The sequence below is a fragment of the Absiella sp. AM09-50 genome (genome assembly GCF_003433845.1).
Classification (GTDB): domain Bacteria; phylum Bacillota_I; class Bacilli_A; order Erysipelotrichales; family Erysipelotrichaceae; genus Hoskinsella; species Hoskinsella hominis.
The window spans coordinates 115,343-159,443 of record NZ_QVFI01000006.1; the positions used below are offsets into that span (position 1 = coordinate 115,343).

At 34.4% G+C, this 44,101-nt stretch carries 42 protein-coding genes (1 of these 42 only partly in view); 33 read left to right on the forward strand and 9 right to left on the reverse strand.

Annotated features, from left to right (window positions below; genetic code table 11):
- The 3 genes from DW114_RS07645 to DW114_RS07655 form a co-directional block, all read left to right on the forward strand.
- Window positions 1-224, forward strand: the 3' end of a protein-coding gene (locus DW114_RS07645; protein ID WP_233509556.1) for a protein-ADP-ribose hydrolase. 577 nt of this gene lie to the left of the window's left edge; only the last 224 of its 801 coding nucleotides appear in the window; its start codon lies beyond the left edge, outside the window; it ends in the stop codon at window positions 222-224.
- Window positions 139-1,041, forward strand: coding sequence for an SIR2 family NAD-dependent protein deacylase (locus tag DW114_RS07650; RefSeq protein ID WP_233509555.1), 903 nt, complete (start codon window positions 139-141; stop codon window positions 1,039-1,041). Before DW114_RS07645 ends, DW114_RS07650 begins: the two co-directional genes overlap by 86 nt.
- A 67-nt stretch (window positions 1,042-1,108) precedes the next feature.
- On the forward strand, window positions 1,109-1,465 hold the full coding sequence (locus DW114_RS07655; RefSeq protein WP_158552207.1) for a MerR family transcriptional regulator: 357 nt from the start codon (window positions 1,109-1,111) through the stop codon (window positions 1,463-1,465).
- Window positions 1,466-1,651: 186 nt separating this feature from the next.
- Here the strand turns inward: DW114_RS07655 and DW114_RS07660 are convergent, their stop codons facing one another.
- Window positions 1,652-2,218: a hypothetical protein gene (locus DW114_RS07660; protein WP_117453188.1), complete on the reverse strand. Its 567-nt coding sequence runs from the start codon at window positions 2,216-2,218 to the stop codon at window positions 1,652-1,654.
- Between the two features lie 11 nt (window positions 2,219-2,229).
- Window positions 2,230-3,126 (reverse strand): LysR family transcriptional regulator, encoded by an 897-nt coding sequence (locus DW114_RS07665; protein ID WP_117453189.1) that lies wholly within the window; start codon window positions 3,124-3,126, stop codon window positions 2,230-2,232.
- Between the two features lie 141 nt (window positions 3,127-3,267).
- Between DW114_RS07665 and DW114_RS07670 the strand changes: the two genes are divergently transcribed.
- From DW114_RS07670 to DW114_RS07690, 5 genes are all read left to right on the forward strand, one after another.
- Window positions 3,268-3,807, forward strand: a complete 540-nt coding sequence (locus DW114_RS07670; protein WP_117453190.1) for a flavodoxin family protein — start codon at window positions 3,268-3,270, stop codon at window positions 3,805-3,807.
- Window positions 3,808-3,822: 15 nt separating this feature from the next.
- On the forward strand, window positions 3,823-4,992 hold the full coding sequence (locus tag DW114_RS07675; RefSeq protein WP_199483542.1) for an MFS transporter: 1,170 nt from the start codon (window positions 3,823-3,825) through the stop codon (window positions 4,990-4,992).
- The gene (locus tag DW114_RS07680; protein ID WP_117453191.1) at window positions 4,992-5,672 is read left to right on the forward strand and encodes a flavodoxin; all 681 of its coding nucleotides are present in this window, start codon (window positions 4,992-4,994) and stop codon (window positions 5,670-5,672) included. Before DW114_RS07675 ends, DW114_RS07680 begins: the two co-directional genes overlap by 1 nt.
- Window positions 5,654-6,295, forward strand: a complete 642-nt coding sequence (locus tag DW114_RS07685; RefSeq protein WP_117453192.1) for a DUF4405 domain-containing protein — start codon at window positions 5,654-5,656, stop codon at window positions 6,293-6,295. The genes DW114_RS07680 and DW114_RS07685 overlap by 19 nt, the downstream gene beginning before the upstream one ends.
- A gap of 299 nt (window positions 6,296-6,594) precedes the next feature.
- A complete protein-coding gene (locus DW114_RS07690) occupies window positions 6,595-8,307 on the forward strand; it encodes an ABC transporter ATP-binding protein (RefSeq protein WP_117453193.1) in 1,713 nt (570 codons plus the stop codon).
- A gap of 239 nt (window positions 8,308-8,546) precedes the next feature.
- Here DW114_RS07690 and DW114_RS07695 read toward each other — a convergent pair whose 3' ends face one another.
- Genes DW114_RS07695 through DW114_RS07700 form a run of 3 tightly spaced genes read right to left on the reverse strand, consistent with a single transcriptional unit; the run spans window position 8,547 to window position 10,522 of the window.
- Complete coding sequence (locus tag DW114_RS07695) at window positions 8,547-9,437, reverse strand: MalY/PatB family protein (protein WP_317286363.1); 891 nt, start codon at window positions 9,435-9,437, stop codon at window positions 8,547-8,549.
- 36 nt (window positions 9,438-9,473) lie between these two features.
- Window positions 9,474-9,719: a hypothetical protein gene (locus DW114_RS22070; protein WP_317286362.1), complete on the reverse strand. Its 246-nt coding sequence runs from the start codon at window positions 9,717-9,719 to the stop codon at window positions 9,474-9,476.
- Window positions 9,683-10,522 carry a DUF3737 family protein gene (locus DW114_RS07700; protein WP_117453194.1) on the reverse strand — a complete coding sequence of 280 codons (840 nt, stop codon included), beginning with the start codon at window positions 10,520-10,522 and terminating at the stop codon, window positions 9,683-9,685. Before DW114_RS07700 ends, DW114_RS22070 begins: the two co-directional genes overlap by 37 nt.
- Window positions 10,523-10,691: 169 nt before the next feature.
- On the opposite strand from DW114_RS07700, the gene DW114_RS07705 reads away from it, so the two are divergent.
- The 9 genes from DW114_RS07705 (at window position 10,692) to DW114_RS07750 (ending at window position 22,218) form a co-directional block, all read left to right on the forward strand.
- Window positions 10,692-11,420 (forward strand): DUF554 domain-containing protein, encoded by a 729-nt coding sequence (locus DW114_RS07705; RefSeq protein WP_117453195.1) that lies wholly within the window; start codon window positions 10,692-10,694, stop codon window positions 11,418-11,420.
- A gap of 79 nt (window positions 11,421-11,499) precedes the next feature.
- On the forward strand, window positions 11,500-12,885 hold the full coding sequence (locus DW114_RS07710; RefSeq protein ID WP_117453196.1) for a sodium-dependent transporter: 1,386 nt from the start codon (window positions 11,500-11,502) through the stop codon (window positions 12,883-12,885).
- Window positions 12,886-13,034: 149 nt separating this feature from the next.
- Window positions 13,035-14,591 (forward strand): GGDEF domain-containing protein, encoded by a 1,557-nt coding sequence (locus tag DW114_RS07715; protein WP_158552206.1) that lies wholly within the window; start codon window positions 13,035-13,037, stop codon window positions 14,589-14,591.
- 159 nt (window positions 14,592-14,750) lie between these two features.
- Entirely contained in the window at window positions 14,751-15,638 is an 888-nt protein-coding gene (locus tag DW114_RS07720; RefSeq protein ID WP_117453198.1) for a LysR family transcriptional regulator, read from the forward strand.
- 117 nt (window positions 15,639-15,755) lie between these two features.
- Entirely contained in the window at window positions 15,756-16,457 is a 702-nt protein-coding gene (locus DW114_RS21615; protein ID WP_233509554.1) for a carboxymuconolactone decarboxylase family protein, read from the forward strand.
- 11 nt (window positions 16,458-16,468) lie between these two features.
- A complete protein-coding gene (locus DW114_RS07730; protein ID WP_117453200.1) occupies window positions 16,469-16,879 on the forward strand; it encodes a cupin domain-containing protein in 411 nt (136 codons plus the stop codon).
- Between the two features lie 165 nt (window positions 16,880-17,044).
- Window positions 17,045-18,475 carry an extracellular solute-binding protein gene (locus DW114_RS07740; protein ID WP_117453202.1) on the forward strand — a complete coding sequence of 477 codons (1,431 nt, stop codon included), beginning with the start codon at window positions 17,045-17,047 and terminating at the stop codon, window positions 18,473-18,475.
- Window positions 18,476-18,516: 41 nt separating this feature from the next.
- Entirely contained in the window at window positions 18,517-21,477 is a 2,961-nt protein-coding gene (locus tag DW114_RS07745; RefSeq protein WP_117453203.1) for a GGDEF and EAL domain-containing protein, read from the forward strand.
- Window positions 21,478-21,675: 198 nt separating this feature from the next.
- Complete coding sequence (locus tag DW114_RS07750) at window positions 21,676-22,218, forward strand: GNAT family N-acetyltransferase (RefSeq protein ID WP_158552205.1); 543 nt, start codon at window positions 21,676-21,678, stop codon at window positions 22,216-22,218.
- A 62-nt stretch (window positions 22,219-22,280) separates the two neighbouring features.
- Here the strand turns inward: DW114_RS07750 and DW114_RS07755 are convergent, their stop codons facing one another.
- Window positions 22,281-23,054: an HAD-IIB family hydrolase gene (locus DW114_RS07755; RefSeq protein WP_117453205.1), complete on the reverse strand. Its 774-nt coding sequence runs from the start codon at window positions 23,052-23,054 to the stop codon at window positions 22,281-22,283.
- 106 nt (window positions 23,055-23,160) lie between these two features.
- On the opposite strand from DW114_RS07755, the gene uvsE reads away from it, so the two are divergent.
- From uvsE to DW114_RS07785, 7 genes are all read left to right on the forward strand, one after another.
- Window positions 23,161-24,387: a UV DNA damage repair endonuclease UvsE gene (gene uvsE / locus DW114_RS07760; protein ID WP_117453206.1), complete on the forward strand. Its 1,227-nt coding sequence runs from the start codon at window positions 23,161-23,163 to the stop codon at window positions 24,385-24,387.
- 54 nt (window positions 24,388-24,441) lie between these two features.
- On the forward strand, window positions 24,442-25,014 hold the full coding sequence (locus DW114_RS07765) for a hypothetical protein (RefSeq protein ID WP_117453207.1): 573 nt from the start codon (window positions 24,442-24,444) through the stop codon (window positions 25,012-25,014).
- A 147-nt stretch (window positions 25,015-25,161) separates the two neighbouring features.
- The gene (locus DW114_RS07770) at window positions 25,162-26,307 is read left to right on the forward strand and encodes an amidohydrolase (RefSeq protein WP_117453208.1); all 1,146 of its coding nucleotides are present in this window, start codon (window positions 25,162-25,164) and stop codon (window positions 26,305-26,307) included.
- Window positions 26,308-26,454: 147 nt separating this feature from the next.
- Complete coding sequence (locus DW114_RS07775) at window positions 26,455-27,306, forward strand: YitT family protein (RefSeq protein ID WP_178695047.1); 852 nt, start codon at window positions 26,455-26,457, stop codon at window positions 27,304-27,306.
- Window positions 27,307-27,422: 116 nt separating this feature from the next.
- On the forward strand, window positions 27,423-27,602 hold the full coding sequence (locus tag DW114_RS21185; protein WP_147322620.1) for a hypothetical protein: 180 nt from the start codon (window positions 27,423-27,425) through the stop codon (window positions 27,600-27,602).
- A gap of 254 nt (window positions 27,603-27,856) precedes the next feature.
- Window positions 27,857-29,143 carry an AAA family ATPase gene (locus DW114_RS07780; protein ID WP_158552204.1) on the forward strand — a complete coding sequence of 429 codons (1,287 nt, stop codon included), beginning with the start codon at window positions 27,857-27,859 and terminating at the stop codon, window positions 29,141-29,143.
- Window positions 29,131-29,829, forward strand: a complete 699-nt coding sequence (locus tag DW114_RS07785) for an RloB family protein (RefSeq protein ID WP_158552203.1) — start codon at window positions 29,131-29,133, stop codon at window positions 29,827-29,829. The genes DW114_RS07780 and DW114_RS07785 overlap by 13 nt, the downstream gene beginning before the upstream one ends.
- Before the next feature lie 458 nt (window positions 29,830-30,287).
- Here the strand turns inward: DW114_RS07785 and DW114_RS07790 are convergent, their stop codons facing one another.
- Window positions 30,288-31,058 (reverse strand): MurR/RpiR family transcriptional regulator, encoded by a 771-nt coding sequence (locus tag DW114_RS07790; RefSeq protein ID WP_117453211.1) that lies wholly within the window; start codon window positions 31,056-31,058, stop codon window positions 30,288-30,290.
- Window positions 31,059-31,263: 205 nt separating this feature from the next.
- On the opposite strand from DW114_RS07790, the gene DW114_RS07795 reads away from it, so the two are divergent.
- Together DW114_RS07795 and DW114_RS07800 are read left to right on the forward strand one after the other, a co-directional pair.
- The gene (locus DW114_RS07795; RefSeq protein ID WP_117453212.1) at window positions 31,264-32,580 is read left to right on the forward strand and encodes a PTS sugar transporter subunit IIC; all 1,317 of its coding nucleotides are present in this window, start codon (window positions 31,264-31,266) and stop codon (window positions 32,578-32,580) included.
- On the forward strand, window positions 32,580-34,046 hold the full coding sequence (locus DW114_RS07800; protein ID WP_178695048.1) for a sulfatase-like hydrolase/transferase: 1,467 nt from the start codon (window positions 32,580-32,582) through the stop codon (window positions 34,044-34,046). The genes DW114_RS07795 and DW114_RS07800 overlap by 1 nt, the downstream gene beginning before the upstream one ends.
- Window positions 34,047-34,075: 29 nt before the next feature.
- Here the strand turns inward: DW114_RS07800 and DW114_RS07805 are convergent, their stop codons facing one another.
- Window positions 34,076-34,255, reverse strand: a complete 180-nt coding sequence (locus DW114_RS07805) for a hypothetical protein (RefSeq protein ID WP_117453214.1) — start codon at window positions 34,253-34,255, stop codon at window positions 34,076-34,078.
- Window positions 34,256-34,708: 453 nt separating this feature from the next.
- Between DW114_RS07805 and DW114_RS07810 the strand changes: the two genes are divergently transcribed.
- Together DW114_RS07810 and DW114_RS07815 are read left to right on the forward strand one after the other, a co-directional pair.
- A complete protein-coding gene (locus DW114_RS07810; protein ID WP_117453215.1) occupies window positions 34,709-35,806 on the forward strand; it encodes a radical SAM/SPASM domain-containing protein in 1,098 nt (365 codons plus the stop codon).
- Window positions 35,807-35,890: 84 nt separating this feature from the next.
- Complete coding sequence (locus tag DW114_RS07815) at window positions 35,891-36,184, forward strand: hypothetical protein (RefSeq protein ID WP_117453216.1); 294 nt, start codon at window positions 35,891-35,893, stop codon at window positions 36,182-36,184.
- Here the strand turns inward: DW114_RS07815 and DW114_RS07820 are convergent.
- Window positions 36,181-37,533, reverse strand: a complete 1,353-nt coding sequence (locus tag DW114_RS07820; RefSeq protein WP_117453217.1) for a CCA tRNA nucleotidyltransferase — start codon at window positions 37,531-37,533, stop codon at window positions 36,181-36,183. The two genes, DW114_RS07815 and DW114_RS07820, sit on opposite strands and share 4 nt — an antisense overlap.
- Before the next feature lie 88 nt (window positions 37,534-37,621).
- Between DW114_RS07820 and DW114_RS07825 the strand changes: the two genes are divergently transcribed.
- The 5 genes from DW114_RS07825 (at window position 37,622) to DW114_RS07845 (ending at window position 43,754) form a co-directional block, all read left to right on the forward strand.
- On the forward strand, window positions 37,622-38,179 hold the full coding sequence (locus DW114_RS07825) for a class I SAM-dependent methyltransferase (protein WP_158552202.1): 558 nt from the start codon (window positions 37,622-37,624) through the stop codon (window positions 38,177-38,179).
- 9 nt (window positions 38,180-38,188) lie between these two features.
- Entirely contained in the window at window positions 38,189-40,000 is a 1,812-nt protein-coding gene (locus DW114_RS07830) for a sensor domain-containing diguanylate cyclase (protein WP_117453219.1), read from the forward strand.
- Window positions 39,972-40,616, forward strand: coding sequence for an HAD family hydrolase (locus DW114_RS07835; protein ID WP_117453220.1), 645 nt, complete (start codon window positions 39,972-39,974; stop codon window positions 40,614-40,616). Before DW114_RS07830 ends, DW114_RS07835 begins: the two co-directional genes overlap by 29 nt.
- A 126-nt stretch (window positions 40,617-40,742) precedes the next feature.
- Window positions 40,743-43,298 carry an ATP-dependent Clp protease ATP-binding subunit gene (locus DW114_RS07840; RefSeq protein WP_117453221.1) on the forward strand — a complete coding sequence of 852 codons (2,556 nt, stop codon included), beginning with the start codon at window positions 40,743-40,745 and terminating at the stop codon, window positions 43,296-43,298.
- A gap of 270 nt (window positions 43,299-43,568) precedes the next feature.
- Complete coding sequence (locus tag DW114_RS07845; RefSeq protein ID WP_117453222.1) at window positions 43,569-43,754, forward strand: hypothetical protein; 186 nt, start codon at window positions 43,569-43,571, stop codon at window positions 43,752-43,754.
- The last annotated feature ends 347 nt before the right edge of the window (window positions 43,755-44,101 follow it).

The window sequence follows — 44,101 nt, forward strand, 5'->3', positions numbered from 1 at the left end:
ATGATCGACATTTAAGAAGTGTAGCATTTTGTTGTATTTCCACAGGAGAATTCCACTTTCCAAATGAAGAAGCAGCACGTATTGCTGTGGCAGTTGTGAAAACATTCTTAAAGACACACGAAATGGAGGTGATTTTCAATGTTTTCAAACAAGAAGATGAAACCATCTATCATAGATTACTCACTTCAACAAAAGACGATGAACAGCTGGATTCATCAAGCTGACGCTATCATCATTGGGGCAGGGGCAGGGCTCTCCACAGCTGCTGGATTAACTTATGATGGTGAAGTATTTCATGAACATTTCTCAGATTTTATCGAGAAATATCACTTTACAGATATGTATTCTGCTGGGTTTTATCCCTTTGCCTCTTTGGAAGAATATTGGGGGTATTGGAGTCGTCACATTTATTATAACCGTTATGAAACACATACCAATTCGACTTATGATGATTTGTTTCAACTTGTAAAAGATAAAGATTACTTTGTGATTACCACCAATGTAGATCATCAGTTTCAATTACATGGATTTGATAAACAGCGTTTATTTTATACCCAGGGGGATTATGGACTGTTTCAATGCTCCATGCGCTGCCATGAAAAAACATATGATAATGAAAGAGCCATTAGAGCAATGATCCATGCACAAAAGGATATGAAAATTCCAAGCGATTTAATACCTTACTGTCCAATATGTGGTGCACCGATGAGTGTCAATTTACGTTGTGATCATCGCTTTGTGGAAGATGAAGGATGGCATAATGCCAAAGAGCGGTATGAAAAGTTTCTAAAGGAGCATAAGCAAAAACGGCTGGTATTATTAGAACTGGGAGTAGGAAATAATACACCAGGAATCATTAAGTTTCCATTCTGGCAGTTATGCTATGAAGGGACAAGGTGTGGATATATCAGTATATCTTTGGATGTACAGCGTATCCCTGATGAAATTCAATCAAAATCAATCATCATAAAAAAAGATATACATGAAGTACTGCTGGACTTAAAAAACACCAGCATGCTTACAAAGCATACTGAGAGATAGAAGATAAGTATTAGACAAAATGTTCCTGTTTGATTATCATGGAAGTAGTGATAAAGGAGCAGTAGAGATGAATAGAAAAGAAGTACAGGCATGGTTTCCTTTGCGTGATGAAGAACTACAAAGTTTTGAACAGGCAGGATTATATGATCATCCAAAAGCTGAAAACGGTTTGATGGAATATGATGATAAAGATATAAAACGGTTAAGTCTGCTTGTGACATTAACACAAATCGGGATGAATATGGAGGATATCAAAACATATATTGGTTATGAGCGTTGCGATATAGATCAAAAAAGTAAAAAAGTATTATTACTGAAGAAACATCGTCAGGCATTGTTAGAGAAGCTACATGACCAACAAAAATGTATCGATTGTCTGGATATGTTATTATATGATCTACAAGGCTGCTGCTGTAAAAGGTAGCAGTTTTTTTACATTCTTCTATGCTTTTTATGTATTGGAATTCATGCAATATGAGTATTAGACATATGAAAAAGATGCCTGTAGAGGAATGGGAATATCTGGTAGATCTTTTGATGATGGAACTGGATGAACAGCTGCCATATCCAAATATATAACAAAAGCTGTCAATGACAGCCTTTTTAAATATTAATACGAAGAAGAGTTTATCGCAAATGTATGATAAACCATGTCCTGATGGATATCTGGCTGATCTATAGGATCTAAAACAAATTCTATGGTTGGCTCAAAAATATCATTTCGTAAAGTTTCACCACCAAGAATGGAAATACGATACCAGCCATTTGCTAATGATATGATTGGTTTTTGATATAGTTTTTGTTGCGTCATATAATGTTTTACAGCATCCATTGTAAAATGATGTAAAATATGCCATGTAAATAATACAAGGGTTTGATGTTCTACTTTTATATAATAATTTTGATAATGAAATTGTAGACGATGCTCTTTTTGAAGAAGTGTTGGTTGGTTTTCTTCAATATCAAATATAATGGTATATGGATAATTTCTAATACCTTCCATAGGAAGTACAAGGCCATCTTCTATAGCCTGATCGATGCTGTTATTTGATGTAAACTCTGTTGCTAAATCATCCATCAAGCATTGATTTTGTTTCCATTCACATAATGCTTCCATATCACCAAGAAAAAAGTAATTCACAAGATCATTCAGCACTTCAGTAAATATATATTTCATAAATAATCCTCCTAGACTGTTTCATTTTCTTCATTAACCTCTTTTTGAAGCTCTTTTAGAAAATATTCACTTGCTTTAGAAAACACCTGATATTTCTTCCATACAAAAGCCAGACCAACTTCCAACTTTGGCTGTAATGGTCGAAAACATAAAGGAGAATCTCCAGTGGTATTGATCAGCCCTTCTAAAGACAACGCATATCCAGCACCATCTTCCACCATTAAAGAGGCATTATAGATTAGATTATAAGAAGCAATCAGGGATAATTTATCATAATCTTTCTTCATCCATCCGGAGATGATATTATTTACCATCCGCTGAGCAGAGTAGATGATAGGCTGTCCTATCAAATCATCTGGTGTTATATATGCATTCTTTGCTAAGGGGCTGTCTTTTCGCATCAATACACCCCAAACATCTTTTGTGGGAAGTTTGATAAAATCATATTTTGTCATGTTTGCAGGTTCTATCAAAACACCAAAATCTAATAATCCTTTATCTAAACGATCACCGACATCTTCGGCATTTCCACTATATAAATGAAAACGAACCATAGGGTATTGTGCCTGCATACGCTGTATGGCTTTTGTTATAAAACGCATGCCTTGTGTTTCACCACCGCCGATATAAATATCTGCATTTAATTCATTATCGACAGCACTCATTTCTAATTGTGTTTTTTCTACTAGGGAACTGATTTCTTCTGCACGTTTTCTAAGCAGCATGCCTTCCTCTGTTAAGGTAATCTTGCGGTTTCCACGTACAAACAATTGTTTCCCAAATTCATCTTCTAATTCTTTAATCTGTCTGGACAAGGTTGGCTGCGTGATATGTAAAGCTTCTGCGGCAGCGGAGATGCTTTCTTCTCTAGCGATTGCCAAGAAGTATTGTAAAACACGAAATTCCATAAGCTATACCACCTTTCTTCTGCTTTTATTATAATGAATTTATCTATGCTTTTCAAGTATGGCAATATATTTGATATAGGTATTTGCTATTTTATGACAGTGACAATAAAATATAAATGTAAAGAAAGAGAGGTAATTTACATGAAAAAAATATGTGTGATATCTACCAGTTATCGCAAGCAGGGAAACTCTGATCTGCTGGCTGATGAATTTATAAAAGGTGCTTTAGAAAAAGGTCATGAAGTGGAAAAGATATATCTGTCAAATCAAACAATCAATTTTTGCCGTGGCTGTCTGCATTGTCAAACAAGTGGAACCTGTATCATCAAAGATGATATTTCTGAGATTCTGGAAAAGATGAAAACAAGTGATGTGCTTGTGTTTGCCACACCGATTTATTTCTATGAAATGAGTGGACAGATGAAAACGTTGTTGGATCGTAGTAATCCATTATATGCTAGTGATTATCAATTCCGTGATATCTATTTAATTGCAACGGCTGCAGATGATGATATTACCTGTATGAATCGTTGTATCGAAGGATTAAACGGCTGGATAACATGTTTTGAACATGCACAGTTAAAAGGTGTGATGAAAGGTGTTGATGTTGATGGCTTTGGTGAAGTAAAAAGTAAAACAGGGCTTCTATCACTTGCATATAACATGGGGAAACAAGTATAAAAAGGAGGGATTCATTTGAAAAAATTACAATTATGGTTATTGGCATTTGGTGTATTTGGGATTATCAATACAGAGATGGGTATTATTGGCATCCTGCCAAATCTGGCAAAGTATTATCACATCTCACTTACGGATGCAGGATTATTCGTATCCCTGTTTGCACTTGCTGTAGCAATATCAGGACCAATAATGCCGCTTCTATGTTCTGGCATGAAAAGGAAAAAAGCATTGTTGATGGTACTTTCTATATTTGCAGTATGTAATCTTATTTCCATTATCACAAGCAATTTTATGATTGCATTATGTGCAAGAGTGTTGCCAGCATTCTTTCATCCGGTATTTATCTCCTTTGCTTTATCCATGGCATCAGCCTCTGTGGAAGAAAAAGCAGCACCTAAAGCAGTATCGAAGGTCATGTTAGGAGTAAGTGGAGGCATGGTTATAGGTGTACCTATTGTAAATATGATAGCGGATATAACGGATTTACGTATGGCAATGTTGTTTTTTGCACTCGCCAATATTGTTTCATTACTTATGTGTTCTGTCTTTTTACCAGCGGATGATAAACAAGAAAAAATCAGCTATGGTAAGCAGCTGACAATATTGAAACGCAAAAATGTATGGTTATCTATCTTTGGTGTTATCTGTTTAAATGGATCTATATTTGGTGTATATAGCTATATTTCAGAATATCTGATACAAATATCTGGCTTTTCTTCTCATATGGTATCCATGATCTTATTAATCTATGGGCTTGCGAATATGGTAGGTAATACCTTAGGTGGAAAATGGCTAAGTGAAACACCGCTACGCTTATTCAGGGTATTTCCCATCGCCCTTATATTCTTATATATGATGCAATATGTATTAGGTTCTATTTCATGGATATGTGCAGGATTAATGCTTGTATGGGGAATACTTGCAGGATGTGGAGGAATGATGAATCAGTATTGGATCACCAAAGCATGTGATGATGCACCTGCCTTTGGCAATGGTTTATTTCTGTCAGCGACCAATCTTGGTACTACAATTGCGACCAGTGTATGTGGAATGATGATTAACACATCCATTCCTTCCATCTTTTTGGGAGGTATGATCTTTATATGTATTGCTTTGGCAGTTTTCATCTACCAATATGGAAGTCAAATGGTGAATAAAAAAATCATGATGATGGAGGAATCGTAATGAAAAAAATAAAATATATTATTCTTTGTATCTGTATGCTTACGTTTATAAGTGCTTGTGCATCAGATACACCTGATACACAAACAGATACCCAAAAGAAAACAACACAAACAAATACAACATTAGATTTAAAAAATCAAAAAGTTTTGATTGCATATTTTACACGTGCAGAAAATATACCACTACAAGGAAATGAAGATGCCACAACTTCTGCAAGCCTAGTGAAAAAAGATGGTGAAATCGTAGGGAATACAGGTTATGTGGCACATGTGATTCATGATGTGACGAAAGGAACACTGTTTCCCATCAAACTGGATGAACCATACTCTGCGGATTATGATATTTTAGAAGATTTAGCAAAACAACAAGGAGAAGAAAATGCCCGTCCAAAAGTTTCTACGATCATTGAAAATATCAATGATTATGATATCATCTTTTTAGGATATCCAAACTGGTGGTATGATATGCCAATGGGTGTTTATAGTTTCCTTGAACAAGTTGATCTGTCAGATAAAACAATCATCCCGTTTGTGACACATGGTGGTTCAGGCTTTTCAGACACAATCGATACTTTAAAAACAATGTTCCCAGATGCAAACATACAAAATGAATTTGAGATTTATCAGCACGATGTCATAGAAAAGGAAGATGATATCATCACATGGCTAAACAGTCTTTGATTTATAAAAGAGTCATAGATATCCTGTTATGCACAGGCTTTATGTGCATGATGGGATATCATATTTTTTCAAAACAGCTACATGAATATCTGGGCATCATATTACTGATTATTGTATTTATCCATCTTTACTTAAACAGGAGTTGGTATCAATCATTGAGAAAAGGCAGTTATCACTTTTCACGTATATTTATTATAATGATCAATATTACAATGAGTGTCTTAGGTGTATTATGCATGTTTTCTGGAATCATGATGAATCACTATTTATCATTTACTCAGCATCTGTTTTCTATATCCACCATGCGTATGATCCATATGGTATCTAGTATCTGGTTCTTTATATTACTAGGACTTCATCTGGGGTGGCATTTGATCAAGGTAATAAAAATCATAAAAAAACATTTGCCATTCTTTTTCATCATAAGCGTCATGGTGGTGATGTATGCTGTTGTAATCCTGTATAAAAGAGCTTTATGGAAACATATGTTTTATCTGACATCTTTTGCTTTTATGCCATATGGAGAATCTATATTAAGTTTTCTGTTTGATTATGGATGCTTGCTTATTGGCTTATCATTTATCAGTTATGAAGTTGTATCGTATGCATCAAGACACTCATGAATGTAGTTTAGATTTTCTGCAGGATCATGTAAGATTTTCATTTACAAAACAAGACGGTATATTTATTGTAGACAAGAAATTCTTATTATATCCCAAAATTAACACAATTTCCCATAAAATTTGAAAAATACGATTTAGTATGTTATAAAATAGTCATAAGATAAAATCTTAAGGAGGTTTATTTTTGATTAAAGTGCATATTTACTTTAACAAAATCAACTAAAAAGGGATATATGTAAATGACTCAATGATTAAGTCATTTATGTTAAGGCTTACCATAAAACAGAAAGGAAATTGACATGAAAGATAAAACGATATCATTAAAGCATTATTGGAGAATATTTTTACAAAAAAACAAACTTTGTTTTGTAACTGCTGTTATTGGCATTATGCTAATATCAATATTTGATCTTATATTTTCATTAGTTATGCAAGCAATTATAGATATTGTTTCAGAAGGAAATATTTCAGGAATGGTTTCTATTATAAAATTCTCAATAGTGATGGCAGTAGCATATTTACTTGTTTATTATATTTACAGCTATACCAAAACGGAATTCATTAGGAAGGCTACAATGAATTATAAGCAGGTTGCATTTGAAAAGATTACAAAAAAGACCATTTCTTCATTTAATAACGAATCTACAAGTACTTATATTTCAGCGCTGACAAATGACATTTCCGTCATTGAAACCAACTATATCAAAAGTATATTCACCTATATTAATCTACTTTTTGTATTTTTTGGGGCATTGGGTGTTATGCTCTTTTATCATGTTGGTTTGACACTAATATTACTTGTTGTTGCGACAGTACCAATCATCTTAAGCTTTTTGCTTGGGAATCGACTAGTTGAAACAGAAAAAAAAGTTTCTGATGCAAACACCAACTTTATAACCTCTATACAATCATTATTAAATGGATTTATTCAAATTAAGAGTTTCCATGCTGAACATCAAGCAGAAAAGATTTTTTATAAACAGAATAAAGAATTGGAATCTGTTCGTAAATCAAGAAATCAGCTAACACAGTTAATGAATATGTTAGGAGCATTTAATGCAATCAGTACACAGATTGGTGTCTTCCTTTTAGGTGGTTATATCTCTATAACACAGGGTGTCATTTCTGTAGGAACGGTTCTCCTGTTTCTTCAATTAACAAATTTCATCATAGATCCCATTCAAAACTTTCCATTACTTGTGAGCAATAAACGTTCAGCAAAAGCATTGTTAAGGAAACTGGAAAAAAATATAGAGGAAAATATAGAAGATGAATCTGGTGCAATCAAGAAGAAACTGACAGATCATATCATTGTTCAAGACCTTTCTTTTGCATATGGAGAAAAAACCGTTTTGCACAATTTAAATTATCAATTTGATATGAATAAAGCGTATGCAATCGTTGGAGCTTCGGGTTCAGGAAAATCAACATTGCTTATGCTTCTACAAAAAGGATATTCTAATTATAGTGGTAGTATAACATATGATACAGATGAGTTACATCAAATCAAAACAGAATCTATATATGATTTTATATCCAGTATTCAACAAGATGTTTTTATTTTCGATGATACTTTGGAAAATAATATAACGATGTTTCAGAAAGTAGATCCAGCTATAATAAAGAAAGTAATAAGTGAAGTAAATTTAGATACATTAGTACAGGAAAAAGGATTGTCTTTTTATTGCGGTGAAAATGGCTGTCTATTATCTGGGGGAGAGAAGCAAAGGATTGCCATAGCCAGAGCATTGATAAAAGAAGCCTCTATTATTTTAATGGATGAAGCTACTTCAAATCTTGATGCGTTGAATTCTGTAGGTATTATGAATACAGTTTTAGATATAAAAAATTCTTTAAGAATCATTGTTACCCATCGATTAGAAAAAACAGTATTGGAGAAATGTGATGAAATCATTGTAATGTCAGAAGGATCAATTGTAGAGGTTGGCGATTTTCAAACATTAATATCCAATAGACAATTGTTTTATGATATGTATCAATGTAATGTTTAAATGATAAGTGTATCATTCTGTATGAGAATATCGCAAAAGATATATTATGTGACAAAAGAATATTTTTATGAAATGCGATTTATTATACGAAAAAAATAATGAGTCGTAATATGCAGTATGAACAGTATTGAAAGAAAAACTAGCCCAGAAAGGACTAGTTAGTTGTGTAGACTTTGTGAAAAGATACGTTTGTAACTGAACCGCCGTCATCAGGCGGTTTTTTTCCATAGATCAATTCCTTATTTTAAACGTCTTAAGCCATCTAGTAAACGGCTGTTTGGACATGCAATATTCATGCGTAGAAAGCTTTTTCCATTTTCTCCATATGCAGCACCATCAGATAGATATAAGCCTGTATGTTTACGAATGAAATTTGCGAGCAATTTACTATCATCACAGATTTTATGACAATCTAACCATAAAAGGTAAGTTGCCTGAGAGGAAACGATATGAATATCTGGACAGTATGTTTTACAAAAATGAAGTGCATCTTCTTTGTTTTGTTTGATATAAACACGTAGTTGATCTAACCATGCGCCACCTTTTTCATAAGCTGCCATGCTTGCTTCTATCGCAAAAACATTTGGTTCTGCGACTTCATCGGTATTGATGCCACGATTGACTTTATGGCGCAGAAAAGGATCAGGCACAATGATGCATGCAGCCTGTAAACCAGCCAGATTAAAGGCTTTACTTGCTGATACACAGGTAATGGAAATAGCCTTGTTTACTTCATTTACAGATGCAAAAGGCACATAGGAAAGACCTGGATCACACAAGTCACAATGGATTTCATCACTTACGACAATGACATGATGTTTGGCGCATAAAGCACCAATATGTGCTAATGTCTGTTGATCCCATATCATTCCGATTGGATTATGTGGATTACATAAAATCATCAAGGTGGTTTGTGGTAAAGCAAGCTTTCTTTCTAAATCTTCAAAATCGATTTGATAATGATCATTGCGATATAATAAATCACTGGATAATACGTTTCTTCCATTGTTTAATATAGAGTTATAGAAGATGTTGTACACAGGGGATTGGATGAGTACATTTTCCGCAGGTGTCGTAAGTTTTCTTACAATAGAAGAAATCGCAGGGATAACACCTGTACAAAACATCATCCACTCTGTATCAAAAAAGGTATGGTGTCGTGTCCTCTACCAGTTCTGGATACTTTTAAAATATGCATCAGGTATAATGGAATAACCATAAATACCTGATGCAGCCTTTTGAAGGATAGCTTCTTTTATACATGGGGCAGTAGGAAAATCCATATCTGCCACCCACATAGGAAGTTCATGCTCCTTAACATCCCATTTTAAAGAATTGGTATGGAAACGATTGGTTTCCTTAGAAAAATCAAAGTTTATTGTTGTATTGTGATTTTCGTATTCTGTGGACATATACGTGTTTCCTCCATAATCAATTCTTTGATTTCATTTGCCTGAATGCTTCCACTGACTGGATTTTTTACACTATCGATTCTGGATGCGATTTGCGCATCAACACTGGAATATTCAAACGCAAGTGTCGTATTTAATAACTTACAGTTCACCATTTTCAGATTTTCCATATAACATAAACCCTGCAGGCTGTCGATTGTACAATTGATAAATGTAATATTTTTTGAATTCCATCCAAGATATTCTCCAATTATCAAAGAATCATAGACAACGACATCTTCACAATTCCAGAAGGCATCCTTGCTTAATAAAGTCGCATGATGCAGTTCTATATGGGATGCTCCATCAAAAGCATAATTACCGCTCAACGTGAAATGATCCCCTTTGATATGCTTGGCATTCATTCCAAAATAATCGCCTTTCGCCTGTACATGATACATTGTGATATGTTCACATTTCCACAGTGTTTCCAAAGCATTTGGCATATGTACATGGTCTAAATGAATATCACTGGCACGTCGAAAGGTCTTTGGTGCTTCAATACTACAATCTTTCATTGTGATATTTTTTGTATACCAGATACCAGAGCGTGCAGTTTCTAATAAAGTAGTATGCTGGGCAGTAATGTTGCTGCTATACCATAAAGGGTATTTCCATTTGAAAATACATCCATCTAATGTAATATTCGCACTTTCTTTTAGTGGAGATTCACCATCAGCGAACGTTGTATCCTGTAAAATGAGATCGTGTTCATGAAATAAGGCACGTTCTCCGCTATAATAGCCTTGTTTAATTGTTTCCATTTACTTATCACCTCATGCATATTGTAAGAGTTATGCTTACCTATGTCTAATACTTGTTTTCTATCTCGATCCATGCCCAAAAGGTATGAAAGATAAGGTGGGTATTGCATTTTGTATGGTAAAAATGATAAACTACATAAGTGAAATTTAAGGGAAAGAAGGAATTTATATGCCAACAGGAGTCATGATAAATACATTATCGGTATTCTTCGGTGGAATTGCAGGGGCATTTGCCGGTCATAAATTAAGTCCAAAATTTAAAACAGAGATCAATTTGATTTTCGGTGTCTGTTCTATGGGAATGGGCATCAGTTCTATTAATTTGATGAAGAATATGCCTCCCGTGATATTTGCGATTATCATCGGTACAGCGATTGGATTGATGATACATTTGGGAGAATATTTAAATAAAGCGGCGGCATTGATGCAAAAGCCGATTGCAAAGCTGTTTAAGAACAAGCAGTCAGATTTAGATGAAAATGAATTTATGTCCTCATTGATTACAATCATTGTATTATTTTGTGCGAGTGGAACAGGGATTTATGGTTCTTTGGATGCAGGTATGACAGGTGATCAGACGATATTGATATCAAAGTCAATTTTGGATTTCTTTACTGCGGCCATTTTTGCATGTAACTTAGGGTATGTCGTATCCGTGATTGCAATTCCACAGTTTTTGATATTCTTTATGCTGTATTTATGTGCCGGTTATATTTTTCCATTAACTACACCTGATATGATAGCGGACTTTAAAGCATGCGGAGGCTTTTTGATATTGGCAACAGGGTTTCGTATGATTAAAGTCAAAGAATTTCCAATAGCGGATATGATACCAGCCATGGTAATCGTCATGCCTTTATCCTGGATATGGACCAATGTAATAGCACAATTGTTATAAATAAGATTATTTTTTTCTTGCATATATCAGATAAATCTTTTAAAATTAACAAGACTGATTTTTTGAGGAGGATTTTTTTGTGAATAAGAAAAGAGGAGAATGGTCTAATCATTTAGGCTTTATTTTAGCTGCTGCCGGTTCTGCGGTAGGTTTGGGAAATATCTGGAAATTCCCTGGTAAGATAGGCGCAAATGGTGGAGGATTGTTTCTATTGATTTATATTATTGTGGTGGCTGTAATTGGCTTAACGATCATGCTGGCAGAACTTGCGATAGGACGTTCTACCCAAAAGAATGCCGTTGGTGCATTTCATCAATTGAATAAGAATTGGACATTTGCAGGTGTCATTGGTATCATTACATTATTTGTGATTTTATCGTATTATAGTATCGTTGGCGGCTGGATTATGAAATATATCGGGGTATATCTTGGCGGGGCACATTTTTCAGGCACAGCAACACAATATCAGGATTTCTTTGTGAACTTTATAACGAAACCAATAGAACCAGTGTTATGGGGATTGTTGTTTTTAGGATTATGTATCTTTATCATCATCAAAGGTGTATCGGATGGGATTGAAAAGATTAGTAAGATATTGATGCCCGCTTTATTTATCCTTCTGATTGGAACTGCAATACGATCAATGACATTGCCAGGGGCAATGGAAGGTATTCAATTTATGCTGCATATTGATTTTTCTACATTCAATACGGATATGCTGGTTGCGGCTGTAGGACAGGCATTCTTCTCTTTATCTGTGGGAATGGGCATTTTGATAACTTATGGTTCCTATGTAGGTAAACAAGAGAACTTGTTTCAAAGTGCTGTGTGGATCTGTATATTGGATACAATTGTGGCAATCCTTGCGGCTTTTGCGATTATTCCTGCTGTTTTTGTGACCATGGGAGCAGATGGCCTTGGCATGGGTGGTGGTTTTGCATTTATGGCATTGCCTAATGTATTTGCATCTATACCTGGCGGCATTATCTTTGGGGCAGTATTCTTTATCTTGTTATTTTTAGCTGCTTTGACCAGTGCCATTAGTATCTTAGAAAGTATTATCGCCTTTATGAGTGAAGAATTTCATATTACGAGAAAGAAAGCAGTCGCATGGCTGTTTGTGCCACTGACACTGTTATCTGTTGGGTATTCCTTGTCACAATTAGAAACAAGGGGAATCAACCTGCCATGGTTTGATATGCGAAATGGTTTACAGATGCTGCCAATGAATGCAGTGATGGAGAAATTTACTGACAACCTGATGATTCCATTAGGTGCTCTTTGTTTCTGTATATTTGTTGGATGGGTATGGGGTGTAAAGCCAGCGATTTACGAGATTGAAAATGAGGGAGCGCTGCGCTTTCCATTACGTAAAATATGGTCCTTCAGTATTCGTTACTTAGCACCGATTGCGATATTGGCAATTTTATATTTTACAATTTTTAAAGGTGTCATTTTATCATAAATACATGAAAAGCAGGAGGAATTCCTGTTTTTTAAATAAAAAATTTTAAAAAACTGGAAAAATTTGTAAACAAAACATTACTTAAGATGGTTTTTCTTTATCTAAAAAGGTATAATATGATTGGATAAAGTTCTTAGAGGATGATGGAAATGGAATATGAAGGGTTGATCAAATTATATTTTGAAGTCAGAAATACCAAACCGCTGGAAGCAAAACAAATCATTGAACAGATGAAGTATCTGGAAAGTGAAGGTAATGCAGTAAAAGGGAGACATTTTTATTATGAAGCCCAGTTATATTATGAAAATGCCAATCTGGAACAATGTTTATGCCATGCGATTACTGGTATTCAGCATTTGATGAATCAGCCCTATGTAAGTGAATTTGCGAAATGTTATAATCTGATGGGTGTTGTATATGATAATAAAGGCAATGACCATATGCAGGCGTTACAATACTATCTGGAAGGATTAGATGTTGCCGAAAAAAATAACGACCATAAAACATCCAGTGTCTTTTATAATAATATTGGATGTATATATGATGGTCTACATGACTATGCGACAGCAGCTACCTATTTTGAACAGGCATTAAAGAATAATGTAAATGCAGGTGGAGAAGAATTTTTAATGGAAGTATTGAATCTGGCATTGATTCAATGTGAAATAGGTGATTTTAAACAGGCAGCATATTACTATGAATATGCAGAAATACATACAGAACTTTCCATCCTTGAAGAAAATCGTGCCCACATGGGAATTATAAAAGCACTAATCAGTTATCATAATCATGATATAGAAGAAGTAAAAAAACAATTGATACAAATATGTGAATGTGGCAAAAGAGGAGATATGAATATCAATACTTTCTTGGAAGTCCTGGGACAGATTGACACATTGATGGATAAAGCATTGATAAATGAATTTAAAGAAGTATTGATCTTGTTAGGAAATATTGCGAGCAAACTGGATTTGTTAGAGGCAAAAATCAAGGTAATCGAATGTGGTATTGCTTTTTGTAAGATGATAGAAAATGAGCAGCAATTATATCATCTACTAGAAATCTATTATGAACTTGCCAGACAGAATGAAAGAGAAAAGGAAAAAATGTTGTTAGAAGGCATGAATCTGAAGTTGAAAATGCGTGATATGAAACGGCGTCAGAAAGAGATGAAGAAAAAGTCTTTAAAGTATAAAAAGCTTGCGCAACATGATGCGCTGACTGGTTTATATAATCGTACCATCTTTTCACAAAAACTGGTGCCATTATTTGAAGAAGCGAAAACTTTAGGTAAAAACATTGGGGTTTTGATTGCGGATATCAATGATTTTAAACAGTACAATGACTATTATGGACATGTGAGTGGAGATCATTGTATTCATGATATCGCTGAAATCATGCGGATATTATGTAATGATCAAATATATTTTGTACGTTATGGTGGAGATGAATTTTTAGGCTTTTTCTATGATGTAGAAGTCGCTTATGTAAAACAGATTGCCCAGCATCTTTATCAGGAAGTCAAGAAGCTGCATGTGGAACATGCCAAGACATTGCATTATGAAAAGACTATTTCCATAACCATTGGCTGTTACTATGCAATACCAAAAGATATGGATGATTTCTTTGAATTTATCGCAAAAGCGGATAATGAATTATACAGAGGAAAAAATAATGGCATTTCAGTAAATTTTCCAAACGAGTAAAAGACCAGAGGGTCTTTTCTTTATGCCTGAAAAGCATGAAGAGTTATAATTCACAGGTATTAGATTTATGTAACATTTTATGTATAATAAGTATAGAAAAGATTGTTTCAATCAGCAGGCAATGGTAAAATAAGAAGTAAATGAAAGAGGTGGATGCTCATGGAATTACGTGTCCTTCGTTATTTTTTAACAGTCGCAAGAGAACAGAATATTACACGTGCTGCCAATATCCTGCACATTACCCAGCCTACGTTATCCAGACAATTGATTCAGCTGGAAGAAGAGCTGCATACCCAGCTGTTTATCAGAGGTAAAAATCAAATATCATTAACAGAAGAAGGCATGCTGCTAAGAAGAAGAGCAGAGGATATCATTGATCTGGCAGATAAGACAGAAAAAGAATTTGCGAACCGGGAAGAAATGATATCTGGAGATATTTTTATCGGAAGTGGGGAAACCCAGGCCATGCGTATGATGGCAGATGTGATGAAAACCTTCCATGAACAATATCCGTTCACCAATTTCCATATGTTTAGCGGCAATGCAGATGATATCAAAGAGAAGATTGATAAAGGCTTGATTGATCTTGCTTTATTGATGGAACCAGTGCAATTAGATAAATATGATTTTATCCGCCTGCCCTATAAAGAAACATGGGGAGTTCTTACAAGAAAAGACAGCCGGCTTGCGCAAAAAAGCGTCATTACACCAGATGATTTAAGAAATGAAAATCTGATTATTACCAGAAGAGCCATCGTACAAAATGAAATTGCCAGCTGGTTTCATGAGGAATACGAGCACCTGCAGATTATATCCACATATAATCTGATTTATAATGCGGCAATTATGGCAGAGCAGGGCATGGGACATGTGATCTGTTTTGATAAGCTTGCGCCCACAGATGAACACAGCATTTTGTGTTTTCGCCCTTTTTCTCCAACACTTGAAACAGGTGTGGTACTGGTATGGAAGAAGCACCAGTTATTTTCACCTGCTGCACATAAACTTCTGGAAAATCTAAAAGAAGCTTTTACAAAAGAATCCTAGTGATTCTTTTTTCATGCTTAAAAAGCATGATACTTTATAGAAATGAAGCATTAGACATTATATCGTTCCTCTTTTACAATGGATTTGTCAGAAGTCAAAAGAAAGAAGGCAGGATATATGAAAACATGTTTAAAAAATCTATGGGACACCGATGTGGAATTTATAGAACGCATGGATCTGTTTCTAAAGGATGTAGAAGATGAACCTGAATTGAATGAGCGTACACGGACATTAGCGATTTGCGCCAGTCTTGTTGGATGTCAGGCACTGGATGTGTTTACCTGTATCGTTGAGGATACATTAGAGGTATCTTTAAAGGCTATAGAACTAAAGGAGCTGTTGTATCAGGCATGTGCATATTTAGGATATGGAAAGGTGTATCCATTTATCCAGCAGACAAATGGTATTCTTAAACAGAAACAAATAAATCTGCCACTTCCATCACAATCTACAACAAGCAAACAAACCCGTTTAAAGAAAGGTTCACAGGCACAGGTCGATATCTTTGGAGAGCATATGAAAGACTTTTATAAAAGCGGATCTAAAGATAGTGTACACATCAATCGATGGCTGGCGGAAAACTGTTTTGGAGATTATTACACAAGAAATGGATTGACATTGCGGGAAAGAGAAATGATTACGTATTGTTTTTTAGCAGCCCAGGGTGGTTGTGAACCACAACTGAATTCCCATATCAAAGCAAATATCCGTATAGGAAATGATGAAGCACAACTGATATCCATCTTATCACAATGTCTTCCTTATATAGGATATCCAAGAAGCTTAAACGCATTGCGCTGTATCAAAGAGGCAGTATAAAGGAGAAAATTATGGCGAAAAATGAAGAATTAAAAAATGGCGGTATATTTCCATTAGGGGAGAAAAACGAAGCATTTGCGAAGTATTTTATCGGACAGAGTTATTTATCCATGTTGACAAATAAAGGTGTTAGTATTGCTAATGTGACCTTTGAGCCGGGATGTCGCAATAACTGGCATATTCACCATGGAGGTGGTCAGATTCTTCTGGTTATGGCAGGAGAAGGATATTATCAGGAATGGGGCAAACGCGCGCAGTTATTGAAGGCAGGCGATGTTGTTAATATTCCACCAGAAGTAAAGCACTGGCATGGTGCCACAAAAGACAGTTGGTTTGTGCATCTTGCGGTGGAAGTACCATCAGAAAATGGCAGTAATGAGTGGCTAGAAGCTGTGGATGATGATACGTATCATCAATTATAAAAGAATGGATTTCTCTACCTATGAGAATTCCTTTTTTTTAAATTATAAGGAATATGCAAGAATTTTAGAAAAAAACGCAATTTTCTATAAGATTGTTTTCATAAAAATTTACAAATGCGATAAAATGTGGTACTTTAAAGATAATGAAAGTGGCAGGGGTAAATTATGAAAAAATTAAAAGTGTATCTAACGACAGTTTTAAGTCTGATGCTGGTTTTAAGTGGGTGCAGCAGTAAGAAAGATGTATTAGATCCAGATCATCCGGTTCAGATCAGTTTGTGGCATTATTACAATGGTGCACAACAGGAATCTTTCAATGATTTAATTAGGGAATTTAATGATACAGTAGGTAAAGAAAAGGGAATCATTGTGAAAGCTTCCGGTCAGGGAAATGTAAATGATTTAGAAAACAACGTATTGGATTCTATCAATGGAGAAGCAGGTGTGGCAGAAATACCAAATATCTTTGCGGCATATGCAGATACTGCCTATACGGTCGATCGATTGGGATATGCAGTTGATTTAACAAAATATTTCACTAAAAAAGAACTGGAAGAATATATTTCAAGTTATATTGAAGAAGGCGAATTCTCCAATGATGGCAGTTTAAAGATTTTTCCAATCGCAAAATCAACGGAAATCTTTATGCTGAATAAGACAGATTGGGATAAGTTCAGTAAGGCAACTGGTACATCTTTAGATGAGTTAAAAACAATTGAAGGTGTCACCAAGGTTTCTCAGAAATATTATGAATGGAGTGACTCTTTAACTGAAGAAAAGAATGATGGAAAAGCATTCTTTGGAAGAGATGCACTGGCAAATTATTTCATTATTGGATTCAGACAAAATGGTGTACAGATATTCGAGATGAAAGATGGCATTGTCACATTGAATTATGATAAAGAAATCGTGAAAAAACTATGGGATAATTATTATGTGCCATATATCAAAGGATATTTTGCGTCATCTGGAAGATTCCGTAGTGATGATATCAAAACCGGAAATATCATTGCATTTGTAGGTTCTTCTTCTGGGGCAACTTTCTTTCCTAAAGAAGTGATCTTAAATGATAATGAATCATATAAGATTGAAATGTCCGCATTCGTTGCGCCTCAATTTGAAAACGGTGAAGCTTTTGCTGTACAACAGGGAGCTGGCATGGTTGTGACGAAATCTGATGAAGCAAAAGAAACGGCTTGTGCAGAATTTTTGAAATGGTTCACAAAACTTGATCAGAACGTGAAATTCTCTGTGGACAGTGGATATCTGCCAGTCACAAAAGCAGCCAATGATAAAGATGTCATTAAAGAAAAGATTACAACGACAACCGAAACAGAACAAATCATTGATAAAGCCATTGATACCATTCACCAATCTACACTATATACAACCAAAGCTTTTGAAAATGGTACAAAAGCTAGAAATGTATTGGAATATTCATTATCAGATAAAGCAAGCGAAGATCGTAAAAGCGTTTTAGCGGATATGAAGAATGGAAAGAGCTATGAAGAAGCAGTTTCCCAATTTGATAATGACAAGAATTTTGAAGCATGGTACAATGAAACATATGCACAGCTAAAAGAACTTGTAAAATAAAGCAACATATATAACAGACAGGAAAGAGGAGGCATGTGGCAGTGAAAAAAAGGTCAGTAAAAAGTAAATCAATCTTGAAACACATTCTGGTGCCGATGTGTATCCTTTTGATTACCGAAATCGTTATTTTGGCAATCAGCGTTTATGCTGGAGGAATCGTAGAACGGCTAGAAGAAAATTCAAGAGATATTTTACAAGAACGTGTCATCAACAAAAAAGGCTTTTTAGAAAATGAAATGAACAATACATGGTCTGATGTTACATTGTTGGCAGAAACCATTAATACAAAAGCAGAGATGCTGGAAAAACAGGGCATAATTTCCATTGATCAATTGGATAATGGTTCTAATGAAGCATCTCCATTGATCGCAGAAATCGCAGATGATATGATACAAAAACTGCGTTCCAATCGTGTCAATGATATCTATGTTATTTTCAATAATCACGATTTGGATGAAGATGTCAGTGATAAGCCTGGCATCTATATTCGGGATATGGATCCGGCTTCCAAAGCAAGTAATCGCAATGCGGATTTATTGATTGAACGTGCACCGGCAAGTATTGTACAAAAATTAAATATTTCAACGGATACCTCATGGACGCCACTGTTTAATTTTGGAAAACATGAAAAAGACTATTATAAATTCTTATACCGTCCTTATCAGGCCGCATTGAAAAAACAAAAAAACTATTCTTTAGGCGATATGGGCTATTGGAGTGCCAATAATTGTTTAGATGGAACCTTACAGCCGTTTATTTCATACAGCGTACCACTAATTGATACAAAAGGGCGTGTCTATGGTGTTGTGGGAATTTCTATTTTAGAAGAATATCTAACAACACTATTGCCAAATGAAGAAATCAACGGTTCAGGTCATGCATCATATGAGCTTGGGATAACTACTAAAAAAGCCAATGTATATTCACCCGTTTTAGACAGTACACTATTTGATTGTACATCGAATTTAACACTTCTTCAAAAAGAAGAAGGCTATTATGTAGAAAACAGCAGGGATGAAGTCTATGCCGCAATAGAAACATTGCATTTGTATAATACCAATACACCATATCTGGATGAACAGTGGACAATCATGTCATTGATCAAAGATGATGATTTGATGGCATTTTCACACCATATCAATATTTCCTTGATACTGGCAGGATTAATCACACTAGGGGTAGGTATGCTTGGCTGTGTATTGATATCCTTTAAATTAAGTTCACCAATTACCAGTTTGTCAAAACAGTTGAAAACACAGAAAAAGACTGATGGAAAACTGCAAAAGACAGATATCACAGAAATCGATCAGCTGGTAGATTCTATTGAATCACTAAACCAGAATCTGTTAGATTCTTCTCGCCGTTTCACCAAAATCATACAATTAGCCAGTGTAAAAATGGCAGGATTTGAATATGATCAGGAGAAAAACGATTTCTTTATCACGGATAATTTCTTCTCTGTATTCTTACAGGATGATATTGATTCTTCGCTTATGACTTACGAGGGATTCAGTCAGAAAATGAAAGAAATGAGTCCTTATATTAAGAAAAAAGAAGAACATAAATATGTGTATCATCTGCCAAAAGATAATGATATCATTTTTGTGGAGCTTACCATATCCTGGTTTGATGCTCATCATGTCATTGGATTAGCAGAGGATGTCACTGAACGTATCCTTGAACAAAACATTATTGAATATGAACGAGATCATGACGCATTGACAGGCTTAATGAATCGTAGAGCATTCCATCGTGAAATGCAGATATTATTTGATGAACCAGAAGTATTGAAAACCGCAGCATTATTGATGGTTGATTTAGATAATCTGAAATATATCAATGACCATTATGGACATGATAGTGGAGATACTTATATTCGCAAAGCAACAGAAGCCTTCGTGAAATACAGTCCATCCAATACGATGATTTCTAGGGTTTCTGGAGATGAGTTCTATTTATTCTTCTTTGGCTATGAAGATGAAGAACCTTTAAGAAAATTACTGATGGAGTTAAAACACGGGATTGATGAATCCTATATCACTTTAGGCAAATATGAAACCTTTAAAATAAAAGTATCCGGTGGTATCTCATGGTATCCAAAAGATGCAACAACAGTCAAGAATTTACAATTATACTCCGATTATGCTATGTATAAAGTAAAGCATACTTGTAAAGGTATATTTGCGAATTTCAATAAAACAGATTATGACAATGATTCCTATATGAGCAGAAATCGTGCAGAGCTTTTAAAATTGATTGAAACTGAAAGTCTGCATTACTACTTCCAGCCAATCGTATCCACAAAAGATGGTTCTGTATTTGCTTATGAAGCGCTCATGCGCTCCTTCATGCCTAATTTGAAGAATCCTGAAGAAATTTTGAATATTGCGAAGATGGAATCAAAACTTGGAAAAATTGAAGAATTGACGATGTTTAAAGCAATGGAGGGTTATCAGGAAAACATTAAGAACCATTATTTTGATGAAAATACAAAGATTTTTGTTAATTCCATCGCCAGTGAAATGTTATCACCGGAAATGATAGCGAAGTTTGAAAAAACATTTGAGCCATACCTTCACAATGTAGTAATCGAAGTAACTGAAGGAGAAAAGATGAACGAAACACTGCATCAACAGAAACAGAAGTTTGTAGAAAAGTGGCATGGCGCACTTGCACTTGATGATTATGGAAGCGGCTATAACTCAGAAATCTTATTATTGAGTATTACGCCAAAATATATCAAGATCGATATGAGCTTTATTCATAACATAGACAAAGATAACGATAAACAAAAGATTGTGGAAAACATCGTATCCTATGGACATGAAGGTGGCATGTTGATTATTGCGGAAGGTGTAGAAACAGTAGATGAGATGAAACAGGTTATGAAATTAAAGGTAGACTACCTTCAAGGTTACTTGTTAGGAAAGCCACAAATGAAATCTGCATCCATTCCAAATGAAATCGTGAAACTCATTCAATCACTCAATGCCAGAAGATAATACTTCCAGCAGGCAGTTTTATATGCCTGCTGGTTTTTTTATGAAAACAACAAAATGTATCAGATGTATTATTGGATGATATTTTTCTTTTATTTACATTTTATGTAAATTTTGATACATTTCACATTGATATTTACACCCATGTGTAGTACAATAATTAAATTATACCCTAAAATAGTAAAACGCAGGAGGATGAGAATGTTAAAGAAAATCAATACCCCTACGCTGGAAACACAGCGTTTGTTATTAAGAAAAGCAGTAAAACAGGATCGTGAAGCCTTTTTAGAAATATTCAAGGATGATACGATACATCGATATCGCCCTTGGTTTCCATTAACAACTATCAAAGAAGCATCCCAATATCTAGAATCCTATATCCTACCGGTTTATGAAAGAGATATCGCATATTATTATGTATTGGAGGAGAAAACCAGCAAGAAAGTTATTGGATTTATATCACTTGATGGATTATATCCAGGCCGTGGCATTGGGGAATTCAATGCCGGTATGATCTATGAATATCGTGGAAAAGGTTATTTAAAGGAAGCAGCAAATGCCCTTTTACATATGGCAAAAGAAAACGGCTTTACCAAAATATCCGCTATTCATGATAAAGAGAATGTAAAGAGTGGGGAAATCATCAAAGACTTAGGCTTAAGTTATCGTTACAGTTTTGATGAAAGAAAGCCTCACTTGAAGAAAACCGTAACCTTTCAATATTACGAAATCAAATTTGATTAAACAAAAAGCATATCCTGTTTGGATATGTTTTTTCAAAAGAAAAGAGCCGAATTGCGACTCTGTTAAATCCATCCAAAATGACGACAGGCATTCCAGATACCATCATCCACATTTTTATCTGTGACATAATCAGCTTTTTCCTTTAATGCATCACAAGCATTTCCCATCGCAATGGACAGCCAGCGATCATCAAACATAACTAAATCATTATAGTCATCCCCAAAAACCACCACATCTTTTGGATCAGCTTGTAAATGCTCCATCATATCCAGAATACCTTCTTTTTTACGATCATGTTGAAACATCAAATAATCTTCCACAAAACGTAAATGTCCTAATTGATCATCTTTTGTGAAGACTTCTTCTTCACTTCGTGGCACGGATACATATAATTTATAAATTTCCTTTGCCTGATGAATATCAAAATTTTCATCAATAATATAACGTGTTGGTTCTTTACGATCGCCACACTGCTTACGAAAATCATCATTGTGTGTATAAACATCAATAGAATCATCCAGCATTGCCAATACACCATATCCAAGTGCTGAAGCTTTCTCATAAGTGCGAATGGCTTCTTCACGATCTAAGGGGATATTTTGTATCAGCTGATCATTGATTACTAATCCATTGCCACCACAACATACCATGTGATGTAGTCCTATGCTTTCCATAAAACCCCTTGCTTTATAATGAGCACGTCCAGTCGCAATTGCCACAAAGTGACCATTTCGCTGTAGTTCATCTAATGCCCATTTTGCCGAAGTCACAATTTTCTTTGTGCTGTTGTCTGTCAGTGTACCATCAATATCAAAAAATAAATACTTCTTTTCCATGTCCCAGTTTTCTCCTTTTTCCAATATAATGATATCCTATGATTTTCAGATTGGCAAGGTATATACAAAAAAATAAAACACCATACTATCTCTGTGAGGTGAGCCTATGCGCATTGGATATGCTTGTCAGTGTTTGAGTAATACATTACCAAAGTTTCGTACCTGTACAATGAAATTTGCGACAGAAGAAAATCTATATCAGATCATTACACATAATCTGATGGTACTAGATGAAATATTAGAATATAACCATCAACATCATATCGCTCTTTTCAGGTTAAGCAGCGATTTGATTCCTTTTGGGTCTAGTCCTGTCAATATGTTGAATTGGAAAGAAGAATTCAAGGAAGCATTTCATAAACTGGGAGAGAAAGCCAAAAACTATCATATGCGATTAAGTATGCATCCGGGACAGTATACCTTGTTAAATGCTATAAATGAAGATGTTTTACAACGTTCCATCGCAGATTTACGATATCATTGTGATATTTTGAATCTTATGGAGCTTGATGATACAAGTAAATTGATTTTACATATCGGTGGAATATATGGCGATAAAATGGCAGCAATACAACGCTTTATCTTTGTGTTCCATCATCTTGATGAAGATATTAAACAGCGATTGATCATCGAAAATGATGATCGTTATTATACATTAGAAGATGTTTTATACATATCAGATAAAATACAAATTCCAGTAATTTTTGATAATCTGCATCATGAGATATTACCATCTTTTCCTGATTTAAATCTATATCAAACATTATTGCTCGTACAAAAAAGCTGGAAGCCAAAGGATGGCAGAATGAAAATCCACTATAGCCAGCAAGATATGAGTCGAAGAAAAGGTGCACATGCGACCTATCTGGATGCCCAGCAGTTTTTAATGTTTTGCAGAGATATCCGTTATATGGATATGGATATGATGTTAGAAATAAAGACGAAAAATCTTGCGGCTTTACAGGCCCTTGATATATTATATCCTGAACAATTTCAACAAGCACTGGTATGGAAAAATTATCGTTATCTTATTTTGCGCCATTCCTTAGATATCTTTAAAACCATTACAACCACGCAGCAATTAGAAGTAAGAAGATTTTATGAATTAATTGATCAGGCATTATCAACACCTATTGATGATACACAGGGGGCACTCTGTTATCGAATGATGATGAATGAATATTTGCCTTATCTGAACAATACCCAGAAAATCAAACTTCAAAAATCCATGCAGCGATATATGGAAGGAGCTCTTTCGGAACAAGGATTAAAAAACTGTTTTATGAGCCTGTCGGCGTTTGCTAAAGATGAAGAAAATTATCTGTTTCTATAAGGTATAAGCATTTTTCTTTCGTTCATACTATAAAGGACAGGAGGATTTCATCAAATGAAAAAACAATATAAAGTAATGGCATGTACACTTGCCTTATGCTCCATGCTTGCGGCATGTAGTACAAAAGATGACAAAAAAGACAACAACAAAGTAGAAAACAAGGTTGAAAACAAAGCAAACACCGCTAAAAAAGATACGGAAGACAGTATCGATAACATGATGAGCTACTTCAAAGAAAAAGGTGTTGCTTATGATCAGAGTGAAAACATCGATCAAATGGATTTTGCTGCTTATGAAGGTAGAAGCTTTATGGCAAACAACAATCGGGTATATCTGTATCGTGTAAAAAGTGAAGATGAAAACATGAAAAAGATTTTAAAAGAAGCTGCGGATAAAGGCAAAGTAAAAGTGAATATCAATAATAAAGAAAGTGAATACAATGCCAAAGTCAATGGTGACTATTTATTATTGTATGAAACAAATGCGGATATCTCAGATGTATTGGGTGCATTCCCAGGTTATCGTGCAGGTACAACGACGACAACGACAAGTACAGATGAATCTGATCAAAGTAATGATCAGTCCAATACTAAAGATTCTACAGAAAATCAAACAGATACAGAATAAAGCGCAAATCGCGCTTTTTCTTTTATTTCCTTAAAATTATACTTTAGGATAATTCTGTAAAATGATATAATACATTAGGAAAAAGACTGTTTCCATACAGTTTACATTTGACATTCGTTGCATAGAAAAAGGAAGAAGGAAAAAAAGATGTTAATTAAAAATGCGAAGATTTACACAATGGAAGAAGAAGGAATCATTGAAGGAGATATCCTGATTCAGGATGGAAAAATCGTTAAAGTAGGTAATGTAGAAGAAAGTGATGATGAAGTGATTGATGCTAGTGGAAAGTTTGTATTTCCTGGCATGGTAGAAGCACATTGTCATTTGGGAATGGAAGAATCTGCGATTGGTTTTGAAGGGGATGATGTCAATGAAACAACAGACCCTATTACACCTCATATGCGTGCTATTGATGGCTGTAATCCATTGGATGAAACTATCACAAATGCCTGTAAAGCTGGTGTTACCGCTGTAGCGGCAGGACCTGGAAGTGCCAATGTTATAGGTGGAACATTTGTGGCATATAAGACACATGGTGTCAGTATGGATGAAATGAAAATCAAAGAAGCGATTGCCATGAAGGCAGCATTTGGAGAAAATCCAAAACGTGTATATCGTGAAAAAGGAAAGATTCGTACAAGAATGAATATTGCGGCATTACTTAGAGAAACACTTATAAAAACTAAAGAATATATGATGAAGAAAGAAGCAGCCAATGGAGATATCACGAAGATGCCTGCGTATGATATGAAACTTGAAGCTATGATTCCTGTATTAAAAAAAGAGCTTCCATTAAAATGTCATGCACATCGTGCGGATGATATACTTACGGTTATCCGGATTGCAAAAGAATTTGATATCAAAGTAACATTAGATCATTGTACAGATGGTGAAATTATTAAGAAACAAATTAAAGAAAGTGGTTTTCCAGCAATTGTAGGGCCATCCTTTGGACATAAGACAAAATTAGAATTGGCACATAAATCATTTAAAACACCAGCAGTACTACAAAAAGAAGGAATACTAATTGCGATTACCACAGATTCTCCAGTTATTCCAGAAGAATACCTACCATTATGTGCGGCATTAGCTATGAAGAGTGGATTAGATGAAATGGAGGCATTAAAAGCAATCACCATCAATCCTGCTAAAATTCTTGGATTAGATGATCAAATTGGAAGTATCAAAGAAGGCAAAGATGCAGATTTAATTATCTGTGACAGCAGTTTATTAGATGCCATGAATCATGTTGATTATACGATTATCAACGGAAAAATCGCATATCAGGCTTAACACAGGAAGAAACAGATCAACCAATTAGGATATGATCTGTTTTTTTTACCACCTTTTTCCTAATGGCTGGGCAATATAATTCTATTTCTTTCTTTGAATTTATGGTAAAGTATATGAGGAAAGTTTGATTTTACTGGAGGTTAAGATATGCTGAAAAAAGAGAATCTGAGGGAATATGTCATCATGACACTTGCATTATTTTTTACATCATTGGGTGTTTACTTTTTTATGATACCCAGTGGGATCGTTGTGGGTAGTATTTCTGGTTTGGCGATGGTGCTTGCCCAATTAAGTGGTTTATCAATTTCTGTAATCACGATGATTTTAAATGTTGGATTGTTAATCATAGGCTTTATATTTATTGGAAAGGAATTTGGTGTAAAAACGGTTTATACATCATTATTATTTCCAGTATTTCTAGGCTTTTATGAAGCGGTGTTTCCATTAAATGGTTCTCTAACAGGAAATAATGTATATGATCTGATATGTAATGTATTGCTTGTTGGTTTTGGACAGGCACTATTATTTAATGTGAATGCATCTTCTGGTGGTTTAGATATCGTCGCAAAAATTGTAAGCAAATATACCCATATGGAAATTGGAAAAGCTGTAACAATGGCAGGGATGATAACCGCAATGAGTTCACTTCTAGTGTACAATATCGGAACATTTATCGTGAGTGTATTGGGAACATACGCAAATGGTTTGGTCGTAGATTATTTTATTGGCGGTATCAATAAGAAAAAGAAAATCTGTATTGTATCTGATGAGTATGAGAAAATTCAAAAATTTATTCTTGATACAATGAAACGAGGGGTAACTTTGTATCAGGTACAGGGAGGTTTTGAGAAAGAAAACCGTGTGGAGCTTGTGACCATTATGAGTAATAATGAATATAAGATTTTATTGGATTTTCTCCACAAGGCAGACTTTAAAGTGTTTGTGACAATATCAACCGTCAATGAAGTCGTTGGTATTTGGAATACAAAAAAAGCGTAAATGATTTAAAAAAACTGATATCAAATCAGTTTTTTTATGAAATTTTTATAAGAAGTAACATCATAAAATAAATTAATGAAAACAAAAAAGTTTATTTACAAATCCAACTGATAAAGATGAAAAGATTGAAAAGTATCGTTTTATGTGTCAGTGCAAAAGAAAAGAAAAACGGTGATAATACAACGGAAAACCGCTATTATATCAGCAGTCTACATGACATCTCTCTGCTTTCACAAGAAATCAGAGGACATTGGGATCCTTTTTTATTGTTTTTCTTATTGATGCATTTGTCCTGAGAAAAAATGATAACAAAAAATATATATTGCTGCATTCACGCCCACAGGGTGCACAGAGTGTCCCACCACTTACTTATCGCTGTTAAGTGGGGGACTTCTGCCTGTTTTTGGATAAAATTCGATAAATACAATTTTTTTGTATAGAAAATAATTAGAAATATGATTTTGTTTTATAAAATAATCGAAAAATACGAATAATTCCACTATCTTGTGATATAATGAAAATAGATATCGATAGAAATGGAGAGATGATCATGTTAGTCATGTTTCGGGTAAAAAACTTTGCTTCATTTAAGGATGAAACAATTTTGGATTTAAGAGCAGTCAGCTACAAAGAAATGAAAAGTCATATAGTTAGAATAGATAAAAATAATCTTGTTAAAACACTGGCAATCTATGGAAAAAACGCAAGTGGTAAGTCAAATCTGGTCAGTGCAATGTATTACTTTAAAAGTTTTATTATTAATCAAATGTATCGGGATATCACGAATAAAGAGGAAGAAGATACCTTTAGGATTCCTGGTATCCATCGAAATCCATATCGTCTAAATGTAAATCTGAATAAAGAAAATGAATTTGAAATTATCTTTTATCATAATTGTAAAACCTATCAATATGGCTTTTCAACGATTGAAGAAAATGGAAAATATTTGATAAAAGAAGAATGGCTGTTAAAAGATAATGTTGAAATATATAACAGAAATTACGAGCATATCAGGTTTGGAAAAAAATATGAGAAAGAATTAAAAAAAATTATAAATAAGCGAAAAGATCGTTTATATATAAGTGTACTAGATTATTTTTCTGATGGTGAAATTAAAGAAATAATTGACGATATTAAATTTTATCTAAAATATAAATTTATAATCCATTTTGAAATTTTTATTGAAACAAGTATTAAAGGGCTTTTAAGTAATGTGAATTTTTCAAAAAGATTAATAAATGATAATAACTATCGTAGTAAAGTTGAAAAATTTCTACAAATTGCGGATGTGGGAATCAAAAGAATTGACATAGAGGAGATACTTGATGAAGAAACAAATGAACATCAGCGTTATAAAATAAAAACAATTCATGATATTTTTAACGATGAAAATGAAGTGATAGGTGAAGAAGCATTTGATTTAAAAATGGAATCAACTGGAACGATACGTTATTTCTCCTTTATTCAAAATATGCTTGATATGATGGAAAAAGGTGGTGTATTTATTGTTGATGAATTAACAGCAAGATTACATCCGATTTTAACAAAGTTCATTATTGACTTATATCAAAATGAAAAAAATAACAAAGCACAATTAATTTTTACAACACATGATATTTCATTATTGAACCGGCAACAATTTCGTAGAGATGAAATTGCGTTTGTGGATAAAAATAAAAAAGGTGAATCAACGGTATTTACGCTTGCAGATATAAAAGTTCGTTCAGACGCTAGTTTCTCTAAAGATTATTTGTTTGGGAAATATGGAGCGATTCCAGTTATTAATGAACAGGATATGACGGAAGAAATATTGGAGGAATGGATATGGGGAGATTAGTGAATGAAAAAAGAATAATTAAAAAATTAAAACCTGAAAATGCAGGTAATTTGCTTGTATTTTGTGAAGGAAATACAGAATATAATTATTTAAATTTTTTCAAAGATTATTTAGAAAAAAGATTAACCGTTCCTTATTCTAATATGGTAATAGAACCTATTAATACAAGTGGAAATGCCATGCATGTTTATCGTTATGCAGAGGATTTTTTAAACATTGATGTAAATCGTCGGAAATATGCGCTTTATGAAAAACATTTGGTATTTGATTGTGATGCCCCAGTTAATATACAAGATGTTATAGACTTAATGATCAATTCCGATAATGAATATATATTAGATTATTCGAATTTGCTATTTGAAACTTGGTTGCTTATGCATTTTCAAAGAATAGATATCCATGATATCGTTGATAAAAGAAGTATCATAAATCAGATACGTAATCATTTAGATGTTTTAGAATATAATTCTAAAGTGAAAGCTTCTAAAGGCATGATTGCTAAAATTTTAGGAAATGATGGTAATGCTAAAGTAAGAAATGCTATAGAAAATGCAAAGCATCTTGAAGAATTCTGGAAAAAAGAAAAATATAAAATGGAACATGATATAAAGAAAATGAATCCATCTGTTATGATTTATGAATTAATCGAACGATTATTAGATGAAATAGATTATTTTTGTAATTAAGCTAATGATAGCACAAAAAGAGGGGAAATGCTTACAAAGATTATGTGGAATATTGTGATAGAAAAAATAGAAACAAGAAGAAAGAAAAGACAAGAAATTTTCATATTGCTGCATTCACGCTCAAAGGGTGCACAGCGTGTATTCCAACTTACTTGTTGCCGTTGAAGTTGGAGTCTTCTGCCTGTTTTTGGATAAAAAGAGATTTTTGCCAGTGTTATCAGAAAAAAACAAATTTGATTTAGAGGTTAAGAAAGCAAGGATTATACAATATCTTCAATGTTTAATGCAATTAACATAGGATGAACAATTATTTATACAGACATTTCAAAATAGGCGATATCAACCAGCGTTATTATTTCAAGATAAGGTTATTAAAAGGATACTTAAGCATCCACTATTAAATGGAAACTAATGAATCAATAGTAAATCACCAGACAGAAATCCTCTGTCTGGTGATTTTATAATATTTTCGCAATCTCATTTAATAATATCTCAATGAATACAAAGAAAATTACCTGATCATCTAAGAATGTGTCCCGGTGTGCTCTTGAGGCATAGGGCAGAGTAAATAATTGATCAGCATAAGGAACCAATTGATTCTTTGGTGTCATCGTGACTAAGGTGAAAAAACACTTTTTCTGATGAAGATTTTTAACAATATCAAGATATGGATCTGTAAGTCCTTTTATTGAAAAAATGATACAAAGATCCTCTGAACCAAGAATTTCGCCAACATCTCGCATGACAACTGGATCAGTTATAGCTTCACAATCTACACCGATTTTTGAAAGTCGCATACGTAATTGCATGGCGGATAAGCCAGTACGGTTATAGCCAATGATTTTAACTTTTCTTGAATGAACAATTTTCTTGCCAAGTGCTTTTACTTCATTCATAGAAATCATCTGATTGATATTTATTAATTGTCTAGCATAAAAATTTGTGATGGCTTTCATAGAATCTTGCGGTTCATCTTCATTATTTTCATCATTTGTATTTGATACCATCTCTCTAGATAAGGCAAACTTAAACTCAGAGAAACCTTCATATCCAAGTTTTTGACACATTCGGATGAATGCTGATTTACTGGACTTTGCATTTCTGGCAATCATCTCACCTGTGCATTGAATAACAAAAACAGGATCCTGATTTAAAATATATTCTGCAATTAATGCTTCTTTTTTTGTGAAGGATGGCATGTTCTGCCGAATTAAATCTAAAGTTTTCATATAGAAACCCCCAATACATTCACTATGGTTATTATAACACAAAAAATTCCAAAAATGGACTATTTTCCAAATAAACAAGCAAAAAATGGACTAAAATGAAATAAAGTCCAAAATATACTTGAAATTTAGTCCAAAGTGATGTATAACATAAGTGTAATGAAAACGGTACCATTCATTTACGATAGAGAAAGAGGAGAATTAACTTATGGAAAAGTTTATGGAGTTTTTGGAGAAAACATTAGTACCTTTAGCAGACAAACTATCACGCAACCGTTATTTAAAAGCAATTAGCGAAGGATTTTCAATCTTATTACCAATCATAATGATTGGTGCAATCTTCACATTATTGGCGAATTTACAGATTGGTCCATATCAGGACTTTGTGACAGCAACACATTTGAAAGAGATATTCTCATTCGCGCCAACAATCACTACAGATTTTCTGGCAGTCTATGCTGTATTCCTGATTGGAAAAAGCTTATGTTCAAAATTGGGAGAAGATGCAAATGCAACCATTGCAGGAATTCTTTCATTGATGGTATTCTTCTTACTGATTCCCCTTGGCGTTCAGGGTGGAGAAGGTGATGCCCTTGTGACAATAGCGGCTGCACTTGGAACTAAATGGCTGGGAGCTGCTGGTTTGTTCTCCGCAATGATTATTGGTCTTGTTGTACCTACTATCTATGTATTCCTCATGCATAAAAACTTAACAATCAAGATGCCGGAAAGTGTGCCACCTACAATATCAAAATCATTTTCATCTTTAATTCCAGGCTTTATCATTGCATTCATATTCTGTCTGGTACGTTATGGTATGTCACTGACAAGCTATGGCAGCTTGAATCAATTCATCTATACGATGCTGCAAACACCATTGACAAATTTAGGCGCAAGTCCATTTACATTTGTGATTTTTATCTTAATGTGCTCCTTAATGTGGTTCTTTGGTTTACACGGTGGAATGATTGTTATGCCATTCCTTACCATGCTGTATCAGGCACCAGCACTTGAAAACTTAGAAGCCTATGCCGCAAATACAGCACTTCCTAATATCATCGTAAAAGCAAACTGGAGTGTTTATGCATCTCTTGGTGGAGCAGGTGGAACGATTGGTCTATGTATTGCAATGCTATTTTTCGCAAAATCACAACGTTATAAAACATTGGGAAAACTGGCATTGCCAGCAGGATTATGTGGGATCAATGAGCCGATTACCTTTGGACTTCCTATGGTATTAAATACCATTATGATCATTCCATTGATTCTTACACCTATCATTACCTTTGCGATTGCTTATTTATGTACGATAACAGGTATCGTACCACCATTAAATGGTACCGAAATTCCATTAGGCACACCTGTGATTTTCTCAGGATGGTTAGCTGGTGGAATACGTGTGGCAATCCTTCAGGTTGTATTGATTGCGATTCAGTTTATCATCTATTTCCCATTCATCAAAGTATTAGATCGACAAGCATTAAAAGAAGAAGCAGCTTTAGAAAGTGAGGAGGCGAATGCCTGATGAATAAAAGAAATATCGTTTGTTTTGTGGCAGATCAAATGCGTAGTGATGCTCTACATATCCATCATAATGAAGCAAGTATCACCCCTAATTTAGATCATATAATTGATGAAGGCGTTTCCTTTGAAAATGCTTATTGTCAAAATCCTGTCTGTGTACCATCCCGATGTAGTTTTTTAACCGGGTTATATCCACATACTTTAGGACATCGTACCATGCATTTTCTTCAAAATGAAGATGAGCCAAATATTCTAAAAGAAATGAAAAATAATGGATATGAGGTTATTTGGATTGGGAGAAATGATGTAATTCCTGCAGATCGTTTAAAAACTGATTATTGTGATGAATACTATGATGGTATCCATAAAGAAAATATGCGTGATCAGTTTGTGGATGCATTTGGCAGTATGAAAAAACATAATTCACAGCCGGTAAAGGAAAATGACGAGTTGTATTCCTTCTATATTGGGAAATTGAAGGATAGTGAAGGGTATGGAAAAACTGATTGGAATTGTGTACAAAGCGCTTTGGATTATCTTGATCGAAAAAGTAAAGAGCCAGATGGAAAACCATTCTTCCTTTATTGTACAATAAGCTTTCCACATCCACCTTATGCATGCGAGGACCCATGGTATTCTTCTATAGACAGAGAAAAATTAAATCCAAGAAGACCAGATATAGCTACCTTACCAGATAAAGCGAGTATGTTATACGATATTGCTAAGAAACAAGGACTTCACTGGGAGGAAGAACGTTTCAATGAGTTACGTGCCACATATCTTGCGATGGTTTCCAGATTTGATCATCAGTTTGGAATGCTTTGTGATAAATTAAAAGAACATAATTTCTATGACAATACAAATATCTTTGTATGGAGTGATCATGGGGATTATACTACGGATTATGGTATTGCGGAAAAAGTACAAAATTGTTTTGAAGACCCAATCAGTAATGTACCACTGCTGATTAAGCCTTCCATTGATATAGAAGTGAAAAAAGGAATTTCAACTGAGCTGGTAGAACTTGTTGATCTTCCTTCAACATTTGCGGATATTGCCGGTTTTGATTTAAGCTATGTACAATTTGGAAAAAGTCTTTTAGGCGCACTTGCTGCTCATGCACACAAAGGTTATGCATGTTGTGAAGGTGGAAGAATTCATGGAGAAGTGCAGGCAATGGAAAAAGGACATGGACCATCTTCACCATACTGGCCACGTTTATCTACACAGGAAAGTGAAGGACCACAACATACAAAAGCATGTATGATTAGAATGGGAGATTATAAATATACTATGCGTTTGTATGAAAAGGATGAATTCTATGATTTGAAGAAAGACCCGATGGAACTTCATAATATGATTGATGAAAAATGCTATCAGGATCAGATTCAAAAAATGAAACTACAATTATTAACGTGGTATATGCAGACAACAGATTATGTGCCAAATCGAAAAGATAAACGATAGAAAATAAAACCGCCGAAATGGCGGTTTTATTAAAGTTTTAATTTCTTTAGATCATCGCTGCTTACCTGATTACGGTATTCTTTCTCATATTTTAAATATGTTGTGTTTGTGATACCACATAATTCTGCTGCACTCTTAATAGATAATAAACCATAAATTCGATTTGCAACAATTGCTTTAAAATTCTCAGGTGGAATAAATTTTCTCATTTTCTTTGTCCTTTCTGAATAAATTAATTAAAATTTACACCACACTGTATAAAATAGTATACATTTATATATATGTATTTTTTGATAGAAAAACCGTCAGAAACATATAAAAAAGTCAATTTTTTTTACAAAAATTGACCATATAAGGTATGGATAAAAACGTATAAATTTTGATACAAATTTGCGTGGATAAACTTTTTATAAAATGTGGTAATTATTTTCTTCCATTTCATTATAACAAATATTCAAGATTATTCAAGGATGTGTGTAAATTAATCTTTTAAGATATTTTCTTTAGAAAAATGGTTTATATGATAGTTAGAATATTTATAACAATAATATAAATTTAAATTAAAAAGCATGCATAAAATCTATTGACGATAAAGCAAATAAAAGGTATCCTTTTAAATGAATAAATAATATGAAATATCATAAATAAACGAGGAGTATTGTATGAAAAATTTAAGCTTTTTGATTAAACCAGCCTCATCATCCTGTAATTTGAAATGTAAATATTGTTTCTATGCGGATGTGAGTGAACATCGTCAGATTAAAAGTAACGGTATTATGAAAGAAGAAGTTATGAAAAAACTGATTGATCAGGCCCTTTCTCATTTGGATGAGGATGGGGAAGTAACATTTGCTTTTCAGGGGGGAGAACCTACGGTTGCAGGCATTGATTATTTTAAAGCATTTTGCGCATATGTAGATGAAGTTAAAAAGGCAAAACAAAAAATACATTATGCTTTACAAAGCAATGCATACGTGATTGATGATGAATGGTGTACGTTCTTTCATCAATATGACTTTTTGATTGGCGTATCTTTAGATGGATATAAAGAAAACCATGATTATTTCCGTATTACCACAGGGAATAAAGCAACATATAAAACAGTCATGCAGGCGATTCATACATTAGAAAAATATGAAGTCCGTTATAATGTATTGACTGTATTAAGTAAACAGCTGGCAAAACATCCCAATAAACTATATGAATTTTATAAAAAGGAAAATATCCGTTATATTCAATTGATTCCATGTCTTGCGGGATTAGATGAGGAAAAAAATCCTTTTGCGCTGACACCACAGCTATTCGCAAGCTTTTATAAAGCGTTCTATGATTGCTGGTTGAAAGAAATGCAGGCTGGGGTGTATCGAAGTATTGGCTTGTTTGATAATATTATTCCAATGTACGCCGATGTGCCACCTCAACAGTGTGGGCTGCTGGGATATTGCAGTATTCAATTTGTTGTAGAAAGCGATGGCAGTATTTATCCATGTGATTTCTATGTATTAGATGAATATAAAGGTGGAAATCTGATGGAAATGGATTTGATGGATATCGCCAACAGTGCACCTATGCAGGGCTTTGTGAAAGAGAAAAAACAAATGAGTCCATTATGTGATACTTGTCCTTTTGTATCTATCTGTCATGGTAATTGTAAACGAATGAATACGTTATATTTTGATAAACAATATTGTGGATATCAGGATTTCCTAAAATATGCTTATCCAACAATGATTACGATTGCGAAACAGATGCAGCTGTAAAAAAATACAGCTGTTTTTTTAATTCTTACATAATTGGTGTAAGAATGCATGATATACTCAGCATATGAAAGGCGGGTGATCAATATGGCACTATTGCGTATCCATAAACAGGCATTTCAACTGGAACAGATTTTAAATCAGTTAATGCGAAAATCCCATCCACAGGGATATGAAATGGAAATCACAAGAATCTATGATTCTCCCATTCGTATGTGTGAGGATGTGCTGGAAGAGGTCAGGACCAGCGACAATTTTGAAACAATAGAAGAAATCAAACAGAAATACTGGCCTTATCAGAATTGTGTATTAACACAGTTAAGTGAAGAAATTGCACAGGCATTATGTGATGATATGGAGTATATGAAAAGATGCAGTTAATTCTGCATCTTTTGTCTGGCATAAGCCATTAGCTTTTCTTTTTCATTCATGGAAGGATCGTCAATCACCTGTTGATACAGTTCATCCAACATATCGCCAATTTGTTTATTCTGTAAACCTAACTTCATCATATCGTGTCCATTGACCTTTAAATCCTTTTTATGAAAGAAATCCTTTTCTTGATCGATTACCTTTAATAATTCTATGGAAGCATTTAAAATATCAATTTTCTCCTGAGCTTTTTCCATGTTTTTCGCATAATCATCTGCCATTTGTACATATAAGGCAGAAATTGCATATGCAATATCATTATCAAACTTAGATAAGAACCTGCGAAGGATTTTTCGATTGGCTTTGACATAATAATCATGATATAAGATCAAGGTACAGACCCGCTCTATGCTTTTATGGTCATAGCGCAGATCCATTAGATATGCTCTGGCTTTTTGTTCACTGATGAGGGCATGACGTTTATAGTGGGCAATGCCATCTTCTCCAAACGTTTCCATTTCTGGTTTTCCAATATCATGCAATACGATTGCCAGCTTACTTTCTAATGGGTATCCAATCGTATGATTTAACGCAACATCACTATGGCGAAAGATATCATAAATATGCCATGGGGTTTTCTGATCATGTCCATATAATTTGCTGTATCCTGGTAAAATCTCATCTAATACCTGATAATCATAAAGCATCTGTAAAAGATCTAGGTGCTGTGACAATAATATTTTATTAAATTCATCACGGATACGTTCTTTACTAATGTAGGATAAAGTAGGCGCAAGTTCTTTGATGGCCTGTTTCAAGTGTGGTTCTATAGAAAAATTTAAAACTGCAGAAAAACGAATCGCCCGTAAGATACGTAAAGCATCTTCTTTTAATCGTTCATAAGGATCTCCAACACAGCGGATGATGCCTTCTTCAATATCTTTTCTGCCATCAAAAGGATCATAATAACCATTTGTTGGATCATATGCAATCGCATTCATGGTGAAATCACGGCGTTTTAAATCTTCTAAAAGATTTTTAGTAAATATGACCTGGGAAGGTGCACGATGATTCAGATATGCTTTTTCAATACGATAAGTAGTGATTTCTATTGGTTCATTATTTACCAAAACAGTAATTGTTCCATGTTTGATTCCTGTAGGAATTACGATACATCCTGCCTGTTTAAAAATTTCCATGGTAGTTTCAGGCAGGGCACTTGTTGTGATATCAAAATCATGAACTTCACGGCCCATGAGCATATCTCTTACACAGCCTCCTACAAGAAAAGCTTCTTGATCATGTGTATGCAGCTGTTTTAAAACCCATAATATATCATCTGGTACGCATGTTGCCATCTTCTATCACCTCTGCTATTATTATACACAGGTTTGGTTGGTGAAACCAGTTATAATATTCTATATAGAAAAGAAAAGGATGATGAAAATGAAAAAAGTTGTAGATATTGCCCATGATATATTGAAAAATATAAACATAGAAAATGGGATATATGCGGATTTTACATGTGGGAATGGATATGATACCTGTTTTCTGGCATCACTTGAAAAGGTACAGAAAGTATATGCATTTGATATTCAGAAAGAAGCACTTCAACAAAGTATACAGGCGGTAAGTGAGCTTGGGTATTATGATAAATGCAGATTTATCCTTGATGGACATGAGCATCTAGATCAATATATTACAGAACCACTCGCAGGAGCCATCTTTAATTTTGGATATCTGCCACATGGGGATGAAAATGTCACAACTTTGTTACATACAAGCAGAATCGCTGTTCAAAAAGCATTGAAGCAATTGCAGAAACATGGTATGCTTATCTTAGTAATATACCCAGGTCATGATGAAGGGAAAAAAGAAAGCTGTTATTTTTCAGAATGGGTAAAAACTTTAGATTCACATTATTATTCCTGTATGGGTATACGCATGGAAAATAAAAAGGAATCTCCGTATCTGCTGGTGATAGAAAAGCTAAGAAATCAATGAGGGAGTTGTATGAAGAAATTTTTTCAACTGATGTTAATGATTGCCATGATTGCCGCATGCGCTTATGTAAGCGTGTCTTTCGTATGGTTTCAACATGGACTTTCAGATACTCTGTTTGAAGAGAATAAAGACAGGTTATTAAAAACTAATGAACAAAGTATTCATTTTGTGAAACAGACCCTGCAGGATTTTGAATCACAACTACAGTTGATTGCGGACTTTAGTACCTTGTATCATGAAAATGATCGAGAAGCAGTCGTCATGATGTTAGAAGAAATGAATGCGAAAAATAAAGCAATCGATTATGCGCTGTTTGATTTAGACGGTGTCGTATATACAACAACAGAAGTACAATTGGATATGGATTGGGAAAAGGTGCTTTCTTATTTAGAAGAAAAACGCGGACTTTATATTTCAGAAGCACGACATCTTCAAAATCGTGATGAAATCGTGCTGGCACTTCCCGTTATTGTAGATGGAAAAGTGCAGGGAGGCGTACTTGGCGTATATCAATCAGATTATCTGACTTCGATATTCAGTGAAGCATTTTATAGTGGTATCGGTGCGACCTTGATTGTACAAAAAGATGGCGCACTTGTATCTGGTTATCAGGGCATGGCTGTTCGTTCTGATTTTTTTAAAGAAATGCAGAAGTTTACATATCCAAATAAAGCATATGATCAAAATACGATGAAAACGGATATCAAACAGAATAAAAGTGGTTTTGTTGTTTTTGAAAAAGATCAGACAAGACATTATTTAAGCTATGCGCCCATCGGCATCAAAGACTGGATAGTGGTCAATATCGTAAATGCAGAAGCATTATCTCCACATTATTTTCAAATCATGGAACGTTCTATCTTATTATCTGTTAGTTATGCCTTTATATTTTTAGGCATCTTATGTATGTTGTTTTATATCGTAAGAAAAATGAAAAAAGCAGAAGAAGAACATGTTAGTGCTAGACGCTTTGAAATGCTGGCAAGTCTTCAAAAAAGTGCAATTATTTTTGAATATGACTGTAAGCGGCATTACTTACATGTATCTGATAACTATGAATATTGTTTTGGGATATCTTCCACCATCGCAAAGGATATTCATGAAGCATTGAAAACGATTGTGGATCTGGAAAATATCCAGCGTATGAAAGAACAGATACAAAAAGAAGGGCGCATTCAGCTGCAGCTACAGCTTTGGGACAGAGAACATTGTGCCCATTGGTTTGAAGTAGAGGGTGGCATTATTTATGATCAGCGTAAACAGCCTGCCTCTTTGATTGGATTTATCTATGATATACATTCTTCTTATATAGAGAAAGAACGACTACAGATTCAGGTAAATACAGATCAGTTGACACATACATTCGCAAAGGCAGAAATCATGCGTCAGATTGAAGATACATTAATCAATTTTAGTGCATCGAAACATGCATTATTATTTATTGATCTGGATAACTTTAAACAAGTGAACGATACCTTTGGGCATATCGCAGGGGATGAAGTATTGGCAAATCTTGGCAATGTACTGAATGAAGAGTTAGAAGGCATTGCGGGAAGATTTGGTGGAGATGAATTTGTTTTATTCATAAAAAATATAGAAGAAGGTATAGATGTAAAAGACCTGGCTTCACGCTTATTGAAAAAGGTAGAAGGATTAATGGCATATCCGATTGGCATAAGTATCGGTGTATCGATCTATGGAGAGGATGCACACAATTTAGATGAGTTGTTACTACATGCTGATCAGGCGTTATATGCATCAAAACATAAAGGTAAAGGAGTATGTATCGTATATGGAGAAGATAAAAGCAGTCATATTTGATATGGATGGTGTATTAATTGACAGTGAACCATCCAATTTAAGGCAGTTATATGATTTTTATAAGGAATATGGATTTGTGGCAGATGCAGCGTTTCTGATTTCGTTAGTAGGCAGTTCTTTAGAATATACATGGCGGGTCAGTATAGAAAAAATGAATAAAGACTGGAGTCAGGATGAATTCTATGAACATTTTGATGCTTATGCGAAAGAACACATGGTATCCTATCGTGATATCTTAAATTCTAGTGTAAAGGAAACATTAGTATGGTTACGGGCACATGGATATCATACCGCAATTGGAAGCAGCTCTACTTTGATGAATATCAAACGTATGTTAAAGGAATGTGAATTAGAAGGATTATTTGATTTGGTATTTAGTGGAGAGATGTTTCATGAAAGTAAACCAAACCCAGAGATTTATTTAACAATCGCAAAACAACTGCAAGTGGAACCAAAGCACTGTATGGTCATTGAGGATAGTACCTTTGGAATTGAAGCAGGAAAGCGTGCAGGTATGCGAACGATTGCTTTACAAGATACAAAGTTTTCAATCGATCAATCCCAAGCCGACGAGATGATTTCAAAGATTGCGGATATCCAAAAACTTTTGGCATAAAATAGATAGGAGAAGATTTCTCTTATCTTTTTTTATATTTTAGCACTCTGCACTTGACAGTGCTAAAATAAGTGTTATAATACAATTAGCAATCAATAATCAAGAGTGCTAAAAGGAGTTGATATTATGAACTTTGAAAAAATGAGTGAAAAACTGCAGGAAGTCATTATGCAGGCAGTGGAAATCTGTAAGAATTATCAGCATACCACCATCGACACGATTCAAATGTTAAAGGCGATATTTGAAAACGAGGTCCTGGATGGACTTTTTAAGCGATTGAATATAGATAAAACAAGAGCGTTATCCATCATTGATGAAGAAATGGGACGTGTTGCGAAATCAAGCAATGTGAATCCACAATTCTCCAATGAGGTAGCACAATCTTTTCAAAAGGCAGAAGCATGGAGTGATTCTGTATCAGAAACATATCTAAGTGTTGCCAGCGTATGGATTGCCCTGATGTTTAATAAATCTTATATTTCAAAACGCCTGGTAAAAGAATTTCATCTAAAGGAAGATGTATGCAAGGATGAAGAATTAAAACGCAGAGGAGGGAAGAAAATGGATACTCCAAATGCTGAAAGCAATGTCGAAGCATTAAGTAAATATGGACGAGATTTAGTTGAAGATGTTAAGAATGGCAAAATTGATCCGATTATCGGACGTGATGATGAAATCCGTCGTGTCATTCAGATTTTATCCCGTAAGACAAAAAATAACCCGGTATTAATTGGTGAACCCGGTGTTGGTAAAACAGCTGTTGTAGAAGGAATCGCATGGCGTATTATGAAAGGCGATGTACCAGGTTCCTTAAAAGAAAAGAAATTAATAGAATTGGATATGGGGGCATTGATTGCCGGTGCTAAATATCGTGGTGAATTTGAAGAACGATTAAAAGCTGTACTAGAAGAAGTAAAAAATGCAGATGGCAATATCATTCTGTTTATTGATGAATTGCATAATCTTGTGGGTGCTGGTAAAACAGAAGGTAGTATGGATGCAGCCAATCTGTTAAAGCCAATGCTGGCACGTGGAGAATTACGCTGTATCGGTGCTACCACTTTCAATGAATATCGTCAATATATTGAAAAGGATGCTGCACTAGAGCGTCGTTTCCAACGTGTTATGGTAAAAGAACCAACAGTAGAAGATACGATTAGTATTCTGCGTGGCTTAAAAGATCGTTTTGAATCTTACCATGGTGTAAAAATTTTAGATGAAGCGATCATTGCTGCCGCAACAATGTCTAATCGTTATATCACGGATCGTTTCCTTCCTGATAAAGCAATCGATTTAATTGATGAAGCATGTGCAACATTACGTGTAGAAATGGAATCTATGCCACAAGAATTAGATGAATTACAACGTAAAATCATGCAGCTGCAGATTGAAGAAACCGCATTGAAACAGGAAGATGACAAAAAAGCTGTAGAACGAAGAAACGATATTAAACAGGAATTAGAAGAACTACAGGCAAAGAAAGATGTCTTATATACGAAATGGGAAGATGAAAAGGCAGAACTGGAAGAAAGCAAGAATGCCAAAGTTAAACTGGAAAAAGCAAAACTTGATTTAGAACAGGCACAAAATGAAGCCCGTTATGAAGATGCTGCCCGTCTGCAATATGATACCATTCCACATTTAGAGAAGCTGATTAAGGAACAATCAGATAAAGAAAAAGGTGATGATACCTTAATTCAGGAAACAGTAAATGAAGAGTTAATTGCGGAAATCGTTAGTAAATGGACAGGTGTAGAAGTAAGCCGTCTAGTAGAAAGTGAACGTCAGAAGCTGTTACATCTGAAAGAAGCTTTACAAAAACGTGTTATCGGTCAGGATAATGCTTTGGAATTAGTAACTGATGCAATTCTGCGTAGTAAAGCACAGATTCAGGATGAAAACAGACCAATCGGAAGTTTCTTATTCTTAGGTCCAACCGGTGTTGGTAAGACAGAGGTCGCAAAAGCATTAGCTGAACAGCTGTTTGACAGTGAAAGTCATATTGTGCGTATAGATATGAGTGAATATATGGAGAAGCATAGTGTGTCACGTTTAATTGGTGCTCCTCCAGGATATGTAGGATATGATGAAGGTGGTCAGCTGACAGAAGCAGTTCGTCGTAATCCTTATTCTATCATTTTATTTGATGAAGTCGAAAAAGCACACCCGGATGTATTTAATGTATTGCTTCAGATTTTAGATGATGGACGTATTACAGACAGTAAAGGTGTTACCGTAGACTTTAAAAATACTCTGTTGATTATGACCAGCAATCTTGGAAGCCAGTTCGCATTTGATGAGGACAATAAGGAAGAAAAATATTTGTCTGAAGTTAAGAAGTATTTTAAACCGGAATTTGTGAATCGTATTGATGAAATCGTTGTATTTAATGCATTAAATGATGATATGTTAGGTAAGATTGCACATAAATTCATGGATGAATTACAAACAAGACTTGCGAAGAAAGATATTAAATTACAGGTTAGTGACGCTGTTTATCGTAATATCGCTACACAGGGTGTAGATCCAGTTTATGGAGCACGTCCAATGAAGCGTTATATCCAAAGAAACATCGAAACACTGATTGCTCGTAAGATGATTGAAGGCAATGCTGGAAAAGATGATATTGTAGCCATTGATGTAGTTGATGGAGAATATATTGTAAATATCACACAGGCATAAAAAAGAAGGTATCTCATAAATAATTTGGGATACCTTTTTCAGTATATAGACAAAACAAAATAGCTTTAAAAAGAAAGGGATGAAGTAACGGCTTCATCCCTTTCGCTATGCAGAAAACTGTGTGCACTTATATTGTATGCATTTATGCATGAAAAGTCAACGGTAAGTAATGATTTATAATTTTTAAATTTTATATAGGTTTTTTCACTTAAAATTTAGGATTTAATAAATTTTATACGTATATAGATAAGTGTAGGAGGTAAATGAAAAATGCAGAATTACATCTGTGTGTCTGAATGGGAGATTACTAGTGGGATATTATGCAGTGATTTTCATGGTAATAGGAAGTCAGGTGCTCATGACCTTGATCAAAACTCTTCCCAATATCATCAAAGAGATCACGAAACTATACGAAACTGTAATCAAATGCAGAAAACGAAAAAAGTAACAAACTAAGCAACAAGTTAGGGAGGGTGAACGAATTTCGTGGACAGGCATAAATTTCAGACACCACCTACAAAAAGAAAGGGATGAAGTAGCAGCTTCATCCCTTTCGCTATGCAGAAAACTGTGTGCACTTATATTATATGTGTTTATGCACGAAAAGTCAACGGTAAGTGATAATTTATAATTTTTAAATTTTATATAGGTTTTTTCACTTAAAATTTAGGATTTAATAAATTTTATACGTATATAGATAAGTGTAGGAGGTAAATGAAAAATGCAGAATTACATCTGTGTGTCTGAATGGGAGATTACTAGTGGGATATTATGCAGTGATTTTCATGGTAATAGGAAGTCAG

What these genes read in the sequence shown, in the direction of transcription:
- DW114_RS07805 (WP_117453214.1), bottom strand. Translation starts at nt 34,255, where the DNA reads ATGAGAAAATTTATTCCACCTGAGAATTTTAAAGCAATTGTTGCAAAT.
- DW114_RS07785 (WP_158552203.1), top strand. Translation starts at nt 29,131, where the DNA reads ATGGGGAGATTAGTGAATGAAAAAAGAATAATTAAAAAATTAAAACCT.
- DW114_RS07765 (WP_117453207.1), top strand. Translation starts at nt 24,442, where the DNA reads ATGAAAAAACAATATAAAGTAATGGCATGTACACTTGCCTTATGCTCC.
- DW114_RS07665 (WP_117453189.1), bottom strand. Translation starts at nt 3,126, where the DNA reads ATGGAATTTCGTGTTTTACAATACTTCTTGGCAATCGCTAGAGAAGAA.
- DW114_RS21615 (WP_233509554.1), top strand. Translation starts at nt 15,756, where the DNA reads ATGAAAACATGTTTAAAAAATCTATGGGACACCGATGTGGAATTTATA.
- uvsE (WP_117453206.1), top strand. Translation starts at nt 23,161, where the DNA reads ATGCGCATTGGATATGCTTGTCAGTGTTTGAGTAATACATTACCAAAG.
- DW114_RS07815 (WP_117453216.1), top strand. Translation starts at nt 35,891, where the DNA reads ATGGCACTATTGCGTATCCATAAACAGGCATTTCAACTGGAACAGATT.
- DW114_RS07800 (WP_178695048.1), top strand. Translation starts at nt 32,580, where the DNA reads ATGAATAAAAGAAATATCGTTTGTTTTGTGGCAGATCAAATGCGTAGT.
- DW114_RS07825 (WP_158552202.1), top strand. Translation starts at nt 37,622, where the DNA reads ATGAAAAAAGTTGTAGATATTGCCCATGATATATTGAAAAATATAAAC.
- DW114_RS07655 (WP_158552207.1), top strand. Translation starts at nt 1,109, where the DNA reads ATGAATAGAAAAGAAGTACAGGCATGGTTTCCTTTGCGTGATGAAGAA.
- DW114_RS07680 (WP_117453191.1), top strand. Translation starts at nt 4,992, where the DNA reads ATGAAAAAAATAAAATATATTATTCTTTGTATCTGTATGCTTACGTTT.
- DW114_RS07670 (WP_117453190.1), top strand. Translation starts at nt 3,268, where the DNA reads ATGAAAAAAATATGTGTGATATCTACCAGTTATCGCAAGCAGGGAAAC.
- DW114_RS07720 (WP_117453198.1), top strand. Translation starts at nt 14,751, where the DNA reads ATGGAATTACGTGTCCTTCGTTATTTTTTAACAGTCGCAAGAGAACAG.
- DW114_RS07660 (WP_117453188.1), bottom strand. Translation starts at nt 2,218, where the DNA reads ATGAAATATATATTTACTGAAGTGCTGAATGATCTTGTGAATTACTTT.
- DW114_RS07780 (WP_158552204.1), top strand. Translation starts at nt 27,857, where the DNA reads ATGTTAGTCATGTTTCGGGTAAAAAACTTTGCTTCATTTAAGGATGAA.
- DW114_RS07795 (WP_117453212.1), top strand. Translation starts at nt 31,264, where the DNA reads ATGGAAAAGTTTATGGAGTTTTTGGAGAAAACATTAGTACCTTTAGCA.
- DW114_RS07835 (WP_117453220.1), top strand. Translation starts at nt 39,972, where the DNA reads ATGGAGAAGATAAAAGCAGTCATATTTGATATGGATGGTGTATTAATT.
- DW114_RS07740 (WP_117453202.1), top strand. Translation starts at nt 17,045, where the DNA reads ATGAAAAAATTAAAAGTGTATCTAACGACAGTTTTAAGTCTGATGCTG.
- DW114_RS07715 (WP_158552206.1), top strand. Translation starts at nt 13,035, where the DNA reads ATGGAATATGAAGGGTTGATCAAATTATATTTTGAAGTCAGAAATACC.
- DW114_RS07700 (WP_117453194.1), bottom strand. Translation starts at nt 10,522, where the DNA reads ATGGAAACAATTAAACAAGGCTATTATAGCGGAGAACGTGCCTTATTT.
- DW114_RS07750 (WP_158552205.1), top strand. Translation starts at nt 21,676, where the DNA reads ATGTTAAAGAAAATCAATACCCCTACGCTGGAAACACAGCGTTTGTTA.
- DW114_RS07840 (WP_117453221.1), top strand. Translation starts at nt 40,743, where the DNA reads ATGAACTTTGAAAAAATGAGTGAAAAACTGCAGGAAGTCATTATGCAG.
- DW114_RS07810 (WP_117453215.1), top strand. Translation starts at nt 34,709, where the DNA reads ATGAAAAATTTAAGCTTTTTGATTAAACCAGCCTCATCATCCTGTAAT.
- DW114_RS07705 (WP_117453195.1), top strand. Translation starts at nt 10,692, where the DNA reads ATGCCAACAGGAGTCATGATAAATACATTATCGGTATTCTTCGGTGGA.
- DW114_RS07730 (WP_117453200.1), top strand. Translation starts at nt 16,469, where the DNA reads ATGGCGAAAAATGAAGAATTAAAAAATGGCGGTATATTTCCATTAGGG.
- DW114_RS21185 (WP_147322620.1), top strand. Translation starts at nt 27,423, where the DNA reads ATGAAAAGATTGAAAAGTATCGTTTTATGTGTCAGTGCAAAAGAAAAG.
- DW114_RS07690 (WP_117453193.1), top strand. Translation starts at nt 6,595, where the DNA reads ATGAAAGATAAAACGATATCATTAAAGCATTATTGGAGAATATTTTTA.
- DW114_RS07770 (WP_117453208.1), top strand. Translation starts at nt 25,162, where the DNA reads ATGTTAATTAAAAATGCGAAGATTTACACAATGGAAGAAGAAGGAATC.
- DW114_RS07845 (WP_117453222.1), top strand. Translation starts at nt 43,569, where the DNA reads ATGCAGAATTACATCTGTGTGTCTGAATGGGAGATTACTAGTGGGATA.
- DW114_RS07650 (WP_233509555.1), top strand. Translation starts at nt 139, where the DNA reads ATGTTTTCAAACAAGAAGATGAAACCATCTATCATAGATTACTCACTT.
- DW114_RS22070 (WP_317286362.1), bottom strand. Translation starts at nt 9,719, where the DNA reads ATGTCCACAGAATACGAAAATCACAATACAACAATAAACTTTGATTTT.
- DW114_RS07695 (WP_317286363.1), bottom strand. Translation starts at nt 9,437, where the DNA reads ATGATGTTTTGTACAGGTGTTATCCCTGCGATTTCTTCTATTGTAAGA.
- DW114_RS07830 (WP_117453219.1), top strand. Translation starts at nt 38,189, where the DNA reads ATGAAGAAATTTTTTCAACTGATGTTAATGATTGCCATGATTGCCGCA.
- DW114_RS07775 (WP_178695047.1), top strand. Translation starts at nt 26,455, where the DNA reads ATGCTGAAAAAAGAGAATCTGAGGGAATATGTCATCATGACACTTGCA.
- DW114_RS07685 (WP_117453192.1), top strand. Translation starts at nt 5,654, where the DNA reads ATGGCTAAACAGTCTTTGATTTATAAAAGAGTCATAGATATCCTGTTA.
- DW114_RS07790 (WP_117453211.1), bottom strand. Translation starts at nt 31,058, where the DNA reads ATGAAAACTTTAGATTTAATTCGGCAGAACATGCCATCCTTCACAAAA.
- DW114_RS07755 (WP_117453205.1), bottom strand. Translation starts at nt 23,054, where the DNA reads ATGGAAAAGAAGTATTTATTTTTTGATATTGATGGTACACTGACAGAC.
- DW114_RS07820 (WP_117453217.1), bottom strand. Translation starts at nt 37,533, where the DNA reads ATGGCAACATGCGTACCAGATGATATATTATGGGTTTTAAAACAGCTG.